A 57,190-nucleotide genomic window follows, 5' to 3' on the forward strand; every position below is an offset into this window, starting at 1 on the left:
GTGGTCTTTCAGGCTTTCCAAGCCCGCAATCAAACGTGCGCCCATTTTGCGGCCGTTGTCCAGCAAGCCGTCTTCGTAAAGCTTCAGCACGGCAAGGCCAACAGCGGCACTGACCGGATGGGCCGAATAGGTATAGCCATGGCCAATGGCGGCTGATCCGGCACCATCGGCAATGGTGTTGTAGATTGTATCGGACAGGAACACCGCACCCATCGGCACATAGCCAGAGGTGAGGCCCTTGGCGGTGGTCATCAGATCCGGCACCACGCCATCATCGGCACAGGCAAACAACGGCCCGGTGCGGCCAAAGCCGGTGATGACTTCATCGGCCACGAACAGAATGTCCAGCTCGGTGCAGACATCGCGCATGGCTTTTAGCCAGCCATCTGGCGGAACAATCACGCCGCCGGAGCCTTGAATTGGCTCCACATAAAAAGCGGCCACACGCTCTGCACCCAGTTCCTCAACCTTTGCCCGCAAGGCGGCAACCGATGAAGCGATAATAGCGGCGGGATCATTGCCGACCGGGTTGCGATAGGCGTAGTGCGACGGAATTTTATGCTGCCAGTCAAATGGCAGGCCGAACCCGGCGTGGAACAGCGGCAGAGCCGTCAGGCCTGCGCCGACCGTGGATGAGCCATGATAGCCCTGTTCCACCGAGATGAACTGGTCCTTCTGCGGTGTGCCTTTGCAATGGTAGTAATAACGGATGAAGCGGATGGTGCTGTCGATAGCGTCTGAGCCGCCCAGAGTGAAATAGACGTGGTTGAGATCGCCGGGTGCCCGGTCAGCCAGTTCGGCAGCCAGCCGGATGGCGGGTTCCGAGCCGAGGCTGAAATAGCCGGTGGCGTAAGGCAGTTCACGCAACTGCTTGGTTGCTGCCTCGATAATGCTTTCCTGGCCGTAACCGGCATTCACGCACCACAGACCGGCAAAGCCGTCGAGCAGTTGACGTCCGGTGGAATCAGTGACGGTTGCGCCGCTGGCCGATTTCAGAACGCGCACGCCAGCTTTTTCATGGCTGCGATAGGAGGCAACCGGATGCACCAGATGGGCGCGGTCCAACTCAATAAGAGAATTGCTCAACATTATCAGATCTCCAAAAAATCAGCCGAGGGCCTGGCTGGCGAGTGCGTAGGTTTTAACGGAAGCCGATTCATTCGGATCTATCTGTGCCGCATTGCGTCGCATCGGCACGCCGCTGCCCACGTGAACAAGGCCTTGCTGCGTCAACCAAGGCGCAAGGCCTGTTGCAACGGCTGTGTCGACGCGCAGAAATGATCCTGTTCTTGCAGCGAACACAAAGGACAGAAGGGCTTTTGCATCGTCCTGATTGGCCGCCACGACCGGCCCCGCGACTTCACCGCGACCAAAAGGACGCAGGGCGATATAGCCGGTGATGCGGCCAGCATCTCTGAGAATGGCAAACTTGCCGGTTTCCGCGAGCTTGCTCAGCAGACCACTCCGATCCGCGCCAAAGGCAGCCGCATCAAGGGTGGCCAAATCTTGCGCCACGTCCTGATCAGCCCAGGAGATTGCAGAATTGGCGATAGCGCCATCTTCGACAATGCCTTGATGCTGGATAATTTCACCAGCGGCGACAAAGCCAAGCTTTTCGTAGAGGGGCAGGCCATCCTGCGTTGCCACCAGACGGCATTCGCGCCCATCTGCGGCATTTAAGGCCATGTCCATCAATTTGCGGCCAAGCCCGCGACCGCGCATGGAGGCGTCGACGATGACCATGTTGACGGTGGCGCAGGTCTCTGCGTAAAGCGTCGCCATGGCGGTTCCCACCACGCGGTTGCCTTCAAGCGCCACAAAGCCCTTGCTCAAGGACAGCACAAAGGCCCAATCTTCCCGGCGATGTGGCCATTGGGCTTGCTGCGACAGCATAAATGCGCCGTCGATGTGTTCGGGACCAAAAGAAATAATGTCGATCTGGCTTGCCTGCATGGCACTATCCTGAAATCTGTTGGCTTTTTGTTTGAGTTTGTCTTTTCGGGAAAACCGGTGGCCACTTTTCCCAAGGCAAACTCTAGTGCTTCTCAGTGATAGCCCCGCGCGCAAAGAAGATCATCCCGACGATCGCGTGTCCTTGGTATGTTTGGCCGTTCCGACAGATCATTGCCGCATCTTATGCCGTGAGAGTGCATTTCTTCCGTGTGTCTGGACAACGGCTCTTAGGGGTTTGCAAAACTCTCTGCCAAATCCTCCGCTGCAAACGCAACATTGTGCTTTGAGAGGTAGCAATTGCGGTGAATGGGTGGGCTTGGCTCTGCCTATGATGGGGAAACCCGAACGATATGCTTTGCAAGGATCAAGAAACCCATGGCTCCCTTCCGTCCGAAATTCATCACCTTCGATTGCTACGGTACGCTCATCAATTTCCAGATGGCGGAAGCGGCCCGCGATATTTACGGCCCCCAGCTGGATGCTGCCCACATGGATGCGTTTGTGAGGGACTTCTCAGCCTATCGTCTGGATGAGGTGTTGGGCGATTGGAAGCCCTATGCCGATGTGGTCCATAATGCCATTGAACGCACCTGCAAGAGAAACGGCGTAACGTTCCGCGATGAAGACGCCAAGACCGTGTATGAGCGCGTGCCCAGCTGGGGTCCGCACCCGGACGTGCCTGCTGGTCTTGCCAAAGTGGCCAAGGAAATTCCGCTGGTGATTCTATCCAACGCCATGAATTCGCAGATCATGTCCAATGTGGAAAAGCTCGGCGCGCCTTTCCATGCGGTCTATACGGCAGAGCAGGCGCAATCCTACAAGCCGCGCATGAAGGGCTTTGAATATATGTTCGACATGCTCGGCTGCGGACCAGAAGACATTACCCATGTGTCGTCTTCCTTCCGCTATGATCTGATGACGGCCCATGATCTGGGCATCAAGAACAAAGTCTGGGTCAACCGTGGTCACGAGCCAGCCAATCCCTATTATGGCTATCAGGAAATCGCAGGCGTTCACGATCTGCCCGGCGTGTTTGGTCTTTAAGCCATGAAATATCTCTCCTACTGGCACGACACCGCCCCGCAATTTGCCGAGGGCATCACCGGCGCAATTGAAGGCGATTTTGATGTCGCCGTGATTGGCGGCGGCTTTACAGGCCTCGCTGCCGCCCGCCAACTGGCGAAAGCGGGGGCAAAGGTGATCGTGCTGGAGGGGCGGCGCATTGGTTGGGGCGCCTCTGGCCGCAATGGCGGGCACCTCAACAATGGTTTGGCTCACAGCTATCTGGGGGCCAAGGCGGAGCTGGGCAAGGAGAGGGCGATTGCGCTTTACAAAGCGCTCGACAGTTCCATCGATACCATCGAGGCGCTGATTGCCGAGGAAGGCATTGATTGCAATTTCCGCCGTGCCGGAAAGCTGAAACTCGCCTCCAAGCCACAGCATTTCGAGGGGCTTGCCCGCAATTTCGAAGCGCTGCATGCTGAGGTTGATCCCGATACGGCGCTGTTGTCGCCATCGGAGTTAAAAAGTGAGGTTGGCTCACCTTTTTTTGGTGCCATGCTCTCCAAAAAAAGCGCCATGATGCATATGGGCCGCTATGTGGTGGGCCTTGCGAATGCCGCCCACCGCCACGGCGCTCTGATTACTGAGCAGGCCTCTGTCACCTCTGTTGAAAAACAAGGCGACCGCCACCACCTGGCCACTGCGCGGGGCCGCGTGACCGCCAAGGATGTGCTGGTTGCCACCGGGGCCTATACCACGCCCAATTTCAGCTTCTTCCGCCGCCGTATCATTCCGGTCGGCAGCTTTCTGATTGCCACGCGGCCTTTATCAGACATGGAAGTGGCGAGCGTGATGCCGGGCAACCGCACTTGCGTGAACACCATGAACATCGGCAATTACTGGCGTCTTTCACCCGACAATCGGCTGATTTTCGGCGGTCGCGCCCGTTTTTCCGCCACATCCGATCAGCAATCGGACGCCAAAAGCGGCGAAATCCTGCGCCAGTCCCTTGCCGCGATTTTCCCACAGCTTGCCAAGGTCGAGATCGACTATTGCTGGGGCGGTCTGGTGGATATGACCAAGGACCGCTATCCCCGCGCAGGCTATCAGGATGGGATGTGGTATGCCATGGGCTATTCCGGCCACGGTGCTCAGCTTTCCACCCACCTCGGCATGATCATGGCCGATACCATCATGGGCAAGCCTGATGCCAATCCACTGAAAGGCCTCGATTGGCCCGCCGTGCCGGGGCACTTTGGCAAGCCATGGTTTTTGCCGTTGGTGGGCATGTATTATAAGATTCTCGATAGATTTCAGTGAGAAGGGCAGCCTTCAATCGTGCAGGATCATTGGATTTGCGGATGCATGAAAGCTTTGCGCGTCTGCTTGATATGTTTTCCCAAGCCATCGTCTGGCGTCGCGCTTGCGACAAAACGCACGTGTCATGTGTGGCTGTATTATTCTATGGGAGACCGCATTGATGAATCTCTGAAAGGAAATGGCCAATGACGAGCGACTGGGTGGACTGGTTCCCTATCGTCTTCTTTCCGGCAAAGATTATCGTGTTGGGCACGGCCATGTTCTTCGCCATAAAATGGCATCACGATCAGGATAAAGCAGAGAAGAAGAAAAACGAAGCCAACGAAGCGGACGCGCCCGAGGAAAAGAACGGTGACGCCTCAAGCGAGCGCCTGTCGGGTTCAGATTGAACCGGACAGATTCTCGATTTTCTTGTTTTCGTTTTTCTTTTCGGGAAAATGAGTTTCCATTTTTTCCTGAAAAAACTCTCAATGGGCGGTCTAAAGCCCAATCAACACACTCTTGCTCTTGCGATTGGCATGGTAGGCCTCGCGGCCCAAATCCTTGCCAATGCCGGATTGCTTGTAACCGCCTGTGGGTAAAATATGATCCCGTGAGCGGCCATAACGGTTGACCCAAACAGTCCCCGCCTGAAGCGAGCGTGTCAGGCGAAGGGCGCGGGAGAGATCGCGGGTAAACAGGCCTGCACAAAGCCCATAGGTGGGGTGGTCTGCCAAAGCCAGCGCTTCGTCCTCATGCTCAAAAGACTGCATGGTCAAGACGGGGCCGAAAATTTCCTGTGTCACAGCCGGAGAATGCTGATCGACATGGGAGAGCAAGGTTGGCGTATAAAAATACCCATCGCCTTCCATGATGTCGCCACCCGTCAGGCACTCAGCCCCGGCATCAATAGCGGCCTTGACGATGCTGTCGATCCGCTCGCGCTGGCGGTGTGAAATAATCGGCGAATATTGTGTTGTTGCATCCCAGGTTGGGCCTGCCTTCACCGCCTTCATTTTGGCGATGATCGCTTGTGCCAAAGGCTCCATCACACTGCGCTCAACAATCAGGCGTGAGCCAGCAACACAGGCTTGGCCCGCGTTGGAAAGAATGCTGTGGGCAATGGCGGTGGCGGCTTTGTCCAGATCGGCATCGGCAAACACCAGTTGCGGACTTTTGCCGCCCAGTTCCAGTGTCATGGGTTTGACGCCCGTGCGGGCAATATTGCCCATAATCGCCTGACCCGCTCCGGTGGAGCCGGTAAAGCTGACCTTGGCGATATCCGGGTGGCCGGTGATGGCATTGCCAGTGACAGCGCCATCGCCCAGCACGATATTGATCAGCCCCGCCGGAATCCCGGCCCTCAAGGCCAATTGTGCCAGATAGATGCTGGAAAAGGGTGTCATTTCTGATGGTTTTAGTACCACGGCGTTGCCAGCGGCCAGTGCTGGCCCAAGCTTCCAGCCCGCCATGGAAACCGGAAAATTCCATGGCGTGATCGCTCCGACCACGCCATAAGGCTCGCTCATGATCATGCCGAGACTATCACCATCCGTCGGCACCAGCGCATCGCCTTCCTTGTCTGCCATTTCGGCAAAGAAGCGGATTTGCTCTGCGGTCACAGCAATATCCCCGGCAATCAGATGGCCGACCGGACGGGTGGAGGAGAGAGCCTCCAGCTTGGCCAATGTTTCGGCCTCGCGCTCAATCAGGTCTGCCCAGCGTTGGAGCACAATCGTGCGTTCGCGTGGGCGCACGCTGCCCCATTGGCTGGTTTTTAGCGCCTGTTTTGCGGTTTGAACGGCCCGATCCACCATGTCCTCATTGGCAATCGGACACCCCGCATAGGCCTTGCCATCGGATGGGCGGTACATGTCGAGTGCGCCATTGGCAGCCACCAGCGCATCGCCAATGAAATGGCCGATGGGCAGGGCAATAGTGTCTGGATCGAAGCTGAGGGTCATGGTATTTCCTTAGGCAAGCTTGGCTTACGCCATGATGGTGACGTAGATTTTCTTCACCGTTTCAATGGTCTTCCAAACGCCAACAAAGCCCGGCTTCATGATGAAATGATCGCCCGCCTTGTAAATCACCGGCTCGCCGCCTTCAGGCGTAATCTCCACCACGCCCGATAGGATATGGCAGTATTCAAAGCTCTCGCCTTTGATGGATTTGGTCTCGCCGGGGGTGGCTTCCCACACGCCAGTGTGGATCATCTCTCCACGGCAGACATCCTGCGGCCAAGTCTTGAAGGCCGGATCACCAGAGATCAAACGTTCTGGCAGGGCCTTGGATTCTTTCGGGGTGAACGTGGGGTTGGTGTCGATTGTTTTCAAAAGAGACATGGATTGGTCCTTGGTTCAGAGTTTGCAGCAGTGGTCTGCGAGAGCGGTGATCGTGGTCTGGCAGGTGGCCAGTTCATCCATCAGGATATATTCGTTGGGCTTGTGGGCACGGCTGATATCGCCGGGGCCGCAGATGATGGCATCGATACCCGCTTGCTGGAAAAGCCCGGCTTCGGTGCCGTAGCTGACGGCCGCCAGCGGCTCGACGCCTGTGAGCCTGTGCAGAAGCGCGGCAAGGGGTGCGTTTTGGGGGAGTGAGAGTGCGGGGTAGGCACTCATTTCAGCCCATTCCACGCCAAAGCCTTTGTCTTTCAACGCTTCCGCTGTCCGGCGCACCGGCTGCAAAAGCGCTGCGGGATTAACGCCGGAAATAGCGCGGGCCTCAAACTCGGCCTCACAGGTATCAGGAATGATATTGACGGCTTGTCCCCCGCGCACGGTTCCCACTTGCAGCGAGGAATAGGGCGGCTCAAACACCGCTTCAAACGGGCCGCTCGTTAAATCAGAGGCAGCATCGCGGGCAGCAATCAGAACCTCACTCATCGCATGAATCGCATTCAGGCCCAGATCGGGCCGCGATGAATGGCCGGAGTGCCCGGTAATGGTGACGCGGGCCGCAGCCTTGCCTTTGTGGGCGCGGATTGCCCGCATGCCGCTGGGTTCGCCAATAATGGCCCCAAGCGGGCTTTCGCAAAGGCTCGGCAGTTGCGCCAGCATATGCGGCACGCCACGGCACCCGGCCTCTTCATCATAGGAAAAAGCAAGATGGATGGGACGGGCCAGCGGCATGGCGGCAAGCTTTGGCACGCAGGCCAAAGCGCAGGCCAAAAACCCCTTCATGTCGCTGGTGCCGCGGCCAAAAAGCCTGTCGCCCTCGCGTCGCAACTGGAATGGATCGCTCACCCAGCCGCTTTCGCCTGCTGGCACCACATCCATATGGCCTGACAGAATATAGCCGGGCACATGCCTGGGGCCGATGGTGGCAAACAGATTGCTGCGATCGCCCTCCGGCCCGGGAAGCACGCTCACTGCCGCGCCGTGGTTTTGCAGATAGTCACGAATGAAGCTGACGATCTCGCCGTTGGCTGTGCCGACAACGGAAGGGAAGGCCACGAGGCGTTCGAGAATGTCCAAGGGTCGCTCCATCGATCCGGCCTCGCAGTGCGGCGCACTGCTGATAAGACGCAAAGCTCAATGCCTTGGAAAGGCCGAGTGCGTCGGATCTGGAATCTACAAGCCAAGCGGTATTTTTACTGCTGAAAGCAGGGGATATTTGGTGGAATCTTTGGTTCCGGAGGCTAAGGGGAGCGGATTATACCGACGCCACCGAGACAGATGGATCAGGCCTTCCCAGGCTGTTTATGGAATGTAGAACAGTCCTGGCTTTGCATGCCGAACCCCACCAGAGCAATCCGGACGAATTGCTGTGCATACGGTACGAGCTGGAAATTATCCCTGCCGAAGGCCCATTCGCCGATCAGGCCCGATATGGTCGCGCTCAGGGTCATGGCTGCGGAGGCCGGGTTCCAGGGCGCAGTCAACTGGCCCCTGTCGGCGGCAACCTGGAAGAGGGGCAGCAGCTTGCCCTTGAGCGTGCTCAGAATGCCATCCGAGTCGGTTTCCTTTATCGAAAGGTCCAGATGGAGGCTGACCCGGATCACACCGCGCCGCCGCTCGTCGGCCTGAAGATGCGCCAGCATGTCGAACAATATCTGTTCAAGGGCGGCAAACACGTCGACGGAACTGTCCGCCGGAAGCCGAGCCGCCAAGTGCTCGAAAGGCTTGAAAGCCTGGTTGCGCAGGGCTTCGAGAATGCCGCGCTTGTTCTTGAAGTGCCAATGGACAGCACCGCGCGTCACGCCAACCGCCTGGGCAATTTCGTCCAATGACGTCTGGTCAAAGCCCTTGGTGAGGAAAAGTTGCTCGGCAGCGTTCAGGAGCTGCATGTGGGTTTCGGCTGCTTCTTCCTTGGTTCTCCGCAATGGGTCCTCCTGGGCGAATTTATTGGGCACGGCGCGTCGTTTTCTAATTCATCACATATTTGTACGCTGCGATCAATCCTATTTACAAACGGTATGTATGTATATATATCGGAGAGGCTACCGTTGGAGTGTTCCTAGCCATGCAAAAAACAAAGCGATTTCTTGTTGCGGGTTGCGCTATTGCAGCCCTTTCCTTTTCCACCCCATCATTTGCGCAGATGCCAAATGCTGGACCGCCGGCCGTCGGCGTCACGATTGCCAAGCTGAAGCCGATCAATGACACGACCGAGGTCAATGGCCGGGTCGAGGCGAAGGATTCCGTCAATCTCGTCGCCCGTGTGACCGGATTCCTGGAAGAACAACTTTTCAAGGAAGGTTCCGAGGTCAAGAAGGGCCAGGTCCTGTTCCGCATCGAGCGGCAGTCCTATGAGGCTGATCTGGATTCCAAGAAGGCCACTCTTGCCGAGAACCAGGCCACCCTTGAAAATTCGAATATATCCCTTGCTCGTAATGAACAACTTCGAGCCGGGGGCAGCGGCAGCCAGAGCAATCTGGACGACGCACGCGCCACCCAGCGGACCTCGATTGCCAAGGTCGCGGAATCCGAAGCGGATGTGCGCACCTCGCAGATCAATCTCGGCTATACCGATATCATCGCGCCTATCGATGGTCGTATCGGCCTTGCTTCTGTCACGGTCGGCAATGTCGTGTCGTCTTCATCGGGAACCTTGGCCACAGTGGTCAGTCAGGACCCGATGTATGTGAAATTCCCGATATCGGTGCGCCGTCTCATTGAATTGAGACAGCGGTTCGACAAGGAAGGCGGTCTGGAAAAGAGCGTGAAGCTCAAGATCCGCTTGCCCGATGGCAGACTATACGCTCAGGAAGGCACGCTTGATTTCTACGACATCAGCGTTTCCGAGAATACTGATTCCATCACCCTGCGTGGCACGATCCCCAATCCGCTGCTGCCAACGGGACATCGGGAACTGGTGAATGACGAATTCGTCCGCGTGATCCTCGAAACCGTCGAGCCAACCAACTACCTCACCATTCCGCGCGCCTCGGTCATGATCGACCAGCAGGGCTCCTACGTCTATGTGGTTGATGACAAGAGCGTTGCGCAGGTGCGCCGTGTGACGCTTGGGCAATCCACGCCTGACATGGCTGTTGTCACCAATGGCCTCAAGGAAGGCGACAAGGTGATTACCGACGGCATCCAGCGTGTTCGGCCCAATACACCGGTTAATGCACAGCCGGCCGACCAGGCTCCTTCACCCGCCGCACCAAAGCAGGGCTAAGCGATGTTTTCCAATATTTTCATTGATCGTCCACGCATGGCAATCGTCATTGCCATCGTGCTGACGATTGCCGGTGGGCTGGCGCTGACCAGAATATCGGTATCCCAACTTCCCGATATCGTGCCGCCACAGGTCCAGGTGACGGCCTCCTATCCCGGCGCTTCCGCCGAGGTGCTGGAACAGACCGTCGCGCAACCGATCGAATCCAAGGTGATCGGGGTCGACAAAGCTCTCTATATGAAAAGCACCAGCGGTAATGATGGCAGCTATTCGCTGACTGTCAGTTTCGCGCTGGGCAGCGATGCTGACATTAACACCGTTAACGTCAACAACCGCGTGCAGACGGCTCTGTCCTCGCTGCCCAGCGACGTTCAAAGTCTGGGTGTCTCGGTCAGCAAGAAATCCTCGTCCATCCTGCAATTTATCATGTTGCAGAGCGACAAGGGCAAGTTTGACCCGTTGTTCATGACCAATTATGCGACGATCAACGTCCTGGACGAGATTTCCCGTGTTCCAGGCGTCGGTTCGGCATCGCTCTTCAGCAACATGAAGTATTCGATGCGCATCTGGTTCGATGTCGACCGCTTGTCCAGCCTTGGCCTGGTGCCTTCGGATGTCACAAGTGCGATTTCAGCCCAGAACGTTCAGGCACCCGTTGGCCGTATCGGTGCACGTCCGGTGCCTGATGACCAGGCATTTCAATACAACGTCCAGACCCAGGGCCGCCTTGAGACGCCGGAGGAATTCGGCAATATCGTGCTGCGTGCCAATAAGGACGGCTCTGTCCTGAAGGTGAAGGATGTCGCCCGTGTTGAACTGGGCGCACAGAACGATGACACGGTCTCCCGACGCGAAGGCGATCCGGGTGTTGCCATGGGCATTTACATGTCTCCCGGTGCGAATGCGCTGAATACGGCTGCGGCCGTCAGCGCCAAGATCGCGCAATTGAACAGCCGGATGCCGGAAGGCATGCGCGCCAATGTCATGTATGACTCGACCACCTTCGTTCAGGATACGATTGAATCCGTCATTCATACATTGATCGAAGCTTTCGTGTTGGTGGCTGTGGTCGTCTTCCTGTTTCTCGGCAATGTCCGGGCGACGATCATCCCGATCATCGCCGTACCGGTCAGCGTTATCGCCACATTCGCGGTATTGCTGGCGCTTGGCTATTCGGCCAATACGGTCTCGCTTCTCGCCCTTGTTCTCGCCATCGGCATCGTCGTTGACGACGCGATTGTCGTCGTGGAAAATGTCGAGCGCGTGATGGAGGAGGAGCCGGAGCTGACCCCGGTTGCCGCCACCAAGAAGGCCATGGGACAGGTCACCGGTCCGATTATTGCGATCACGCTTGTCTTGCTCTCGGTTTTCGTTCCCATCGGCTTCATCTCCGGTATCTCAGGGGAATTGTTCCGGCAGTTCTCGGTCACCATCAGTGTTGCCATGCTGATTTCGGCCATCAACGCCTTGACGCTGTCGCCGGCTCTCTGCGCCGTCTTCCTGCGCCATACCGGCGAAAAACGCGGCATCATGGGCTGGATCAGTCGGCGTATCGACAATACCCGCGACGGCTATGCCTGGGCAGTCCAGAAAATGGTCCGCATGGCGGTCCTATCCCTGCTGATCATCGGGGTCGGTGGCGCTGGTATCTATGGCATGTCGAAGATCACCCCGAGCGGCTTCCTACCGGAAGAAGACCAGGGCACGTTCTTCATCGCGGTACAATTGCCCGATGGCGCTTCGGTGGCGCGGACAAGTGGTGCTGTTGGACAGGTGGAGGATTTGCTGAAGGCTATTCCTCAAATCGATAACGTCTCCTCGGTTATCGGTTATTCCTTCCTTGACAGCTATTCGGCCAGCAACTCCGCCTTCATGATCGTGCGGCTGAAACCCTTCGCGGATCGTCCCGCAGCCCTGGACAAGGTCCAAGCGGTCATCGGCCAGACGTTCGGCATGGTCCAGCAGGTCAAGGCCGCCACGGTTCTGCCCTTCAATCTTCCGCCGGTTCTTGGTCTTTCCACCAGCGGCGGTTTCGAAGCGATGATCGAATCGCTTGAGGGTGCTGATCCGGCAACCATGGCCAATGTGGCCTATGGTGTGGTTGGTGCGGCCAATCAGAACCCGCAATTGGCACGTGTCTTTACCACCTATGGTGCCAATGCGCCGTCGATCTATCTCGATATCGACCGTGAAAAAGCCCAGGCGCTCGGTATCAGCATCAGTGATATCTTTAACGCCCTACAGGCGACGCTCGGTGGCTCTTATGTCAACGACTTCAACGAGTTCGGACGCACCTGGCAGGTCAAGGTCCAGGGCGATGCCGCCAATCGCCGCGATACATCGGCGCTTTGGAACATCTATGTCCGCAACTCCAATAGCGACATGGTGCCTCTCCAGTCGATTGCCGAGGTAAAGACAATTGTCGGCCCGCCGGTCATTACACGCTATAACAACTATCGCGCCGTGACCATCAACGGTTCGCCTTCTCCCGGCACGTCTTCCGGGGATGCCATGGAGGCTTTCAAGCAGGTGGTCGCCAAGACCCTGCCATCCGGCTTTGCGCTGGAATGGACAGGTACGGCCTATCAGGAACAGCAGGCCTCAGGTCAGACGGGTATCATCCTGGCACTCGCCCTGCTGTTTGCCTATCTGTTCCTAGTGGCGCTTTACGAAAGCTGGACCATTCCCGTGCCGGTTCTGCTTTCCGTCATCGTGGGTGTGTTTGGTGCCTTTGCCGGCATGGCACTCACCCACATGACGATGGATCTCTACGCACAGATCGGTCTTGTGGTTCTGATCGCCCTTGCCGCCAAGAACGGCATTCTGATCGTCGAGTTCGCCAAGGAAAAGCGTGAGGCGGGCATGCCGATTGCCGATGCGGCGGTTCTGGGCGCAAAGCTGCGTTTTCGCGCCGTGATGATGACATCAATTGCCTTCATCCTCGGTCTCGTGCCGCTGGTCTGGGCAAATGGTGCCTCAATGATGGCACGGCACAATGTCAGTACGCCGGTCTTCATCGGTATGCTGACGGCCAGTACACTCGGTCTGTTCGTCATTCCAATGCTCTACGTCACGTTCCAGACCGTGCGTGAAAAATTGAAGTCCTGGCTTGGCTTGGGTAAACCATCCGGACATCACGCGCCGCATACCGACCCTTAAATCTGATGTCTAAGCGTATCGTTTGAAAAGACCGGATCGGAGATTGCAACGCAGTTTCCGATCCGGTCAATTTACGTGATATTCCGGCCATTTTGCGCGTTGAAGCGAGAATGGCACCCGGTCGCCATTGCGACCTAGCCCATTGGCTATCACGGTCCCGCCTCATAAAATGTCTTTTCTGCATGATACCTTAAGCCGATTCCGGTTTAAGCTTTTATGCTTTAAGGTCCGCGTGACAGAGGATGAGGATCACATGCCGACAATATTGGATCAGCTGGAAAGCCGCCGCGCCGAGGCCCGTCTTGGCGGTGGTGAAAAGCGGATTGACGCGCAGCACGCCAAAGGCAAACTGACAGCACGCGAGCGGATCGAGATATTGCTCGATGAAGGCTCGTTTGAAGAATACGATATGTATGTCACCCATCGCTGCGCGGATTTCGGCATGGATGGCCAGAAGGTGGCGGGCGATGGTGTCGTCACCGGCTGGGGCACGATCAATGGTCGGCAAGTCTATGTGTTTTCCCAGGATTTTACCGTGCTCGGCGGCTCGCTGTCGGAAACCCATGCCCAGAAAATCTGCAAGATCATGGATATGGCCGTCCGGGTCGGGGCGCCGGTCATCGGCATTAACGATTCCGGCGGCGCACGCATTCAGGAAGGTGTGGCCTCGCTTGCTGGCTATGCCGAAGTGTTTCGCCGCAATGCCGAGGTGTCGGGCGTCATTCCGCAGATCTCTGTGATTATGGGGCCATGCGCGGGTGGCGCGGTCTATTCACCAGCCATGACCGATTTCATTTTCATGGTGCGCGACACCTCCTACATGTTCGTCACCGGTCCGGATGTGGTGAAAACGGTGACCAACGAAATCGTCACGGCGGAAGAGCTGGGCGGAGCTGGCACCCATACGAAGAAATCCTCGGTAGCGGACGGCGCTTTTGAAAACGATGTCGAGGCGCTGGAACAGGTGCGCCTGCTGTTTGACTTCCTGCCGTTGAACAACCGCGAAAAGCCGCCGAAACGGCCGTTCTACGATGATCCGGCCCGGCTTGAAATGCGGCTGGATACCCTGATCCCCGACAGTTCCACCAAGCCTTACGACATGAAGGAACTGATCCACGCGCTGGCCGATGAGGGCGATTTCTTCGAGCTTCAGGAGGCTTTTGCCAAAAACATCATCACAGGCTTTATCCGGCTGGAAGGCCAGACTGTCGGTGTGGTTGCCAACCAGCCGATGGTGCTGGCGGGCTGCCTGGATATCGACTCATCGCGCAAGGCGGCCCGTTTCGTGCGCTTTTGTGATGCCTTTTCCATTCCGATCCTGACGCTGGTGGATGTGCCGGGCTTTCTGCCCGGTGTGGCGCAGGAATATGGCGGGGTCATCAAGCACGGCGCCAAGCTGCTGTTTGCCTATTCTGAGGCGACGGTGCCGATGGTGACGCTGATTACGCGCAAGGCCTATGGCGGAGCCTATGACGTGATGGCCTCCAAGCATATTGGCGCTGACGTGAATTATGCCTGGCCGACAGCGGAAATCGCTGTCATGGGAGCCAAGGGCGCGACCGAAATCCTCTATCGTTCCGAACTTGCCGATCCCGAAAAGATCGCGGCGCGCACCAGGGAATATGAGGAGCGGTTTGCCAATCCGTTCGTTGCGGCAGAGCGCGGCTTTATCGATGAGGTGATCATGCCACATTCGTCGCGCAAGCGCATCGCCCGGGCCTTTGCCTCGCTGCGGGGCAAGCAGGTTGCGACCCATTGGAAAAAACACGATACCATTCCGCTTTAAAAACGGGCCCACTTTGATAGCGGGTTCACTTCAACAACAAGATCGGACCTGTTCCGGCAGACAAGAAAGGGCGGCATGGATGTCCAAGGCCCCTGATATGACCAAGCACCGTGGATTTCCCTCCGGCATGCCCGGAACAGGTGTACAGTTCACCATTCGCCGGGCCAATCCCCGGGGCGTCACCCCCATCAAGGCCATGCCACGCAAGGCCTATCCAGGCACCAAGGAACACCGCATCGATGCGGCTTTCCTGCACGCGCTCTGGCATCACTTCGGCGCAGAACCCTTTGAGCGCGGCAATCTCGATGCGGCCCGGCTCAATCTGCTGTTTGGCCGCGAGGTGGTGGCGGTCGAAAAGGATTTCGATCCGCTGTCTTATGAAGCGATGCTGCGGATTGATGAGCGGGTGGCACGCCATAGCTTTCCGGAATCCTTCGATAATGTTTTCGAGGTGTGACGCGATGGTTTCCCTCCTGTTTCAACCGGATACTGAATGATGGTCAAAACCTCTGAGATGCCGAAACATCGCGGCTTTCCGGCGGGCCTTCTCGGCACGCAGTGGCAATTCACGCTGCGGCGCGCCAATTCCAACGTGACAAAGCTCACCTCCATGCCGCGTCATCGCACCATGGACCAGACCGTGGCATTGGCGGATATCGGCTTTGTGCGGGCGCTTTGGGAGTATTTTGGCGCAGAGCCTTTCGAGCGCGGCAATCTGGATGGCGAGCGGCTGTGCCGTCTATTTGGCCGGGAGCTTTTGGCCGCGGAGCGGGGTTTTGACCCGACCTCCTATACGGCCAAGCTGAAACTCAACGAAAAGCTGGCCCGGAAGAACTTTCCGCAGGCCTTTGACGACACGGCGGGAGTGTGACCATGGCAATTTCCAAAATCCTGATCGCCAACCGTGGCGAAATCGCCTGCCGGGTGATCAAGACCGCCAAGCGGATGGGCATTGCCACGGTCGCTGTGTATTCCGATGCCGATGCCAATGCGCTGCATGTCAAGCTGGCGGATGAGGCGGTGCATATCGGCCCGTCGCCCTCCAACCAATCCTATATCGTTATCGACAAGATCCTCGAGGCGATCAGGCAGACCGGTGCGGATGCCGTGCATCCGGGCTATGGGTTTCTGTCGGAAAATGCCGCCTTTGCCGAGGCGCTGGACAAGGCGGGCGTCGCCTTCATTGGCCCGCCGGTTGGCGCCATCAAGGCCATGGGCGACAAGATCACCTCCAAGAAGCTGGCGGCAGAGGCGGGGGTGTCCACTGTGCCCGGCCATATGGGGCTGATTGCCGATGCCGATGAAGCGGTGAAAATCGCTGCTCAGATCGGCTATCCCGTGATGATCAAGGCGTCTGCCGGTGGCGGTGGCAAGGGCATGCGCATCGCCTGGAACGATGCCGAGGCGCGCGAGGGTTTCCAATCGTCGAAGAACGAGGCGATGAACTCGTTTGGCGACGACCGGATCTTTATCGAGAAATTCGTTGACCAACCGCGCCATATCGAAATCCAGGTGCTGGGCGATAAGCATGGCAACGTGCTCTATCTCGGCGAGCGCGAATGCTCGATCCAGCGGCGAAACCAGAAGGTGATCGAGGAAGCGCCATCGCCGTTTCTGGATGCGGACACCCGCAAGGCGATGGGCGAACAGGCCGTGGCGCTGGCCAAGGCGGTTGGATATTATTCCGCCGGCACGGTGGAGTTTATCGTCGATGGCAATCGCAATTTCTACTTCCTGGAAATGAACACGCGCTTGCAGGTCGAGCATCCGGTAACAGAACTGATCACCGGGCTTGATCTGGTTGAGCAGATGATCCGGGTGGCATCGGGCGAAACGCTGGCCCTTGCGCAAGGAGATGTGACGTTGACGGGCTGGGCAGTCGAAAGCCGGCTCTATGCCGAAGACCCCTATCGCAATTTTCTGCCGTCGATCGGCAGGCTGTCACGCTACCGCCCGCCCAGCGAAGGCCAGCAAGCCGATGGCACGGTGGTCCGCAACGATACCGGGGTGTTCGAAGGCGGGGAAATCTCGATGTATTACGATCCGATGGTTGCCAAGCTCTGTACATGGGGCCCTGACCGGATCACCGCCATCGATGCGATGAGTGCGGCGCTGGACCGGTTTGAAGTCGAGGGCATTGGCCATAACCTGCCGTTTCTGTCGGCGGTCATGCAGCATCCGCGCTTTCGCTCCGGCAAGATCACCACCGCCTTTATCGCCGAGGAGTTTCCAGAGGGCTTTTCCGGGGTCGAGCCGGATGAGATGGCGGGTAAGACGCTTGCCGCCATTGCCGCTCTTGTCCACCAGCGGCGCGAGGCCCGTGCCGCGCAGGTCTCCGGCACCATGGGCAATCACGCCCGCACCATTGGCCGTGACTGGGTCGTGGGGCTGGCAGAGCAGAATTATCCGCTGACGCTTTCCACTGATCCCGGCAGCATGATGTTTGCCGATGGCAATGTGCTCTCGGTCGATGGCGTGTGGCAGCCGGGCCAGACGCTGGCAATTTTTACCGTCAATGGCCAAAGCATCGGGCTTAAAATTGACCTCAAGGGACCTGCTATCCGCCTGCGCTGGCGGGGCATGGATGTCGTGGCGCATGTTCGCAATCCGCGCGTCGCCGAGCTTGCCCGGCTTATGCCCCGGAAATTACCGCCCGACACGTCAAAAATGCTGCTCTGCCCGATGCCGGGTGTGGTGACAGGCATTGCGGTTGCCGAAGGCGACGCCGTGGAGGCCGGTCAGGCGCTGGCGACGGTCGAGGCGATGAAGATGGAAAACATCCTCAAGGCCGAGCGACGCGGCGTGGTGAAGAGGCTTGTTGCCAAGGCTGGCCAAAGCCTGGCGGTGGACGAACTGATCATGGAATTCGAGTGATGGGCAAATGTGCTTTTGGCCAAAGATCGGGTAGCCAAGGATCAGGCATCATCGCCCTGCCTCTCACCCAGTCGCGCCAGCATATGTCTCTGATGGTCCTGCCCGCCGAAAAAGATCGCCAAGATCTGGACCTGGTTTTTGACCTCATCGACTTTGAAATAGATGACGGCACGGTTTTTCGTCACATGCCGCAAGTCAGGCGAAATGTGTGGCAACAACGTTCCCTGAAAGGGCGTATGGACCAGCGCCTTCAAATCATCGTCGATCGCTTGAAGACGCGCCGAGGCGCGATCGAAGGCTTCCTGTATCGCGTCTCCGAAAGACAAATAGGCTTCGACAAGGTGATCGAAGATCAGGTCAAGATCTCGATTGCTGGCGGCAGACCGCACCAAATCAAAGGCCATAGAAAGACTTTTTGGCCGCGATTATCTGCTGGATTGTCCGGCTGCTTTCCTCGGCGTTCAGGAACGGACCTTTGCTACGCTCGTCGATTAGCGCGCGCAATGCCTGAACTTCCGCCTCCTTCATCTCTGTTTCCTCCCGCAGCAGCTCAAGACCTCGCTGCACGACGGCGCTTAGGCTTGAATACCGCCCGTCTTCCACAAGCTTGCGGGCAAACTTGTCTTGCTGGTCGGAGATGGAAACCGAGGCTTTCACGGACATGGGGACAGGCTCCTCAAGGATTAGCTATTAAAAATACTACTCAGTCGCATTAAAATCAAGCTGAACGGAGAGGCGCTTTCATGTCGTCTTTCGTCTGCAAGGGTGGAGGGATTAATCGATGTCGAAGAAGACGGTTGCAGATTGGCAGTCGCTTGCCGAAAAGGAGCTGAAGGCCAATCCGGACAGCCTGACCTGGCAGACGCCGGAAGGCATTGCCGTCAAGCCGCTTTATACGGCAGACGATCTTGCCGGCATGGACCATCTCGATAGCCTGCCGGGCTTTGCGCCCTTCACCCGTGGGCCACGCGCGACGATGTATGCCGGGCGGCCCTGGACGATTCGCCAATATGCCGGGTTTTCCACGGCGGAAGCCTCCAATGCCTTTTACAAACGCAATCTGGCGGCTGGACAGAAGGGGCTTTCCGTCGCCTTCGACCTTGCCACGCATCGCGGTTATGACAGTGACCATTCCCGTGTTGAGGGCGATGTTGGCAAGGCGGGCGTGGCGATTGACAGTGTCGAGGACATGAAAATCCTGTTCGACGGCATTCCGCTGGATGAAATGTCGGTATCGATGACGATGAATGGCGCGGTCATTCCGATCCTGGCGAGCTTCATTGTGGCGGGCGAAGAACAGGGTGTGTCGCGGGATAAATTGTCGGGCACCATTCAGAACGATATCCTGAAGGAGTTCATGGTCCGCAACACCTATATCTATCCGCCCGAGCCTTCGATGCGGATTGTCGCTGATATTATCGACTATACCGCGAGGGAGATGCCGAAGTTCAACTCCATCTCGATCTCCGGCTATCATATGCAGGAGGCGGGCGCGACGCTGGTGCAGGAACTTGCCTTCACGCTTGCCGATGGCCGTGAATATGTGCGGGCAGCGCTGGCCAAGGGCCTGGATGTCGATGCCTTCGCAGGCCGGCTGTCGTTCTTCTTCGCCATTGGCATGAATTTCTTTATGGAAGCGGCAAAACTACGGGCCGCCCGGCTGCTGTGGACCCGGATCATGCAGGAATTTAACCCCAAAAAGCCCGCCTCGCTGATGCTGCGCACCCATTGTCAGACGTCAGGCGTATCGCTGGCCGAGCAGGACCCGTATAACAACATTGTCCGCACCGCTTTTGAGGCGATGTCGGCAGTGCTGGGCGGCACGCAATCGCTGCATACCAATTCCTTCGATGAAGCCATAGCGCTTCCCACCGAGTTCTCCGCGCGCATTGCCCGCAATACCCAGCTGATCTTGCAGCATGAAACCGGCGTGACCAAGGTGGTCGATCCGCTGGCTGGCTCTTACTATGTCGAAAGCCTGACCAAGGAACTGGCGGATGCGGCCTGGGCACTGATCGAAGAAGTGGAAAGCCTGGGTGGCATGACCAAGGCGGTGGCTGACGGCCTGCCCAAACGCCTGATCGAGGAGGCCGCCACCCGCCGCCAGGCGGCTGTGGACCGCCGCGAGGAGGTGATCGTTGGCGTCAACAAATACCGGCTGGAAACCGAAGACGAGATCGACATTCTCGATATCGACAATGCCACTGTCCGTCTTGGCCAGATCAAGCGCCTTGAAGACACCAAGCGCCGCCGGGATGTAAAAACGGTGGAGGCGAGCCTGGTGGAGATGACCCGCATTGCCAAAACAGGAGAGGGCAATCTCTTGGCCGCCGCCGTTGATGCCGCCCGCGCCCGTGCCACCGTGGGCGAAATATCGGATGCCATGCGGTCGGTGTTTGGCGATCACACTGCCGTGCCCAAAGTGGTATCCAAGGTCTACGGCGACCGCTATCACGATGATCCAGAATATCAGACGCTTGTCGGCCAGCTATCTGACTTTGCCACAGTGCTGGGGGGCAAGCCGAAGATCATGGTGGCCAAGCTTGGCCAGGATGGCCATGACCGGGGTGCGAAAGTCATTTCCTCGGCGTTTGGCGATATCGGCTTTGATGTCATTGCCGGTCCGTTGTTCCAGACCCCGGAGGAAACCGCCGATCTGGCCGTCAGCCACAAGGTTCAGGTCGTCGGCATGTCCTCGCTGGCGGCTGGCCATAAAACGCTTGCGCCACAACTGGTTGCTGCACTCAAGGCCAAAGGCGCGGAAAACATCATCGTCGTGGTTGGCGGTGTGATCCCAAGACAGGATTATCAGTTCCTCCTCGACCACGGCGTCGCAGCCGTCTTCGGACCTGGAACAAACGTGCTGGAGGCCGCAAGAGCCGTCATCAATCTTATGCAGGGTCGGTTGCGAAACCAGTAAGACCACGCTTGAGGCGCGGGCTCTTTTCGGAAAGCACAGGGTTGTGGGTATTATTTTTATCAAAATAGTTTGAATACTAATTATATCCGTGCTATTTAGAAGTCATGAACAATGATCTCGACACCCGCAGACGTTTGACCAGCCAGCTGTTTTCGGCCGCGCGCCTCTGGCGCCGGACGATCGATGTGATCCTGGCCGAGCATGGAATTTCCGAGGCTTGCGCTTCGCCCCTGGTGTGGATCGGGCGGTTAGGGGGCGGTATTCGCCAGATCACCCTTGCCGAACATGTCGGCATTGAGGGGCCTTCGCTGGTGCGGCTGCTTGACCAGCTTGAAGCCTCGGGAATGGTCATGCGCAAGGACGATCCCACCGACAGGCGGGCCAAGGGTCTTTGGCTGACGCCGGAAGGCACGCGCATGGCAGCACGGATAGAAGCGGTGCTGGACGAGGAAAGGGCAGGGGTCTTCGAAGGAATTTCCCAGGCGGATCTTGAAACGACTCTACGCGTTTTAATGGAGTTTCAGCAGCGCTGCGTCGATCTGCGGGCGAGCCGGGACAAGAAGGACTAGGGTCGATGGTCGCACCAACCTGGAGAGACTGGGTGTTTTCCGGCAAGGCTTTTGCGGCTGCCATGCTGGCCCTTTATCTTGCCCTGATGTTTGATCTGTCGCGGCCCTATTGGGCTGTTTCGGCGGTCTATATCGTTTCCAATCCCTTTGCGGGCGCAACCAAATCCAAGGCGCTGTACCGTGTGCTTGGCACATTGCTGGGTGCAAGTGCTGCGGTTTTGTTCGTGCCGGTCTTCGTCAATGCCCCGGAGCTTTTATCTCTGGTCGTGGCGCTCTGGACCGGAACTCTGTTGTTTTTGTCGATGCTCGACCGTTCGGCGCGTGCCTATGTTTTCATGTTGGCCGGTTACACGCTGCCGCTGATCGCCCTGCCCAGCGTCAGTGATCCCGGCGGCGTTTTCGATGTCGCGCTGGCGCGGTCCGAGGAAATTACCCTGGGCATTTTATGCGCCACGCTCGTCAATCAGGTGGTGTTTCCCTCCAGCATCGGTCGCTTGTTTGGGGACAGGATCAATGTTTGGCTGGCCGATGCTGGTGCCTGGGCCGAAGATATTTTGCGCGGCGAAGGTGCCATACCGTCCACCCCGCTGAAACGTCAGCAATTGGCCTCTGACGTGTCCAGTCTTGACCTGATGATCAGTCAGTTGAGTTACGATCCGGGAACCAAGGATGTCGTTGGTCAGGCGCGGGAGCTTCGTGGCCGGCTTTTGATGCTGCTGCCAGTATTTTCATCGCTGGCAGACCGCCTGCATGCCGTCAAACAGCAATCCGGCCTGGATGACACCCTCATCGCACTGCTCAATGATATCGCCGATTGGTTCAAGCTGGGTGGCGGCGTCGAGACGGAAAAGGCTGGCGCCAGCCTGCTGGCTCGGATCAACACCATGCAGAAGCAGGATAAGCCGCATGGCTGGGATGATCTCGTCATGTCCAGCCTGCTGACCCGGCTGAAGGATGTCGTTGAACTCTGGCAGGATTGCCTGACGCTGCGCGATCACATCGCTAGCGGCGGCCATGCGGCGGAGACTTTGCCGCTCCTGCACACCAGGCGTATCTTGGCGGGCTCACGGCATTTCGACCATGCATTGCTCGCCATGAAAGTGGCCGTTGTGGTGGTGGGCATTCTATTGGCCTGCGCATTCTGGATTGCCAGCGGCTGGAGCCAGGGCGCGAGTTTCGTTTCCATGGTCGCGGTGTCCTGTTCGTTTTTCGCCGCCCAGGACCGGCCTGCGCCGATGATCCGCAAAATGCTGATCTGGACTGCCCTGTCGATTGTGGTGGCCTTTGTCTATCTCTTTGCCATTCTTCCGGCCGTCACGTCCTTCGAAATGCTGGTGCTGACGCTGGCGCCGATGTTCCTGTTCATCGGGTTGAAGATGAGCAATCCGCAAATGGGGATGTTTTTCATGCTGCTGGCAGTCAACAGTGCCACGCTGATCGCCATTCAGGACCAGTATTCCGCCGATCTGACCAGCTTTGCCAATGGCGGGCTGGCCACCTTGCTCGGTATTGGTTTTGCCCAACTCTGGGTCACCGTCGCCCAGCCTTTCGGGGCTGAACTGGCGGCTCGGCGACTGATGAAATCTGGGTGGCGCGATCTTGCCGATACGGCTTCCGGATCACGGTCGGGAGATGTCGACCGCCTTTCCAGCCGCAGTCTCGACCGGCTTGGGCAGCTTGTCCCGCGGTTGGCGGCATTGAATGTGCGCGATCTCGGCGATGTCGATGGCTTTGCCGATGTCCGGCTCGGGTTCAACGTGGTGACGCTGCAACAACAGCGGCCGTCGCTTGGGCAGGAAAGCGGTACGCTCATCTCACAGGTTCTTGCTGGCATTGCAGACCATTATCGGCGTCGGTTGAAGCTTGGTGGCTCAAGCCCGGCGCAGCCGCAATTGCAGGACACCATCGACAGGGCGCTCGAGACGGTGATGCGCAACGAGGGCGATGTCGGGCGCCGTGTGACCGACGCATTGGTCGGCCTCAGGCGCGTGCTGTTTGGTCAATCGCCACCGCCAAGCCTTTCCCCGCAGGCCGGTGGTTCGCAGTCCGGCGCCCACCAACTTTCTTTCGCAGCAGAGTAACGTCAATGCCGACCGAATTCGATATCTATGGCGTCTATATCCCGCGCCTTTTCGTGGTGATGCTGATCGCGTTGCTGATCAGCATGGTGATCCGCAAGCTGCTGGCCTGGATGGGTGCCTATGGGCTCGTCTGGCATCGTGGGCTTTTCGATGTTGCGCTCTTTGTCCTGCTGACGGCAGGTCTTTCCTTTCTAACACGCTGGTTTGTCTCATGACGATGTTGAAATCTCTCGGTAGGGTCGCTGTTACCCTGGTTGTCGTTGTTGCCGCGCTTTTTGCCGGCTATCACCTCTGGGTCTATTATATGGAAGAGCCGTGGACGCGCGACGGGCGCGTGCGCGCCGATGTCGCCGAGATTGCCCCTGATGTCACCGGTCCGGTCAGCGAGGTGCTGGCGAAGGACAACGCGACCGTGCGTAAGGGCGATGTTCTGTTCAAGGTCGATGCAAAACGGTTCGAACTGGCTCTGGAGCAGGCGCAGGCCGATCTCGATCAGGCGAAATCCTCGCTGGATGAGGCCGTCCGCGAACGCCAGCGCGAAGAGCGGCTTGGCGATTCCGCTTCGGCCCAGGCGCGCGACAAGGCGGTGTCTGCCGAAGAGCAGGCCCAGGCTTCCTATAACAAGGCCCTTGCCAGCCGCGATGTTGCCAAGCTGGATCTGGATCGCACCGAAGTCAAATCCACCGTTAACGGCACGGTGAGCAATTTCTCTCTTCAGGTCGGTGATTTCGTCAATAGAGGCACGGCTACGGTGGCTGTCGTCAACACCGATACCTTGCGGGTCGAGGCCTATTTCGAGGAAAGCAAATTGCAGCGCATTCGTGAAGGCGACCGGGCCTCCGTGCGGATCATGGGACAAAAAACCGTGCTGACTGGCCGGGTGGAAAGCATGGCGACCGGCATCCAGGACCGCGAGCGCGATTCAAGCTCCGGCCTGCTGGTCAATATCACCCCGACATTCAACTGGGTCCGGCTGGCGCAGCGCGTGCCTGTGCGCATTCATCTCGAAAATGTCCCAGAGGGTACAAGGCTGATCTCGGGCCTGACGGCCACAGTGGACATCCAACCGGAAGCGCAGGCTGGTCAGAAGTAGCGATACTGCATAATTCCTTCAACCGATTCCGGTTTGCGTCATTATCCAGTAAGCCACCGCGACCTCTGATATCTTGAGCCTCGGCATTTTTATTGCCGAGGCCGATATACTGCTGACGGCGAGCCTGTGGTGATTCGCACCGAACCACGAGGACGCAGCAACCACAAAAACCTTAGATATCGGCGATGAATGCCTGTTTCTGGGTGCCGAGACCTTCGATGCCCAGTTCGACCACATCGCCCGCTTTCAGGAAGCGTGGTGGCTTCATGCCCAGGCCGACGCCGGGCGGCGTGCCGGTGGAAATCACATCGCCGGGATGCAGGCTCATGAATTGGCTGAGATAGGACACGAGAAAGGCGACGCCGTAGACCATGGTCTTGGAGGAGCCGTCCTGCATGGTCTCGCCATTGACGGTCAGCCACATTTTCAGGTTCTGCGGATCGGCAATCTCGTCCTTGGTGACCAGCCAGGGACCGATCGGGCCAAAGGTGTCGCAGGATTTGCCCTTGGTCCATTGACCGGCCCGTTCGGTCTGGAAGGCGCGCTCGGACACGTCATGGGAAACGCAGTAACCTGCGACATAGTCCATGGCGTCTGCTTCTGACACATATTTCGCCGTCTTGCCGATGACGACGCCAAGTTCGACTTCCCAATCGGTTTTTTCCGAACCGCGAGGGATCAATACTTCATCATTAGGACCGCAAATCGCTGAAGTCGCCTTCATGAAGATCACCGGTTCAGGCGGAACGGTTGCGCCGGTTTCTGCTGCATGGTCGGAATAGTTGAGGCCGATGCAGATGAACTTGCCGGTGCCGGAGACGCAGGCGCCGATCCTGCCGGGCGCAAGTTCCGGCAGCGTTTCGGGATTGAGCGCCGCCAGTTGCGACAGCCCCTCCGGCGAAATCGCGGCGCCGCCGATATCGGTGACATGGGCGGAGAGATCGCGGATCTTGCCATCGCTATCGAGAAGGGCTGGCTTTTCCTGGCCAATCGGGCCAACGCGCATCAGTTTCATCGGATGTTTCCTTTCATGTTTCGAAGTATTTTCTTGGAAATGCCCTAAATCGACCAGCCGCCATCGATGGCATAGGCCTGTCCCGTCGTATAGGTGGCGCCAGCCAGATAGACGGCAAGATCGGCGATCTCTTCCGGCGTGCCGATCCGCCCAATCGGCTGGCGGGCGATGAAGGCGGCGCGGGCCGCTTCATAATCGCCTTGCGCCTTCAGCCTGTCCTGAAGCGAAGGGCTTTCGACCGTGCCGGGGCAAATGGCATTGCAGCGGATGCCCTTGGCGACATATTCGGCGGAGACGGATTTGGTCAGGCCGATCACGGCGGCCTTGGTGATGGAATAGGCGCAGCGGTTGGCAACGCCTTTCACGCTGGAGGCGACTGAAGACATATTGATGATCGCGCCATCGCCTTTTTCGATCATCGCAGGCAGGACGGCGCGGATGGTGCGCACCATGGCATGCACATTGAGGTCGAAGGCAAAGTCCAGTTCGTCGTCCTTCATGTCGAGAACCGAGCCAGCATGAACGAAACCGGCGCAATTGAACAGCACGTCGAAGGGACCGGTTTCAGTAATCACCGCCTTGACCTCTTCGTCCTTCAAAACGTTGAGCCGGCGTGTGGTGATACCAGCCTCCGCTTCCAGGCTGGCCAGCGCCTGCTCGTTGATGTCAGTGGCGACGACCGTGGCGCCGGCGCGGGCAAAGGCCAATGCGCTGGCCCTGCCTATGCCCTGGCCAGCGGCTGTTATCAGCACCTTTTTATGATCAAGAGACGACGACATTGGGTTTTCCTCCTGGGGTTCGGGCAGCCTTTGAGGGGACGAAGGGGTTGGGCTTTTGGTGCACGAACCACTCGTCTTCCTATCGATACCACCGGATTATTGCAGAATTTCCGCCTGATCCTCTTCCATTTCAAGGGGAAATTGTAATGTATAAATAATGCATTACGGGGAATGCGCGATGAACTATAGGTCGCTGGACGGTGTAAGGTCAAGCTTACTTGGCGCACTGATCTGAAGGACATCTGAGGCATTCGTCCAACCGCCAATCCAGGTCGCGGGCGAGTGTTTCGGCATTGCGGCCAATCACGATACTCTGGTGATTGCCGCGCATGTCGATCCACTCTGCGCCCGGCAAGAAAGCCTCCCATATGGTCTTCGGATCGCAATCAATCGGTGAACCACCAAGGGCGCGATAGAATGTCAAACGACCGGTATAAAGTCGTGGCCGGTAGAGCCCCTTCATTCTCAGAAGCTGACGGGCCAGTCGATCATAGCTGGGAGGGTAATTACCGATCCATTGCGGCGCCATCGTCGGATAGTCGGGGTGACGGGGATCGCGGAAGCGAAACAGAAATGGGCGGAAATAGGCGGCAATGCCAGCGGCTAGGGTGATCATCTTTGTCCATCGGGTGCTGATGGGAAGACCTCCATCACGTCTGGTGTGCCGGTCAGGCGGTATGGCGGTCGGGTCAAGCCGGGGCTTTGCGGTCCTCAGCCGCCGCGTCAAGCGTTTCAGCATGAACCGCGACCAGACGGTTAGCGGCCAGATATACTCGCTTTGGGGTGTGTCGATCAGGCCAAGAAAGGCGACATCCTGGCCACTGTCTTTCAATGCTCTCGCCAGTTCAAGCGCCAAAACTCCGCCGAAGGAATAGCCCATCAAACAATAGGGACCGGGAATGCTCGCCTCTCGCAGGGCTGTGAGACAGGTGCGAATTTCATCCTCGACCACAGCCGGGTCACGACTGGTGTTATCGAAGGGCGTCAGGGACATGCCGAGAATTCGGCCCGGAAAGTGCAATCGTTGAATGAAGTCCTGTACTTCCAGAAAACAGCTCAAGCCTCCGGCAAAAACGATCAATGTCTTGTCCGTGGAACCCTTCCTGATTTCGATAATCTTTGGCAGGTTCAAATAGGCCCCATTCTCGATGGCACGGGCAAGCGCCTGCGGACTTGGCCAGAGATAGAAACTGTTGACATCCAGTTCTATGGAGGTTTCCCGCCAGAAACGGTCAATGATGCGCAAGGCCCGGTTGATGGTCAGACCGTCTTCCAGCAGATTGTCTTCGGGCGACACAGCACGTTTCAATTCCTGGCGACAGAGATCGACCAGCAATGCCGTGACATTCATACGAACAGCCCGTTGCCGGCCCAAATCGTCTTCATTTACGATCCTCGCAGACATGATCTCGATATCCATCGCCTTAGGTGGAGAGGATAGTGAGGACAATCACGATGAAGCCAAAAGGCCTCGTCGTGGTCTATCTACGACATTATGCCGTTAATGAGAATGGATTTCACCAAAAAAGTCAGACCACGAGGCGCTGCGTTTAGTTTTGTGGCAGGGGGGCTTCGGCAAATGGTCCGCCCAGCAGGGGACCGATGATCTCGCTTTCGCGGCCCTGGTCCATCGGCGCGTCCTGTGACCGGTCCTGCGCTTTCCAGCCGAGCTTATCGGCGTCGCTACTCACCATGCAGCCGCGATCATTGTCGGAGACGCCGTAAACCATCAGGCAGCCGAGCGTCTCGACATTGAAGGCGCGGTCGACGAGACGGGTCAGGTCATCGGCACTGATCCATGTGGTAAGCATACGGGGGCTGCGCACCGTATCGAAGCAGGAGCCGATGCGCACGGATACCGATTGAATGCCGCATTTGTCGTGATAGGTGCGGGCCAGCAACTCACCATAGGCCTTGGACAGGCCGTAGAAACTGTCGGGCAGCATTGGCGCGGTCTCATCGATTGGCGCCCCGAACGGGTGTAAGCCGACGACATGGTAGGAACTGGCCAGCACGATACGCGGGACGCCAAGGCGTCGGGCGGCTTCGAATATGTGATAGGTGCCGCGAATATTGGCATTCAGCACGGTTTCGAACGATGCCTCATTGGCCATGCCGCCGAGATGGATGACGCCGTCCACACCTTGCATGACGGCGCATATCGCATCGAAATCGCCGAGATCGGCACCTTTGATGCCCCGGGCCGCATTGTCATGCAGGTCGCTCAACACCAGGTCATAGCCAAGCGCGGATAGGCGCGGTGCAAGCGTGGTGCCGATATTGCCGGCGGCACCGGTGATCAGGAGACGGGTCATCAAACACTCCTTGCCTAGAGTCTGTCTCCCAAAAGTGGTTTCCGGTTTTGGGGTAAAGACATGCGTATAAACAAAAACCTAAAGCACATTCTATGAGAGCGATTAAGCGGAAAGTGCTTTAGGTCAAATGGCCGGGCTCAAGCGATATAGCCGTCCGGTTTGCGCCCAGCTACCGGCAGATCGACCGCAAAGACCAGGCCCGCGAACGCATTGCCTTCTCCCCCCGGTTTCAGGCTGGTGATGAAAGCCGTTCTGAAATCCGGCCCGCCAAAGGTGATATTGGTCGGATTGGTGGTGGGCACATGGATGACCATATCGGGGCGGCCTTTGGGATCAAGTCGCAGCACGCGCCCGCTATCGGAGGCGGCGATCCAGTAAAAACCGTCCTCGTCCACCGTTGCGCCATCTGGGCGCCCGCCGATCTCGGACAGGTCCGCGAAGAGCTGTGGGGGCTCCAGTGGCATGCCATCACTGTCAAGCTCAATGGCCCAGACGCTAGCAAGGGTGGGATGGCTGTCAGACACGTAAAGCCGCCTGCCATCGGGCGAAAAGGCAAGACCATTCAAGGTGCGAAAGCCGTCGCGCACCACGCGAACCTGCCCTTTGTCGATGCAGAAAAGCCGCCCGAGATGGGCACGATGCGGCTCTATACTGCCGCACCAGAAGCGCCCAGCCGGATCGGCGATGCCGTCATTCATACGGGTGCCGGGCGCGGCAGTGAAAGGAGAATGCAGCAGTTCCCGGTTCAGTCGATCGCCATCCAGCGAGAGATATTCGAACCCGCGTGAGGTTCCAGCAATGAAACCGCCATCCGTTGGCGCGATGGAGGCAAGCGCGCCGTCCAGCACCCAGCGTTTCAAGCTGGCATCTTGCGGATCAAAGCGCAGCAGGCCGCCTGCCTCGATGTCGCAATACCAGAGCGCATCCTCATGCCATAGCGGGCTTTCCGCCACGGTGACGGCTGGAATATCAAGCGGTTGCGCGGTAAATTCTCTCATTGCACCCCCATCGCCTGCGGCATGATCAGCGGTTTGCGCCGTCTCGACATATCGGGCTGCGGCACTGAGGCGATCAGCTTTTGGGTATAGGGATGCTGGGGCCGCAGGCAGATGTCGTCGGCATCGCCCATTTCGACGATCTTGCCCTTTTGCATCACCGCCACCCGGTCGCAGAAATAGCGCACCACGGTAATGTCATGGCTGATGAAGATGAAGCTGATGCCAAGCTCGGCCCGCAATTCGGCCAGTAGATCGAGAACCTGATGGCGCAGCGACACGTCCAGCGCCGAGGTCGGCTCATCGGCGATGATCAGCCGTGGATTGGGCGCGATGGCGCGGGCGATGGAAATACGCTGACGCTGACCACCGGAAAAGGCATGCGGATAGCGGTTGATGGCATTGGTTGGCAGGCCAACGCGGTCGAGCAGATATTCCACCCGTTCCCGCATCTGGGTGGTGGTCAGGCCCATCATCCGCATCGGCTCGGCGATGGTTTCAAACACCGTCATGCGTGGATTGAGCGAAGAATGTGGGTCCTGAAACACCATGCGCATTTCCGTATAGAGATGACGCATGGTGTTGCGCGATGCTTTGGCGATGTCAACGTCTTGCCCGTTGGCATCGGCATAATGCACATGGCCAGCCGTGGGCTTGTAGATTTGCAGCATGGTGCGGCCAAGCGTGGTCTTGCCCGATCCGCTTTCTCCGACGATCCCAAGGGTTTCGCCGGGGGCTAGCGTTAGACTAACACCGTCGATAGCCTTAACGCCGAATGTCTGTTTCACTCCCCAGCGGCGGCGCGAGCCGAACTGCAAGTGCAGGTCGGAAACCTCCATCAGCGGCTTGGCGGCGGCGGGAAGCGTGCGGCGCGGCAAAGGTGTTTCCAGCTTCAGCACGGCGCCCAGAAGCGCTGCGGTATAGGCAGCGGCGGGACGGCGCAGAACCTGTTCCGCCAGCCCTTCCTCGACCTTTTCCCCGCGATACATCACCATCACCCGGTCGGCGATCTCAGCCACCACGCCGATATCGTGGGTGATGAACAGCACGGCCATGCCGCGCTCACGCTGAAGCGAGACGATCAGGTCGAGAATCTCGGCCTGGGTGGTGACGTCGAGCGCCGTGGTCGGCTCATCGGCAATCAACAGGCGCGGATTGCACGACAGCGCCATGGCGATCATGGCGCGCTGGCGCATGCCGCCTGAATATTCGAAGGGATAGCGGTCGATGGCGGTTTCCGGATCGGGAATGCGCACCTGACGCAACAGGTCGATGGCGCGGACGCGCGCCTCACCCTTGTCCATTTTCTCATGCAGCAGGATCGCTTCGATGATCTGCTCGCCGATCCGATGTACGGGCGATAGCGAGGTCATCGGCTCCTGAAAGATCATGGCGATCTGACCGCCCCGGATCGATTGCATGTCCTGGCTGGAGGATTTGAGCTTGGCGATGTCGCGGTCGGCTTTGCCGTTTTCGCCAGCGAGAAGGATCTCACCCGATGTCAGGCGACCCGGATCGGCCAGCAGTTTCAAGATGGCGCGGGCGGTAACGCTTTTGCCCGAGCCGCTTTCGCCCAGCACGCAAAGGGTTTCGCCTTCATAGACGTCGAAGGAGACATTGCGGACAGCCTGGATCACCTGGCGATGCACGGGAAATTCGACACTGAGGTTCTTGACCTGCAAGAGGGGCTTTACGTTCGATGTCATGGAGTTACCTCATGCATAGGGATCGGCTGCATCGCGCAGGCCGTCGCCAAGGAAGTTCAGGCTGAGGACTGCGACCACCACCGCCACACCGGGTGCCAATAGCCACGGTGCCTGGGTCAGCGCCCGCAGGTTTTGGGCATCCTGAAGCAGCACGCCCCAGCTGACGATGGGCGGTTGCAGGCCAAGGCCTAGGAAGCTTAGCGAGGTCTCCGCCAATATCATCGTCGGGATTGCCAGTGTCACGGCGGCGATGATGTGGCTGGTGAAGGACGGCATCATATGACGTCCGATCACCCGCATTTCGCTGGCGCCGTCCAGCCGTGCGGCGGTGACGAAATCCTCGGTGCGCAAGGACAGGAAACGACCTCGTACCACCCGCGCCATTTCTGTCCAGCCGATTAGCGAGAGAATGACCAGGATGACGAAATAGACCTTGAGCGACGACCAGTCCTTGGGCATGGCGGCGGCCAGCCCCAGCCATAGCGGAATGGTCGGAATGGAGCGGATAAACTCGATGGTGCGCTGGATGACGCTATCGATGATCCCGCCGAAATAGCCGGAGATGCCGCCCAGGACCAGGCCGATCACCAGGCTGAGAAACACACCGATCAGGCCAATCGACATGGAAATCCGTGTGCCATAGATGACGCGCGACAAGAGATCGCGGCCAAGCCGGTCGGCACCCAGAATATAGAAAGGCTTGGTATGATCGAGCGGGCCGATGAAGTGTAGATTGGTGGTGAACAGGCCCCACATGTCATAGCTTTCGCCACGGGCAAAAAACTCGATGGGGATGATCGCATTGTCATCCACCTGGAAAACCCGGGTGAAAGATTTGGGATCGACGACATTCTTGTAGCCCTTCACATGCGGCAGGAATTTGCCATCGTGAAACAGGCTGATCGGCTGCGGCGGCGCGAATGTATATTGCGGCTTGAAGGTTGTCGGCAGGGTTGGCGACAGGAACTCTGCGAAAATCGCCAGGAAATAGATCGCCGCCGTGGCGATCAGACCGATCATTGCCAGCTTGTGGCGGCGGAACTTGAACCACATCAACGCCCATTGCGAGGAGACCACCATGCGGTCGCCGGTCGTCTGATTGTCCAGCAAGGGTTCGTTCGGCGTGCCAGCGCCTGTCGTGGCTTGGGGCAGGGGGGAAGATGTTACGCTCATGTCAGACGAATCCTTGGATCGACGATGGCAAGCAGGATGTCGGACAGCAGCGTACCGACCAGGACCAGGCCACCGGTCATCAGCAGGAAGGCACCGGCCAGGTACATGTCCTGGGATTTCAGCGCCTGCAAAAGGAGAGGTCCGGCGGTGGGCAGGTTCATCACGGTGGACACGATCAACTCGCCGGAAATCAGGGTCGGCAATACCCAGCCGACGGTGGAAATGAACGGGTTGATGGCAACGCGCACCGGATACCGCAGGATCGCCCGCCGTTCTGGCAGCCCTTTGGCAAGGGCCGCTTCCACATAAGGCTTGCGCAATTCGTCAAGCAGATTGGCGCGCATGACGCGGATCAGCGCCGCCGTGCCGCTGGCCCCCAGGATGATCACGGGGATCCAGACATGCTTGAGAAAATCCCCGATTCGGGCCAGTGACCAGGGGGCATTGGCGAATTCCGGCGAGAATAACCCGCCGACGCTCTGGCCGAAGTGAATGGTCGCCACATACATCAGCAGGATGGCCAGCAGGAAATTCGGGATTGCCATGCCGATAAAGCCCAGCAGGGTGAAAAGGTAATCGCCCGGAGAATATTTGCGCACGGCGGAATAGATGCCGATCGGCAGGGCCGTCAGCCAGACGAACATCAGGGTGATGAAGGCGACCAGCGCTGTCATCCCCATCCGCTGCATCACCAATTGGCTGACAGGCTGGTTCCACTCGAAGGAATAGCCGAAATCGCCATGCATCACGCCGCCAATCCAGTGGACATATTGCAGCACGACCGGCTCGCCAATGCCATAGCGCTGGCGCAGGGTCTCCAACTGGGCAGGAGACATGGTATCGCCGGTTTCAGCCGCCTGGGCGGCCAGCGTCGAGACGAAATCGCCGGGCGGCAACTGGATCACCACGAAGGTCAGAAGCGAAATGGCAAACATCGCTGGGATCATGCCCAGCACGCGCAATGTGATGAACCGTAACATCGACGATCCTTTCCGGGGTCTTGCGTTCCTGTCCGTTGAGACCGGCAGGGGGAGGCGGTGTGACCAAAAGCTTTGTCTTCGGGGCGCCGGCCGAGCAGCGCAAGGTTGGGCAAGCGCCACACGGACGACGCCCCGAAGTCGGGAGGAGCTCACTTTGAGTTTGCCTTAGGAAAAGTGGAAACCGGCTTTCCCGAAAAGACAAACGAAAACAAAAGGCTCTAGTTTTGGATGAACCATTGCTCGGTATTGCTGGGTGCCGGGCTTGGGTAGACCCAGGAGGTCGGTGCATTGTTCATCACGTTGTGCAGGTTCTTGGCCTTGACGGCGAAGCCCGCCGGCGGTGTCGAAATCGCAATCGTGTAGAACTGGTCGGCGGCAATATCGAGAATCTGCTGGAACAGCGCCGTCTGCTTGGTCTGATCGGTGGTGCCCTTGATCTGGTTATACAGATCCCACTGTTTCTTGACCGGCTCCGGCGGCTCTTCTCCGCCTTGCATCTTCAGATAAGCCTTGCCCCAGGCGACCGCATAGTTGGATTCAATCGAGACCGGCATATAGAGGCGCGGATCAAGCAGGGCATCGACGCCATATCCTTCGCCGGTCCACAGTGCCACGTCATGGTCATTGTTGTTCTTGACCTCGTAAAACCGCGTGCGGTCCATCGATTGGAAGCGCGCATCGACACCAACAGCCTGCCAGTAGCGAATGACCAGTTCGGCAACATCGCCCCAGTTGGACAGCGCCGCAGGCGTGATGACGGTAAAGGTCAGGCGCTTGCCGTCAGGACGAAGCCGGAAGCCATCGGCATCCTTCTTGTCGAGGCCAATGCTGTCGAGCAGCTTGTTGGCCTTGTCAGGGTCGTAATCGAGATATTGATGCGCCAGCCGGTCATTGGCGTAGAGCGTGTTTTCGTTTGGCGCCACCTGTTTCGGCTGCGTCAGACCCAGATAAATCGCATCGATGACCGATTTGCGATCAATGGCGATGCTCATCGCCACCCGGAAGTCCTTGTTGCCGAAGATCTTGCGCATCTCCGGGTCCTTGTGGGTCATATTGAAGGCAAAGGACGTATCCGCACCCTGACCGGTAATCCGGTCGATCAACTCGTAACCACCCTTATCCGCGCCGTCGTTCAAGACCGGACGGTTCTGGTTCACGCCGATATGGCGTTCCTGATAGTTGATCTTGCCGGCAATCGCCGCCAGAAGCACGGTCTGCACATCCGAATTGACGCTATAGCGGGCGCCATCGAGATAAGGCAGCTGGTTGCCCGACGGATCGACCTTCCAGTAATAGGGATTGCGCTCAAACGTCACCTGCGTGGCGCCGGACACATAGGGGTCCTTGATCTTCCAGGGGCCGAGCACGGGCATATCAGGATTGCGCCAGCGCTGCGCCTGCTCGATTTCCAGCCCGCATTTATTGGTCAAATGCTCGACCCAGCCAGCATCCCCGGCATCCTTCGCCAGCTTTTCGGCATCGGGATTGAATTTCGGCATGAACTGGCTGCAATATTGCTTCGACATCAGCGTCAACTGCGTGCCGAAAACGCCCGCGACATTCATGATGAACAGGCCGTTCGGGCCGGAGAATTTGATGGTGACGCTGGTCGGGCTGTTGACGGTCGCTACCGGCAGCTTGCCGCCTACCAGCATCCAGGCGGGTTTGGCCGGAAACAGCTTGTCGTCGGGAAGTACGTCATTGACCATGAAGGCGATGTCTTCAGCGGTGAAATCCATGCCGTTCGACCATTTCATGCCCTTGCGCAATTCGAAGGTGAAGGTCGTGGCGTCATCGCTGGCTTTGTAGGAGGTGGCGACGTTGGGAATGATCTTGCCGGACCATTCACGGTCCCAAGCCATCAGCGGCTCGTAGCCGGTCAGTTTAGCGAGCGCGTTGCGGTCATTGCCGCCCACCAATCCGCCGGTCTGGTAACCACCATAGACGCCGACCCGGTCCACCATGTCCTCGACGCGCGGATTTTCCGGCAGACGTTTTTCGACCGGCGGCAATTTGCCTTCCTTGACCAGCGCATCAAGCTGCGGCGCCTGATGATAGTCCTGGGCAATCGCCATGACCGGCATGCCCACCAGTGCGGCAAGCGCCACTGTGGCAAGCAGTTTTCTGGTCTTCATCGTATTTTCCTCCCGAAAAGATATTTTTATGATGGGCTGAAGTCGCTTCGCTGCATTTGCCAGCCGAAAAGAATAGACGCTCCCGGGTCTATTCTTTTCGTCAGTTGTTTCTCACTGCTTCCAGGGTTCGATCAGCCCGGCCAGAATATCCACTTCTTGCGAGGTCAAATCCGTCAGGGGCGGGCGCACCGAACCGGCGGCAAAGCCCTGAAGGCGAACGCCCGCCTTGATGGCCGCGACCGCATAGCCCTTTTGGCGACTGCGCAAGTCCATGAAGGGGAAGAAGAACCGGTTGAGAATGTTTTCGCAGGTCGCCCGGTCGCCAGCCCGCAGCGCCTTGTAGAAGTCGCAGGCCAGTTGCGGCACGAAATTGAAGACAGCCGACGAATAGGTGGAGAAACCCGCACCCAGATAGGCCTCGGCAAACAATTCCGCCGTTGGCATGCCGCCGATATAGGTCAGCCGGTCGCCCAGCGTCGCGGTGATGCGGCGCACCAGGCCAAGTTCTCCGGTACCGTCCTTGAAACCGATCAGATTGGGGCAGTCATCGGCCAGGCGCTGGATGGTTTCGGTCTGAAGCACGCAATTGTCGCGGTTGTAGACGGTGACGCCAAAGCCAACCGCATCACAGACCGCCTTGACATGGGCATAGAGGCCCGCCTGCGGCGCATCGATCAGATATTGCGGCAGCAGAAGAATGCCATCGCCCCCAGCCTTTTCGATGCCCTTGGCAATTTCCACGGCAACCCTCGTGCCACCGCCGCAGCCACCCACGATAGGCACGCCATTCGATGCCGCCTTGGCGGTGGCAACAATATTTGGAATTTCATCCGGCGACAGCGAGAACATTTCGCCGGTGCCGCCAGCGGCAAACAGTACCGTCGCGTCATAGCCCGAAAGCCAATCGATATGCGCGCCATAGACATCCGGGTTGAACTCGCCCTTGTCATCGAAAGGGGTTACGGGAAAGGACAGCAAGCCTGCGCCCAGTGCACGTTTCAGTTCATTCGGTTCCATGGTCCGCCTCTCCTGCGTTCAACTGCTCCGTGCCACACGATCTTCTTCGCGAAAGACTTGAACGGGCACCTATCCTCGTGCTTTATAATGACTGCAACCTGGTCATATCATGATTTCATGTGAAGTCATATTATGATTTAAAATGCCTGTCCAGTCGAATTCCGTTCAAGATTTGCCCAAAACCCGACTTGCACCTTTATGGAGATTTCCATGGCCAAAGCCCCATCGCCGAATGAAGCACAGCGCAAGCCAAGGCTGGCCGAAAGCGTCATCGAAGCCTTGCGTGCCGATATCGTCGGCGGACGGCTGGCGCTCGGCACGCAATTGCCGACCGAGCCGGGGCTGATCGAGCGGTTCGGGGTCAGCCGCACGGTGATCCGCGAGGCCTTGGCCGAGCTACGGGCTGCTGGCCTTGTCGATGCCCGCCAGGGCAAGGGCGTGTTCGTTGTTGATGACCTGCCCGGACAGGAATTGCGCCTCAGCACGGAAGAGCAGCGGAGCATTCCTAAAACCCTGGAAATGCTGGAATTCAGGGTGGCGATCGAGACGGAAGCCGCAGCACTTGCCGCCGTGCGCCGCTCTTCGGCGCAGGAATATGAGATCCGGGCGGCCAATGAGGTGATGGCGGATCTTGTTGCTGAAAAAGCGCCGACCTCCAAGGCGGATTTCGATTTTCACCTGGCCATCGCCCGGGCCACCAATAACAGCTATTATCTGAGCGCCTTGCAAAGCTTTGGTCCGCAGGCCATTCCGCGCTCCAACTTGCCCAACCTGGCCTCTTCACGCAGCGAAACCTATCTTTCGCAAGTGGTGGAGGAGCATGGTCGGATTGCCGACGCCATTTCCGGTCAGGACCCGCAGGGTGCACGCGCCGCGATGCGCGAGCATATCGAGAAATCCCAGGAGCGGCATCGGGCGCTGGCCCGGAATCTGCGCAAGGAGGGCGGCTGAGGCGCATTGATATTTGCGCTTCTGCTTGCCTATCCTCTATGGTCTTGGCATTGCGTCGCAAAATAATCAAAAGGCAGGTTTTATGACCAGAGAGATCTTCATCCGCAATGCGTCCGATTATGCGCTGGGCGGCAAGCTGGCCAAGGATCTGGCTCAGCTTATCGCACGCCGCTCGGTCAGCCAGTCGGAAGGCAGACCAGAGGATCTGCAAGCCTATCTGGTGCAGGATATTCAGCCGCTGCTGTCATCGCTTGGCTTTGCTACGGAGATTTTCGCCAATCCGCGAGAGAACGGCGCACCGCTTTTGATCGCCAGCCTGATCGAGGACGGCAGCCTGCCGACCGTGCTGATCTATGGGCATGGCGATGTCTGTAATGGCGAGGCGCATCGCTGGCGCGAAGGGCTAGACCCTTTCGTGCTGAATCAGGAGGAGGATAAGCTCTACGGGCGCGGCACGGCGGATAACAAGATCCAGCATCTCATCAATATCAAGGCGCTGGAACTGATTTTGAAGGAGCAGGGAAAGCTCGGCTTTAACGTCAAGATCATCATGGAAATGGCCGAGGAAACCGGCTCCTACGGTTTGCGTGAGTTTTTCCAGACCAAGCGCGAAGTCCTTGCCGCCGATGTGCTGATCGCATCCGACGGGCCGCGATTGGCCGCCGATACGCCGACCATGTTCATGGGCTCACGCGGCGGCTTTGCCTTCAACCTTGTCGTCAACCTGCGCGACGGCGATCATCATTCCGGCAATTTCGGTGGATTGCTGGCCGATCCGGCGATCATTCTCGCCCATGCCATCGCCACGATTGTTGATGCGCGGGGCCAGATCCAGATCCCGGAATGGCTGCCGACCAGCCTGACCCCTGACATTCGCGCTGCCCTCAAGGACCTGCCGTCCCGCAAGCATGACGCGGACTGGGGTCAAGCGGATCTGACGCCGTCCGAGCGGGTCTTCGGCTGGAATTCCATGGCGGTTCTGGCCATCTCCTCGGGCAATATCGAGGCGCCGCAAAATGCCATTGCCGGATCGGCGCGGGCCACCTGCCAACTGCGGTTCGTGGTGGGAACGGATATGGAGGGCATTCTGCCTGCCCTGCGCCGCCATCTGGATGCCCATGGTTTCCCCATGGTGGCGGTGGAGCCAGCCCGTGGCGAGGCCTTCCGCGCCACCCGGTTTTCCCCCGATCATCCCTGGGTGCGGTTTGTCGAGCAATCCATAGCCCGCACCAGTGGAAAGCCTGTGCATGTTCTGCCCAATCTGGCGGGGTCGCTGCCCAATGATGCCTTTACCGACATTCTTGGCCTGCCGACCATCTGGATTCCCCATTCCCATGCCGAATGCGGTCAGCACGGACCGAACGAGCACGCTCTTCTGTCCATTGCTGAAGAGGGCATGCGATTGATGACGGGCCTGTTCCTGGATATTGGCGAACAGGCTGCCGCGTTGAAATCCGTTTGAGACTTTGGGCCAGTTGATTGCATCAGGAATTCTGATATTCATTCGTGAAACGCCTTGTTTTCGGATGAATATCAGCAATGAGCAGAAATTTTCTTGTGATCGACCCGGAAGACGGCATGGCGGTTCTGAAAGGGCTGGCCTCGCCATTGCGGATCGCAATGCTCAAGCTATTGCATGACAAGGGGGCGATGAATGTCAATGACATCGCTGCCGAACTGTCGCTGCCGCAATCCACCGTCTCCACCAATCTTCAGGTTCTGGAAGACGCGGGGTTGATCCGCACCGAGAGCCAGAAGGCCCGCAAGGGCAGCCAGAAGATCTGCTATCCGACTGCCGAGGAGGTATTGGTTGTCTTCAAGAGCGAGCGGCGTAAGATCGATGCCCATGCCATCGAAGTCGCGATGCCGATCGGGCTTTATACCAGCTATGAGGTGACGGCACCCTGTGGTCTGTGTTCGCCCGACGGAATCATTGGCTTGCTGGACGTCCCCAATACCTTCCTTGATCCGGAACGGATGAAAGCCGGGCTGATCTGGTTCACCAGAGGCTATGTGGAATATCAATTCCCCAACAATGCCAAGCTATCCGGCAGCGCGATCCGCGAAATCGAGATTGCCATGGAGTTGAGTTCGGAAGTACCCGGCACCAGTGCTGACTGGCCATCCGACATCACTTTGTCGATCAATGGCACGGATGTCGGAACATGGACCTCTCCCGGCGATTTCGGTGACAAGCGCGGTGTTTATACGCCCGACTGGTGGAAGCTGAAGGGCTCCCAATACGGCAAGCTGAAGAATTGGCGAATTTCATCAGAGGGCACGTTCGTTGATGGCGTCAAGATTTCCTCCATCGATCTCAATGCTATCGATCTGCTGGCCCATCATTCCATCCGGGTGCGGATTGGTGTGCGCGATGATGCGCGCCATCCCGGTGGCATCAACATTTTCGGACGCGGATTTGGCAATTACGACCAGGATATCGTGCTCCGTATCCGAACAGAGTGAATATCAGCGTTGGTGATTGAAAGGTTTTCGGCGCGAATACCGACCGTCATGCCGTTGTCATATTGTTGTCATTGCGATTTTGCTGTGTTGCAGCATTGATTTCCATGTCTTTTAGGTCGTTTTTCAGCTTGACGCTTTGTCAAAATCGCTATTTTATATCCGATAAGATGGTTTAAATCATTGTATTGGATATATATAGGGAGGATGACATGAAGGCGACCGTTCTGGCGCATGCCGATTTCAGCATTGCGGAGATTGATCCACGGCTCTACGGCTCCTTCATAGAGCATCTGGGCCGGGCGGTTTACACCGGTATTTATGAACCCGATCACCCAAGCGCCGATGAAAACGGCATGCGCCGCGATGTCATCGATCTGGTGCGGGAGTTGAACGTGCCGATTGTCCGTTATCCCGGCGGCAATTTCGTTTCGGCCTATAATTGGGAAGACGGCATTGGCCCCAAAAATCAGCGCCCGGTTCGGCTTGATCTCGCCTGGCATACCTCCGAGAGCAATGAGGTTGGCCTTCACGAGTTTGCCGATTGGTGCACCTCTGTCGGCACGGAGATGATGCTGGCCGTCAATCTCGGGTCGCGCGGGCTGGATGAGGCGCGCAATTTTCTGGAATATGCCAATCATTCCGGCGGCAGCTATTGGAGCGATCTGCGCATCAGCAATGGCAGGCCCCAGCCTTTCGATGTGAAGCTCTGGTGCCTGGGCAATGAAATGGACGGCCCTTGGCAGATCGGCCACAAATCCGCGGATGAATATGGCCGGCTTGCCCACGAGACAGCGAAGGCCATGCGGACCTTCGATAAATCGCTGGAACTGGTGGTCTGCGGTTCGTCCAATGCCAAGATGCCGAGCTATCCGCAATGGGAAGCGACCGTTCTCGACCATACCTATAATGAGGTCGATTATATTTCCCTGCATATGTATTTTGACAACAAGGCAGGCGATACGCCCAATTATCTCGCCCAGAACAAGAAGCTGGATGATTATATCGTCTCGGTATCGGGCGTGATTGATTTCATCAAGGCCAAGAAACGCTCTTCCAAGAATGTCTATATTTCCTTTGATGAATGGAATGTCTGGTATCATTCCAACGAACAGGACAAGGCAATCCTCCAGGGCAATGACGGTTGGCCCTTCGCGCCGCCATTGTTGGAAGACATCTATAATTTCGAGGATGTGTTGCAGGTCGGGCTGATTATCAACACTTTCATCCGCCGTTCCAACGTGGTGCGCATCGCCTGCCTGGCGCAATTGGTCAATGTGATCGCGCCAATCATGACGGCGCCGGGCGGTCCAGCCTGGCGGCAGACGATTTTCTATCCGTTCCTGTTCGCCTCGGTGCATGGCCGTGGCACGGCGCTGGATCTCAGGGTGAAAAGCCCGACCTATACGGCGTCTGCCGTCGGTGAGGTCGACAGTCTCGACATTGCCGCCGTGCATGACACGGCGGATGGCTCGATTGCTTTCTTCGTCGTCAATCGTTCAGAGGCGGCCATCGAGACCACATTCGATTTGCAGGGGTTTGGCACCGCGCCATCTATCGCCGATTATCAGGTGATGACCCATGCCGATTTGAAGGCGGTCAATACGCAGGAGCGGATGACGGAGGTTGCGCCACGCCCCGGCGAGGGGCTGGTTATCGACGGCACAAGCCTGACGACGTCGTTTCCGGCGCTGTCCTACCAGATGATCCGGGTGAAGGTTCGGGATGTCTCCTAGGGGCATGGATAATTCCTGACCTTGCTAAACCTGGGAGGAGGATAGCGATGACGGCACAGATCGAAATCAGCAATGTCAGCAAGACCTACGGTGCTATGACCGTGCTGGATGGCTTGTCGCTGTCCATTCCGGCCCATGAATTCGTGGTCTTCCTCGGTCCGTCCGGCTGCGGAAAATCGACTTTGCTGCGGATGATCGCCGGGCTTGAAAGCGTCGATGACGGTGAAATCCGCATCAATGGCGAGCGGATTGACGGACTGCCGCCTGGTCAGCGTGACGTGGCTATGGTATTTCAATCCTATGCGCTCTATCCGCATATGACCGTGCGCCAGAACATGGCCTTCGGGCTTGAGAATATTCAGGTTTCCCGATCGGTCATTGATGCGCGCATTGCCGAAGCCGCGCGGATGCTGGAAATCGATCATCTGCTGGAGCGCAAGCCGGGGCAGCTTTCCGGCGGCCAGCGCCAGCGCGTGGCGATCGGCCGGGCGGTGGTAAAGGAGCCCAAAGCCTTCCTGTTTGATGAGCCGCTCTCCAATCTGGATGCCGCGCTGCGCACTCGCACCCGGATCGAGTTAGCGCAATTGCATCAACGGCTGCGCTCGACGATGATTTTCGTCACCCATGATCAGACCGAAGCGATGACGCTGGCCGACAGGATCGTGGTGATGAACAATCGTCGCATCGAGCAGATTGGCACGCCGATGCAGATCTATGAGCGCCCGGCTACCCGCTTCGTGGCGGGTTTCGTCGGGTCGCCGGCGATGAATTTTCTCGATGTTACGGGTTTTTCTCCCGGCAAATCCGGCATGGTGGCCACCTGCGGTCAGAGCCTGCGTATCGAAACCCATATCGATCCGGCCAATGCGGTGTCGGCGGTGACGCTCGGTATTCGCGCCGAGGCGGTTCACGTCACGCCTCCTGAGGGCGGCGACGTTGATGGCACTATCGATGTGCTGGAGCGTCTGGGTGATCGGACACTGATCTATACACGATTGGCGGATGGCCAAAGTGTGGTGGCCGCAACGGCGGGTCAGACGCGCCTGAAAATCGGCGATCGCATTGGCCTTGGTTTTGACGGTGAAAAAGCCCATCTGTTCGATGCGGATGGAACCGCCCGGCATGCGGAGGCGCTCTCTGATGGCTGACCGCTCTTCTGTTCCGCCAGGTATGGGCCTGCCGGATGTGAGCCTGCGCCGCCGTTCAGCCCCTGCGTCGATGAGCATCCATGCTCCGCGCTGGAGCCATGCGTTATTCGTGGCGCCTTACCTGACATTTTTCGCCACGCTTCTGGTTTTTCCGCTGATCTGGGGCATTTGGCTGAGTTTCCATAAGGCCGATATGTTTTCGAGCGGGCGGTTCGTCGGCTTTGATAATTATCTACGGCTGTTTCGCGATACCGTTTTCATCCAGTCGATCTGGAATACCTTCTATTTCGTGGCATTGACGGTGCCGACGCTGGCGGTGCTCGGGCTATTTCTGGCGCTGGCGCTCAACCGGCAGACGCGGACGGCGGCGGTTCTGCGAACCCTGTTCTTTGCTTCTTCGGTTCTGTCCGTCACCATCGTCACGCTGGTCTGGCGGATTGTGTTCATTCCGCAGGTCGGCTTGCTGGCCACCATTTTCGGCTGGTTTGGCGCAACAGCGCCCGCCGCCCTCTCCGATCCCGATCTGGCGATGATTGCGATTGCCATTGCCACCGTCTGGTGGTGCCTTGGCCTGCCGATGATGCTGTTTCTGTCGGCTTTGCAGCAAATCCCCGGCGATATCTATGAGGCGGCGGCGCTTGATAATGCCAGCCGCTGGCGGACACTGACGGCCATTACCCTGCCATCCATCAAGCGGACATTCCTCCTGGTGATCATCATTCAGATTGTCTTGCAATTCCAGCTGTTTGGCCAGGCGCTGTTGATGACGCGGGGAGGGCCGAACAATGCGACCCGCCCCATCGTTCTCTATATCTATGAAGTCACCTTCCGCCGCTGGGATCTTGGTCTCGGGGCCGCAGCCTCCGAAATCCTTTTCATCCTGATCCTGCTCGCCGCCATGGCGCAATATCTGATCACCAGACGTAAAGGAGACGCGGCATGAGCGGCTTTTCCTCTTCTCACAGCAAGCTTGGCGACCGGATCGTCCTTGGGCTGGTCGTGCTGTTATCTCTCGTGATGCTTTTGCCCATTCTCTGGGTGATCGGATTGTCGCTGAAGGAAAACAGTGTGCTGATGGCCGACCCCAATTCGGTGTTTCATCCACCTTATATCATTGGCAATTATATCAATATCCTGCAAACGTCCTCGGTGTTTCGCTGGATCCTCAACAGCCTGATCGTTTCGATCAGCCTGACCATCGGCACGCTGATCCTGTCGTCGCTGGCTGGTTACGGCTTTGCCCGGCTGAATTTTCCGGGCCGAGACGTGCTGTTCGTGATCGTTCTGTTCGGGCTCGCGGTGCCGGAGCAGGCGGTTCTGGTTGCCCGGCACCAGATTTTCAGCATGTTGAGCCTGCACAATACCTATCCGGGCCTTGTGCTGCCCGGCCTATCCAGCGCTTTCGGCGTCTTTTTGATGACGCAATATTTCCGGGCCATCCCGCGCGATCTGGATGAGGCGGCCCTTCTGGACAATGCCAGCCGGTTCCGGATCTTCTGGAAAGTGCTTTTGCCTCTGACGCTGCCCGCCCAGGCGACGCTTGGCATTTTCACGTTTCTGGCGTCCTGGAACGACTATTTCTGGCCGCTGATTTCGGCATCCAGAAAGGACATGTATACGCTGACAGTGGGGCTTGCCTCGACCCAGACCAATTTCGGCCAGTCCGAAGGCCTGGGCTTCCTGATGGCGCAGGCGGTGTTTGCTGGAGCGCCTATCCTTATCATCTATCTGTTTTTCCAAAAATATATCGTCACGGCGGTGTCGGGGGCAGCCGTTCGGTAGCGTTTGCCCTGACATTACAAGAAACACGTGGGAGGAGAGACCATGAAAGCGACGCCAATCAAATCGAGGATCATGAAACTGATGCGCACCACCATTCCGGTGGTGGCACTGATGATGGGCCATGCCGCCTTCGCGGCGGAGCCTGTGGAACTGAACGTCCAAAGGTTCTTCGGCGCCTGCGATGCCGAATATGGCAGCAATACAGACGTCAGCAAATCGGTCGGCGAATGTGGGATCATGACCTCGCTGATCAACAAGTTCAACGCCGATAATCCCGACATCCATGTGTCGGTGGCGACTGTGGAATGGCCGGGCTATGACCAGCTCAACGCGCAATTTGCCTCCAACGATCCGCCTGACATCGTCACGATCCATGAATCGGCCTTGTCGGATTATCAGTCCAAAAACCTTATCATGCCGCTGGACGAGCTTTTGGCCACCCAAGGCATCAAGCCTGAAACCTTTACCGAGGCGGCGCGGCAGGGCGCGACCAAGGACGGCAAGTTCTATGGATTGCCGATCGACAGCTGGACCATGCTCTACCATATCAATATGGATCTGTTTAAGCAGGCGGGTCTCGTCAATGCCGATGGCACACCGATCCTGCCGAAATCCCCGGAAGAGCTTCTGGCCCAGGCCGAACAGTTCAAGCAGAAGACCGGCAAGCCTTATTTCGTGCAGAATCTTGCCAATGAGACGGCGCTCTACATGCGCAATCTCTATACCTACCTGTTCCAGCAAAACTCTGATTTCTTCGCCGATCCAACCCATATCAAGCTCGACACGCCTGAGGCCAAGCGGGTGGTGGAGATGTACCGAACCATCTTTGCCAAGGGCTATACCACCAAGGACATGGATTACGGCGCCTCGATCACTGCCTTTCTGGCCGGTGCCGGCGGTGTTCATCTGAACGGCACCTGGATGATTGGCGATTATAATGCCTCGGCTGCCAAACCGGGCACGGCGCTGAACAAGGGCGGTTATGCCGTCTATCCCTATCCGCAATTGTTTTCCGGCGATCACGCGCAGTTTGCCGATGGTCATACCTGGGCTGTTTCCGTCAAGGACCGGACGCCCGAACAGACCAAGGCCGTGGCGCGGTTCCTGAAATTCTTCGTCGACAATGATTTCGATTGGTCGCGCACCGGCCACCTGCCATCCGTGCAGGCTGTGCTGAACTCTGATGCCTTCAAGGCCCTGCCGCACCGCGACACGGTGTCTGATATTGCCCAGCTTGGGCGGCCACTGCCGTCGCAAGTGCAGCGCCAGTTCCCGATCCAGGACATTATCGGCGAAGAAATGAGCGCTGCGGTGACCGGTCAGAAGGATGTCGACGCGGCCTTGAAGGATGCCCAAAGCCGGGTGAATGACCTGCTTGGCAATCTGTAAAAACAAGATAGGTGAGCGCCCAAAGCCAAAAGCTTTGGGCGCTGCTATTTTACAGTGCCGATACCAGCACGTCTGCGCGCGCTGCCAAAATGGCCTTGCAGGCCGTGGCGGCCTCCTTGCCCTTGATGACGAAATGCTCCCTGAAGAAGGCGATATGCGCCTCGCTTTCCTGGAAATTGTGGGGTGTCAGTACGGCCGAAAGCACCGGCACCTCGGTATCGAGCTGCACGCGCATCATGCCGTCCAAGACGGTGGCGGCCACGAAATCATGGCGGTAAATGCCACCATCCACCACCAGCGCACAGCCGAGGATGGCGCGGTATTGTCCGGTTTTGGCAAGCGTCTGGGCATGAAGAGGGATTTCCAAGGCGCCCGGCACATCGACAATGTCGATCTCGGCGGCGGTGCCGCCAAGCGCCTGCCATTCGGCGACGAAGGCGTTTACGCATTGATCAACGATCCCGGCATGCCAGCGGGCGCGGATGACGGCAATACGGTTTGGTTCAAGTCTTGCTGCGATAGTCATGTCTCTGCCTTTCAAGGGTCAGCCAAACAGAGTTGGCTGGAACACCGCACGGAGGCGGCAAATTTTCCCTTGGGCGAACAGCAGGGCACACCCGTTCGGGAGACGGATCTCCGCTGGGGTATTTCCTGCATGCTCTCTTCCATCCGGACTATACCGTCGGCTCCGGCATCGCACCGGATCTGCTGACCTCCCAGGTTGCCCTGAAAGCGCTCGCGGGCTCCGGGCAAGCCCGATACCGCCGGTGGGGAATTTCACCCCGCCCTGAGAACAGTTATAACATAGAATTGAAGTTGCAGAAATTGCAAGGCCGTTTTTCTCATTATTCGGTAGGTTAGTGGTCCGATTCCGACATTTGCCTCCGTTTGCAGCACCCTCGAGAGCAAATGTCGGAATTTTCAGGACCACGAGCAGGTCTCTGTTTCTAGTGGAATTTAAGAATTTGACATTTGATCCTCGAGGGTGCGGCAAGGGGGTATCAAATGTCAAATTCATTCCACTAGCGTCTGTCGGCCGCGGTTTCTTCCAATATCCAGTCTCGAAACGCCTGCAAAGGTGGGTGTGAACCACGTTCATTCGGCCAGACGAGATAATAGGCCTCCGTGCTTTGCATCGGCCGGTCGATGGCCTTGACCAGGCGACCGGAGGCCATTTCCTCTTCGATCAGGAATTCAGGCAGCAGCGCGACGCCAAGTCCTGCCATCGCGGCTTGAGCGGCTGTCGCAAACTGGTCGAACAACATGCCGCGCACCTGGTCGGATTGCACGTCATTGCTGGCAAGCCAGCGTTCCCAGGCATCGGGGCGGGTGGTGAGATGAAGAAGAGGGGCCTGGCGCAGATCCAGCGGTGTCTGAAACCGGTAGGTGTCGCGCAACTCAGGGCTACAGGCGGGAATGACGGTTTCAGAGCGCAGCAGCGACATTTCCGCGCCCTGCCAATCGGCCAGACCGAAGTGAATGGCAGCATCGACCGGTTCCAGCCGGAAATCGAAATAGGAAAGCTTGGTGACGAGATTGATGGTGATGCCGGGGTGGCGGCTGAGAAATCCCGGCAGGCGCGGGGCCAGCCATCGAGTGCCGAAGGTGGGCAGGATGGCGAGATTGAGCGTCCCTCCGAACGGATTGGCCTTCAGCGTTAGCGATGCGGTGCTGATAATCCGCAGCGCATCGCGGATTTCGCGGGCATAGATATTGCCGCCTGCCGTCAGCCGGATCGTCTGGCGTTCACGGTGAAACAACTCGACGCCGAGCTGTTCCTCCAGCGCCTTGATCTGCCGGCTGACCGCGCTTTGCGTCAGGCTCAATTCCCGCGCTGCCGCCGTGACGCTGCCGGTGCGGGCCGCGGCCTCAAAAGCCGAAAGAAGATGCAGGGATGGCAGGAAACGGCGGGGACTTTGCATGGAGGCTCCGGGTATCACCAGATCAGATGAGAATATGAGATCGTCTTCTATAGGCGGTCTTTTGCCTGAGGTCATTCCATTTGGGAAAGAACTCTTGCAGAAACATCGATAATTGCGCACTGGCGGACTGGTTCAGCACTTGCTAGTGTTTTGGCAGAATAATTGCTGCCGTTTTGCCCGGCTTCCGGTTCGGTTGCGATATAAGGGAACTGTCATGCAGGGGAATCCAAGATCGCACGGGCTATGGGAGCGAACCGCGCCATCGCCGCCACCCACATCGGTGCTCACCGACCACCTGATTGCCGATGTCGTCGTGGTCGGTGGCGGCTATACTGGGCTGTCCGCTGCCTTGCATCTGGCCGAGGCCGGGGTTTCCGTTGTGTTGCTGGAAGCGGTCGAGATCGGCTTTGGCGGCGCGGGCCGTAATGTCGGGCTGATCAACGGCGGCATGTGGGTGATGCCGGACGACGTGCCGAAGGTGCTTGGCCCTGTGCATGGAGAGCGGGCGCTGAAGCAATTGGGCGAAGCGCCGCTCTTGGTGCGCGAGACAATCGAAAAACACGGTATCGCCTGCGAGTTGGAAACCAATGGCACGCTGCATCTGGCCGTGGGTAACGCCGGGTTGGAGGAATTGCAGAACCGTCACCGGCAATGGGTGGCGCGCGGTGCGCCGGTGGAGCTTCTGTCTGCCGAGGAAACGGCATTTCGCGTCGGAAGCACTGCCTATGCCGGTTCATTGTTTGATCCCCGGGCCGGAACGCTGCAACCGCTTGCCTATGCGCGGGGGCTTGCTGCTGCCGCCATTCGCGCCGGTGTGCGGATTTTCACCGGCAGCCCGGTGGTGGAAACTGAGCGAGAAGGCGAGAACTGGGTGGTCAAGACCGCCTCCGGCCATGTCTCCTGCCGCTGGATCATCGTTTCCACCGATGCTTATTCCACCGGTCCCTGGAAAAGCGTGCGGGAAGAGCAGATGCATCTTCCCTATTTCAATTTCGCCACCGTACCGCTTGGAGAAAATTTGCGCCGCTCCTTGTTGGCGAACCGCGAAGGCTGCTGGGATACACGGGAAATCCTGTCGTCCTTCCGCATGGACCAGGCCGGTCGGCTGGTGTTTGGAAGTGTCGGCGCACTACGCCATGGCGGGGCTGCGGTGCATCGCGCCTGGGCCAAGCGCAGCCTGAAGCGGCTGTTTCCGCAATTGGGCGATGTGGAGTTCGAGACCGAATGGTATGGCAAGATCGGCATGACACGCGATGCCGTGCCGCGCTTTCACCACTTTGCCAAGCGGGTTGTCGGCTTTAGCGGCTATAATGGCCGTGGGATTGCGCCCGGCACGTCTTTCGGGCGGACATTGGCGCAATTGGTTCTGGGCGAGATCGGCGAGGCGGATCTGCCCTTGCCGCTATCCGAGCCGGAAACCATTGCGTTGCGCACGGTCAAGGAAATCTACTACGAAGCGGGCGCGCAAATCGCTCATCTGGCGGATAGCCGGTTCTGATCCGGTCGCCACTCAACATCATTCACATACAAACGACGTTTCAAGGAAAGATCATATCGATGTCGAAACTCAACCTGCCTGCCGATGTATCGCGCATTCTTACAAATCTCGGTATTTCCGCCGGGACTTTGTCGGGCGGTTCGCTGACGGTCACATCGCCTGTCGATGGCAGCACGCTTGCCACGCTTGCAACGGTGTCCAGCGATGAGGCAAGCAAGGCCATCGACAATGCACATGCCGCTTTCTTAGCGTGGCGCATGGTGCCAGCCCCCAAGCGCGGCGAATTGGTGCGCTTGCTGGGCGAGGAATTGCGCGCCCATAAGGACGATCTCGGTCGCCTCGTGTCCATCGAGGTTGGTAAGGTCACCTCTGAGGGGCTGGGCGAAGTGCAGGAAATGATCGACATCTGCGATTTCGCGGTCGGTCTGTCGCGCCAGCTTTACGGCCTGACCATCGCCACCGAACGCGGCGAACACCGGATGATGGAAACCTGGCATCCCCTCGGCGTCACCGGCATTATCTCGGCCTTCAATTTTCCGGTCGCGGTCTGGTGCTGGAATGCGGCGCTGGCGCTGGTTTGCGGCAATTCGACGGTCTGGAAGCCATCGGAAAAGACGCCGATTACCGCCCTTGCTACTCAGGCGATTTTCGAGAAAGCCGTTCGTCGTTATGTGGCGGCTGGCGGCAGCGCGCCGGACGGGCTTTCAACCGTGCTGATCGGTGAGCGCGCCATTGGCGAAGTGCTGGTGGATCATCCGAAAGTGCCATTGGTTTCGGCCACCGGTTCGACAGCCATGGGCCGAGCGGTCGGTCCGCGTTTGGCGGCCCGCTTTGCCCGGTCAATCCTGGAACTGGGTGGCAATAACGCCGCCATCGTCGGCCCGACCGCCGATCTCGATCTGACCCTGCGCGGCGTTGCCTTTGCCGCCATGGGCACGGCTGGTCAACGCTGCACAACGCTTCGCCGCCTGTTTGTGCATGACAGCGTTTACGACACGCTGGTTCCCCGGCTGATCAAGGCCTATGGCTCCGTCACCATCGGCAATCCGCTGGAGACCGGCACGCTGGTTGGACCGTTGATCGATGGCCGTGCTTATGAGGCGATGCAAACGGCGCTGACTGCGGCAAAGGCCGCTGGCGGCGTGGTGCATGGCGGCATGCGCGTGCGGGAAGAAGAGGCTGCCTCCGCCTATTATGTGCGCCCCGCCCTGGTGGAAATGCCCTCCCAGACCGGGCCGGTGAAGGATGAAACCTTCGCACCGATCCTTTATGTGATCCGCTACAGCGATTTTGATGCCGCTTTGGCGCTGAATAACGATGTGCCGCAGGGCCTGTCCTCGTCGATCTTCACCAATGACCTGCGCGAAGCCGAGGCGTTTCTATCGGATCGCGGCTCCGATTGCGGCATTGCCAATGTCAATATCGGCCCATCCGGTGCGGAAATCGGCGGCGCTTTCGGGGGCGAGAAGGAAACCGGTGGCGGGCGCGAATCCGGCTCGGATGCCTGGAAAGCCTATATGCGCCGCGCCACCAACACGGTGAATTTCGGACGCTCGCTGCCCTTGGCCCAGGGCGTGAAATTCGACGTCGAATAATCAGTTGCCGCCATACTCCCGGTAGAGACGGGGAGTATGGCGGCGATACTTCAATCCTTTACGGGCTGAATCTGTTGCAGCCAGAGATAATAGGCCGAGTGGTCGAGATCTGCGCCGCCTTTGTTCTGCACCAGGTCGGTGAAGCCCGCCCGCACCGTTTCCGATAGCGGCAGCGTCAAATCGTGTTCGGCGGCGACCGAAAGCGCATTATTTAAGTCTTTCAACTGCGCAGCGGATCGTCCACCCGGCGTGAAGTTGCCGGTCACCATCCGCTCACCATGCAGGTCCAGAATCCGGCTATCGGCAAAGCCACCCCGTAAAGCGTCGCGCAGCGTTGCCGGATCGCATCCTGCCGATTGTGCCAGCCGAAAGGCTTCAGCGACCGCGCCGATGGTGACGGCGACGATCAACTGATTGGCAAGTTTCGCCGTCTGGCCGGTGCCGACCGGCCCCATCAGTGTTGGACGGCCAAGTTTTTCGAGAATCGGCACGGCGGCTGCGAAATCCTCCGGCGCGCCGCCGACGAAAATCGACAGCGACTTTGCCTTGGCCCCAGCCACACCGCCGGAGACGGGGGCATCGAGGAATCGTTTGCCCATTTGCCGGGCCAAAGACGCGAGATCGCGGTCGCAGGCCGGCTCCACCGATCCCATGTCGATGATCAGCGCGCCTTCGCCTGCCGCAGCCATTGCGCCGCTGTCTTCCAGTGTGGCGCGGGTGGCCGGACCATCGAGCAGCATGGAAATCACCACATCCGCACCCCTGGCTGCGTCTGCCGGGCTGGCGGCAACGCGGGCCACATCGGACAAGGCCTGCGCCTTTTGTGGGGAGCGATTCCAGACCACGACCTCGAAATCCGCAGCCAGATGACGGGCCATCGGCTCCCCCATCAATCCGGTGCCGAGAAAGGCGATCCGGGTCATGACAGCTCCGCCCCAATGGCGGCAAGGGCCGCGCGCGCCACGTCTTCGTCCTGTTCGCCCGAGCCGGAGCCGACGCCGATCCCACCGAGCAACATGCCGTTGACCTTAATGGGCAGGCCACCCTTCAGCCCCGTCGCTTCGCCTTGGGTTGCTGCAGCCAGCAACAGCTTGGCGTGGTCGGGAACGCTGTGGCTGGGAGCGGCAAGCGAGGCTGCCGTCCGCGCCTTGGCCCTCGCGCTTTTTAAGGAGAGGTAGCGCGAACCGCGCATCCGAAACGACGCCAGTTCTACGCCGCTGTGATCGACAATGATAATGCATTGCGGCTGACCCATCGCGGTCGCGGCATCGATTGCTGCGCGCAAAAGTGCTGCGACGCCTTCGTCGGTCAAGGCGCTTGAGGGTATCGTAAAGCTCATGGCATGCTCTCCCTTGGCAGTTTCTACCGGTCATGTTATCGATACCATATTCGAACCGGTCCAGCTTGGCGAGTAGGAATAGGTGTCTCACCCAGCACCGTCAGTTTGATTTTTCGAACCCGAATACCAAGTCCAGACTATCAAGTGTTGGGAGGCGCTCCGTCATGTCGTTCTTTGAGATATCCGATCCCGCCTTTGGCCGGTTTGTGATGGGCAATGCCCCGGTCAAGCAATTGGCAACCGGCTTTGATTGGGTGGAAGGACCTGTCTGGTTTGGCGATCTGGACTGCCTGCTGTTTTCCGACATCCCCAACAATCGTATTCTGCGCTGGATGCCGGATGGCAGCCTTACCACCTTTCGTGCGCCCTCCAATTTTGCCAATGGCCATACCCGAGACAGGCAAGGGCGCTTGGTGAGTTGTGAGCACGGTACACGGCGTGTGACCCGCACTGAATATGACGGCACGATTACGGTGATTGCAGATAGCTTTGAGGGCAAGCGTCTCAATTCGCCCAATGATGTGATTGTGGCTTCCGATGGGGCGATCTGGTTCAGTGACCCGCATTACGGCATCGCCACTGATTACGAAGGCACGAAAAGCGAGCAGGAATTGCCCTGCAATGTCTACCGTGTCGATCCATCCGGGGTGATTTCTGCCGTGTTAACCGATTTCAACGGTCCGAACGGACTGGTCTTCAGCCCGGATGAAAAACGGCTTTACGTGGCCGATACTGGCCGTATGCATAGCAGCGATCCGCAGCATATCCGCGTGTTCGATGTCGGTGATGGATGGAAGCTGACCGGCGGCAACGTGTTTCATGTCATCGCCAAGGGCTGTGCCGACGGCATGCGGCTCGACTCTGACGGCAATCTCTGGTCCTCGGCTGCCGATGGCGTCCACTGCATCGCCCCGGACGGTCATTTGATGGGCAAGATCCTGGTGCCGGAAACGGTCTCCAATCTCTGCTTCGGCGGGCGTGGCAAGCATCGATTGTTCATAACCGCAACAACCAGTCTCTATGCCATTTCCCTGAACCGCAAGGGGGCTGCCTGACAGGATCTATCTAGCAAAGGTCAGACCGACCATTTGCTTTTCACGCCAAGGCTTTCGATTGCAGAAATGGCCACAGCGATCCCGTCTTCTGCCCGCATGCGTTGACCAAGCGCTGTCGCATGATGGCGCATGTCGTCGCAGTCGGCAGAGATGATTGCCGAGGCTAGAGCATCGGCGGTCAAGGCAGCGCGGTCCAGCGCTGGCGGCGCAACGCCGAGTTTTTCAAGGCGGCTGCCCCAGAATGGCTGATCCCCAAAGAATGGTACAACCACTGAGGCAATGCCAGCACGTGCCGCAGCAGTGGTGGTGCCAGCGCCTCCGTGGTGAACCGCCAGCGCCATTTTGGGAAACAGCCAATCATGCGGCGCCCGGTCAATCTGGAAGATATTTCCACCAGCTTCACTGTCCGCGCCGTTGAGACCGCCCCAACCACTGGCAAGCACGATGCGTTTGCCAGTCTTGCGTACCGCTTGCAACACGATATCAGTGAAGCGGCCTCCATCCGGCCCAACCATGCTGCCGAAGCCGACATAGACGGGCGGAGGCCCACCTTTTAGAAAACGCGTCAGATCGTCCGGTGCGGCCCATGTCGAACTTTCCTGCAACTGCCAGGGGCCGGTGACTCGGACATTGGAGGGGAGCGAGGCAGGCGGCTCGACAAGCGTCGGGCTATAGGCAAACAGGCGCAGATGCGAACGAGGCTTATAGGTATAGGGACCACGCCAGGGATAAGGCGCCAACCGCAGGGCCGGGCGCACGACCTCATTATAAGCGGGGCGCAAAATATGCCAAATCAGCATTTGCGTGGCATGGCCAAGTGCCACATTGATTGGTCCCGGCAAGCTCCTCGCCCAACCCGGCAGCGGCAGAAGCGGCGGTTGCCGCGAGGGCAGGGTGGGGACCAATTGCGTTTCCGCGACAGGAAGGCCCAGATATTCGCCGAGCGCTGCGGCAAGATGAAAGACCATACCGTTGCCAATCAGCAGATCGGCACCCTCTGTTGCTCTAAGGCCTTGGGCAGGCCAACTGGCGGCCATGGTTTTCAACCTTCGCCGCGCCGCCTTGGCAATAGCAAGCGGTGAAAGACCGTTGGACAGCGTCGTCCGATCATTGCGCATCCAGTCAAGGAAATCGCCACGCAAGGGGGCGAATTCCAAGCCGTGATGGGTGACGAGATCGGCACATTGCGGATCGGTGGCAATTCTGACCTTGTGACCGGCCTGCTTCAACCCAACGCCAAGAGCAACCAGCGGCCGCACATCGCCTTCGGTGCCAATCGTGAATATGACGATCTGCATGGTTTACTCATTCACCAGATAGTGATGCCTGACATTGGCACCCGACATTGGACACATTCTAAAGCGGCTATTGGGCAAGTCACTCAATGCCCCATGCATTTTCTGCGATGCAACTTTCGAATTGCAATGTGCCAATGCTAGCGACTTGGCACTGCAACACGTCAGTCGTTCAGCCCCACTCCCCCTATCAAGCCTAAGAGGATTTTAGTCAGCGACGATGACGTCAGGCTCGGCTGGGCATGGCCATTGTGGCTTTGCGTCCGTCGCCCGACTGAAAACGGTCGGTCTGGATCAATCCAAGCATGATTGCTTTGACAACGGCCTGGGTACGGTTGACGGCTTCCAGCTTGCGCTTGACCGACTCCATGTAAAATTCGACCGATTTTTCGGAAATGCCGAGGATTTTGGCAATTTCCCATGACGACTTGCCCTTGGACACCCAGATCACGGTTTCCTTTTCCCGTGCCGACAGGAATGACCGGCGGCGGCGATAGCTGCCGATCAGGTGCTCTTCCATGACAACTGGCAGCGCACAGGAATGAAAGAATTGCGAGATAATGTGAATAAGATGAGCTTCCGGCAGGCTGTCCTGGAATTTTTCGTCGGGGATTACAGTCATGATTGCCAGTTCGCCATGGCGGGACATGAGAGGCACGGTCAGCCCGTTGACAATGCCACGTTTTGCAGCATCTTCGATAACGCAACGCTCTTCTTCCGTCAGCTTGTCGCTATCAATGGCATCGCTCCAACGAAACGGTGTCTTGCGAGAGAGAGAAATCCCGACGATGGGATCGCAATAGACATACCGCTCCGATGCGTATCGCTCCACCCATTCCTCTGGATAGTTGTTGATGCCGAATGTATGGCGGGTTTCATTCGTAGCATTCAGCACAGGGGTTTGAAGAATGTGATAGGAAAAATACTTGTAACCCAGTGATTTTATACTGGATTCCATGACGGCTTTCATCTCAGCGGCGGAGACGGCGGCATTGAGGCGCATAATAAAGCGATCGAGAGGATCTACGGTCTTATGTTTGATGTCATGCATGAAATAAAACTCCAAATCGTCACTTCGTGAAATTTTTGAGGCCGGGCATTCGGGGCCGGAAATTGGGAGGATTGGAATGCCCGCAAATATAAAATTCAGAAAATGCTGTTTTAATATTGGAAAATAAATGTAACTATTGGTAGCGCTTGAAAATGTGTTGTATTATGCGTCATGTTGCAGTGTAGCATTTACAAGCAGGGGGTCAATGTCAATTTGAAATTGAAACGGGTCAATTTCAATGGAAACAAAATCTGAACATTGACGCCTGCCACGCCCGTATGGTGCGTTTACGATTGGCGACTGCCCCAGATCAGGTCAGTTTTGCGCGCGCAAATTTCGTGTTTGTGGTCTGTTGTGGCACGAGTCCTGCTGTGACTCTGGGCGTTTTTAGGGGTAAATTCGCGTGTTGCGATGCAAAATCATCCAGGAAATATAACGTATTACAGCATCCTGTGTGCGGTTTATAAAACGCGCGGCTCTGTCAGAGGTCGCCATAAATGCCTGCCGCCCATTCTGGCGACGGCCTTGCGGCATTCGGCCTGCGAATATGCTCAGGCATTTGGCCGCCTTGAGCATATTCTGCGTTGTCGTCGGCAGAGTTTGCCGTCCCGGCTCTCGTTGGGTCTTTGGCTTATGCCGTTGTTTCAAGCGCCAGCAGGTCATCCAGCGTCTGGCGCCTGCGAATCAGCCGGTGGTTGTCCCCCTCGATCAGGACTTCCGGTGCGTACAGCCTGCTATTATAGTTTGACGACATGGAGGCGCCATAGGCGCCGGTGTCGTGAAATACCATGTAGTCGCCCGGTTGCGCTTGCGGCAGGTCGCGCTTTTCAATCGTCCCGAATTCGCCCTGGGTGAAGACATCGCCGGATTCGCAAAGCGGTCCTGCCACCACTGTCGGCACCGGCACGTCGCTATGCGGTGCGCTATTATTCGGGGCGGGCAAGACGGAGATGCCGTGATAGCTGCCATACATCGCCGGGCGGGCCAAATCGCTGAATCCGGCATCGACAAGGATGAAATGATTGCTGCCCATGGTTTTGGTGGCGCGGACCTCGGCCAGCAGAACGCCCGAATCCGCCGTCAGAAACCGGCCCGGCTCGATTTCGAGCCGGATCTTGTGGCGCAGATATTCCTCGATCTGTTTGCGGGCGCTATCCCAAAGCGCGAAATAATGGACGGTATCGATTTCTTCCTCACCATCCTTATAGGGGATGGAGAGGCCGCCGCCCGCCGAAATCGCCTCGATATCGGCACCAAGCTCGCAGCAGAATGTTACCATCGCCCCGCAAACCCGTTGCAGATGCCGGTAATCGACGCCGGAGCCGATATGCATGTGCAGGCCGACTAGCGTCAGCGAGTAGCGCCGCACGGCTGCCAGAGCCTCCTGCAATTGCTCAAACCAGATGCCATGCTTGCTGTTTTCGCCGCCGGTATTGGTCTTGTTGCTATGGCCGTGGCCGAAACCGGGATTGATGCGCAGCCAGACC

At 58.0% G+C, this 57,190-nt stretch carries 50 protein-coding genes and 1 riboswitch (2 of these 51 cut by a window edge); of the genes, 25 read left to right on the forward strand and 25 right to left on the reverse strand.

Features of this window, described 5'->3' with window-relative positions; translation table 11 throughout:
- Positions 1–1,089 carry the 5' portion of an aspartate aminotransferase family protein gene (locus tag AVI_RS20205; RefSeq protein ID WP_012653994.1) on the reverse strand. 285 nt of this gene lie to the left of the window's left edge, so only the first 1,089 of its 1,374 coding nucleotides appear in the window; the start codon lies at positions 1,087–1,089; the stop codon falls past the left edge of the window.
- A gap of 18 nt (positions 1,090–1,107) precedes the next feature.
- Entirely contained in the window at positions 1,108–1,953 is an 846-nt protein-coding gene (locus tag AVI_RS20210) for a GNAT family N-acetyltransferase (RefSeq protein WP_012653995.1), read from the reverse strand.
- Positions 1,954–2,328: 375 nt separating this feature from the next.
- Between AVI_RS20210 and AVI_RS20215 the strand changes: the two genes are divergently transcribed.
- From AVI_RS20215 to AVI_RS20225, 3 genes are all read left to right on the forward strand, one after another.
- Entirely contained in the window at positions 2,329–2,997 is a 669-nt protein-coding gene (locus AVI_RS20215) for a haloacid dehalogenase type II (protein ID WP_012653996.1), read from the forward strand.
- Positions 2,998–3,000: 3 nt separating this feature from the next.
- On the forward strand, positions 3,001–4,275 hold the full coding sequence (locus AVI_RS20220) for an NAD(P)/FAD-dependent oxidoreductase (protein ID WP_012653997.1): 1,275 nt from the start codon (positions 3,001–3,003) through the stop codon (positions 4,273–4,275).
- Between the two features lie 185 nt (positions 4,276–4,460).
- Positions 4,461–4,664: a hypothetical protein gene (locus AVI_RS20225; protein WP_012653998.1), complete on the forward strand. Its 204-nt coding sequence runs from the start codon at positions 4,461–4,463 to the stop codon at positions 4,662–4,664.
- Positions 4,665–4,754: 90 nt separating this feature from the next.
- Here AVI_RS20225 and AVI_RS20230 read toward each other — a convergent pair whose 3' ends face one another.
- The 4 genes from AVI_RS20230 to AVI_RS20245 all read right to left on the reverse strand — a co-directional run bounded on the left by AVI_RS20230 (position 4,755) and on the right by AVI_RS20245 (position 8,581).
- The gene (locus AVI_RS20230) at positions 4,755–6,218 is read right to left on the reverse strand and encodes an aldehyde dehydrogenase family protein (RefSeq protein WP_041698547.1); all 1,464 of its coding nucleotides are present in this window, start codon (positions 6,216–6,218) and stop codon (positions 4,755–4,757) included.
- A 24-nt stretch (positions 6,219–6,242) separates the two neighbouring features.
- A complete protein-coding gene (locus AVI_RS20235; protein ID WP_012654000.1) occupies positions 6,243–6,599 on the reverse strand; it encodes a cupin domain-containing protein in 357 nt (118 codons plus the stop codon).
- Positions 6,600–6,614: 15 nt separating this feature from the next.
- On the reverse strand, positions 6,615–7,745 hold the full coding sequence (argE, locus tag AVI_RS20240; protein WP_012654001.1) for an acetylornithine deacetylase: 1,131 nt from the start codon (positions 7,743–7,745) through the stop codon (positions 6,615–6,617).
- A gap of 194 nt (positions 7,746–7,939) precedes the next feature.
- Positions 7,940–8,581, reverse strand: coding sequence for a TetR family transcriptional regulator (locus tag AVI_RS20245; protein WP_049777351.1), 642 nt, complete (start codon positions 8,579–8,581; stop codon positions 7,940–7,942).
- A 140-nt stretch (positions 8,582–8,721) separates the two neighbouring features.
- Here AVI_RS20245 and AVI_RS20250 point away from each other — a divergent pair, with 140 nt between their 5' ends.
- The 6 genes from AVI_RS20250 to AVI_RS20275 all read left to right on the forward strand — a co-directional run bounded on the left by AVI_RS20250 (position 8,722) and on the right by AVI_RS20275 (position 17,701).
- Entirely contained in the window at positions 8,722–9,882 is a 1,161-nt protein-coding gene (locus AVI_RS20250; RefSeq protein WP_012654003.1) for an efflux RND transporter periplasmic adaptor subunit, read from the forward strand.
- A gap of 3 nt (positions 9,883–9,885) precedes the next feature.
- Entirely contained in the window at positions 9,886–13,041 is a 3,156-nt protein-coding gene (locus AVI_RS20255) for an efflux RND transporter permease subunit (RefSeq protein ID WP_012654004.1), read from the forward strand.
- Between the two features lie 253 nt (positions 13,042–13,294).
- Positions 13,295–14,827, forward strand: coding sequence for an acyl-CoA carboxylase subunit beta (locus tag AVI_RS20260; protein ID WP_012654005.1), 1,533 nt, complete (start codon positions 13,295–13,297; stop codon positions 14,825–14,827).
- Between the two features lie 79 nt (positions 14,828–14,906).
- Positions 14,907–15,284 (forward strand): hypothetical protein, encoded by a 378-nt coding sequence (locus AVI_RS20265; RefSeq protein ID WP_012654006.1) that lies wholly within the window; start codon positions 14,907–14,909, stop codon positions 15,282–15,284.
- A gap of 39 nt (positions 15,285–15,323) precedes the next feature.
- A complete protein-coding gene (locus tag AVI_RS20270) occupies positions 15,324–15,698 on the forward strand; it encodes a hypothetical protein (protein ID WP_041698941.1) in 375 nt (124 codons plus the stop codon).
- A gap of 2 nt (positions 15,699–15,700) precedes the next feature.
- Positions 15,701–17,701, forward strand: coding sequence for an acetyl-CoA carboxylase biotin carboxylase subunit (locus AVI_RS20275; RefSeq protein ID WP_012654008.1), 2,001 nt, complete (start codon positions 15,701–15,703; stop codon positions 17,699–17,701).
- A gap of 41 nt (positions 17,702–17,742) precedes the next feature.
- Here AVI_RS20275 and AVI_RS20280 read toward each other — a convergent pair whose 3' ends face one another.
- The gene (locus AVI_RS20280; RefSeq protein ID WP_041698550.1) at positions 17,743–18,105 is read right to left on the reverse strand and encodes a type II toxin-antitoxin system RelE/ParE family toxin; all 363 of its coding nucleotides are present in this window, start codon (positions 18,103–18,105) and stop codon (positions 17,743–17,745) included.
- On the reverse strand, positions 18,095–18,364 hold the full coding sequence (locus AVI_RS20285; RefSeq protein ID WP_012654010.1) for a type II toxin-antitoxin system ParD family antitoxin: 270 nt from the start codon (positions 18,362–18,364) through the stop codon (positions 18,095–18,097). Before AVI_RS20285 ends, AVI_RS20280 begins: the two co-directional genes overlap by 11 nt.
- A gap of 118 nt (positions 18,365–18,482) precedes the next feature.
- Between AVI_RS20285 and scpA the strand changes: the two genes are divergently transcribed.
- The 5 genes from scpA (at position 18,483) to AVI_RS20310 (ending at position 24,364) form a co-directional block, all read left to right on the forward strand.
- Entirely contained in the window at positions 18,483–20,621 is a 2,139-nt protein-coding gene (gene scpA / locus AVI_RS20290) for a methylmalonyl-CoA mutase (protein ID WP_012654011.1), read from the forward strand.
- Between the two features lie 104 nt (positions 20,622–20,725).
- Positions 20,726–21,190: a MarR family winged helix-turn-helix transcriptional regulator gene (locus AVI_RS20295; RefSeq protein WP_012654012.1), complete on the forward strand. Its 465-nt coding sequence runs from the start codon at positions 20,726–20,728 to the stop codon at positions 21,188–21,190.
- Positions 21,191–21,195: 5 nt separating this feature from the next.
- Positions 21,196–23,271 (forward strand): FUSC family protein, encoded by a 2,076-nt coding sequence (locus AVI_RS20300; RefSeq protein WP_012654013.1) that lies wholly within the window; start codon positions 21,196–21,198, stop codon positions 23,269–23,271.
- A gap of 5 nt (positions 23,272–23,276) precedes the next feature.
- A complete protein-coding gene (locus AVI_RS20305; protein ID WP_041698552.1) occupies positions 23,277–23,486 on the forward strand; it encodes a DUF1656 domain-containing protein in 210 nt (69 codons plus the stop codon).
- Positions 23,483–24,364: an efflux RND transporter periplasmic adaptor subunit gene (locus tag AVI_RS20310; RefSeq protein WP_012654014.1), complete on the forward strand. Its 882-nt coding sequence runs from the start codon at positions 23,483–23,485 to the stop codon at positions 24,362–24,364. Before AVI_RS20305 ends, AVI_RS20310 begins: the two co-directional genes overlap by 4 nt.
- Before the next feature lie 172 nt (positions 24,365–24,536).
- On the opposite strand, the gene AVI_RS20315 is transcribed toward AVI_RS20310, so the two are convergent.
- From AVI_RS20315 to kdgD, 10 genes are all read right to left on the reverse strand, one after another.
- The gene (locus tag AVI_RS20315) at positions 24,537–25,379 is read right to left on the reverse strand and encodes a fumarylacetoacetate hydrolase family protein (RefSeq protein WP_012654015.1); all 843 of its coding nucleotides are present in this window, start codon (positions 25,377–25,379) and stop codon (positions 24,537–24,539) included.
- Positions 25,380–25,423: 44 nt separating this feature from the next.
- Positions 25,424–26,158 carry an SDR family oxidoreductase gene (locus AVI_RS20320; protein ID WP_012654016.1) on the reverse strand — a complete coding sequence of 245 codons (735 nt, stop codon included), beginning with the start codon at positions 26,156–26,158 and terminating at the stop codon, positions 25,424–25,426.
- A gap of 214 nt (positions 26,159–26,372) precedes the next feature.
- A complete protein-coding gene (locus AVI_RS20325) occupies positions 26,373–27,563 on the reverse strand; it encodes a thioesterase domain-containing protein (protein ID WP_234688606.1) in 1,191 nt (396 codons plus the stop codon).
- Positions 27,564–27,708: 145 nt separating this feature from the next.
- Positions 27,709–28,473, reverse strand: a complete 765-nt coding sequence (locus AVI_RS20330; protein ID WP_049777352.1) for an NAD-dependent epimerase/dehydratase family protein — start codon at positions 28,471–28,473, stop codon at positions 27,709–27,711.
- A gap of 137 nt (positions 28,474–28,610) precedes the next feature.
- The gene (locus AVI_RS20335) at positions 28,611–29,471 is read right to left on the reverse strand and encodes an SMP-30/gluconolactonase/LRE family protein (protein WP_049777353.1); all 861 of its coding nucleotides are present in this window, start codon (positions 29,469–29,471) and stop codon (positions 28,611–28,613) included.
- Positions 29,468–31,174, reverse strand: a complete 1,707-nt coding sequence (locus tag AVI_RS20340; RefSeq protein WP_012654020.1) for an ABC transporter ATP-binding protein — start codon at positions 31,172–31,174, stop codon at positions 29,468–29,470. The genes AVI_RS20335 and AVI_RS20340 overlap by 4 nt, the downstream gene beginning before the upstream one ends.
- 9 nt (positions 31,175–31,183) lie before the next feature.
- Positions 31,184–32,347 carry an ABC transporter permease gene (locus tag AVI_RS20345; RefSeq protein ID WP_012654021.1) on the reverse strand — a complete coding sequence of 388 codons (1,164 nt, stop codon included), beginning with the start codon at positions 32,345–32,347 and terminating at the stop codon, positions 31,184–31,186.
- Positions 32,344–33,327 carry an ABC transporter permease gene (locus AVI_RS20350; protein ID WP_012654022.1) on the reverse strand — a complete coding sequence of 328 codons (984 nt, stop codon included), beginning with the start codon at positions 33,325–33,327 and terminating at the stop codon, positions 32,344–32,346. The genes AVI_RS20345 and AVI_RS20350 overlap by 4 nt, the downstream gene beginning before the upstream one ends.
- Before the next feature lie 218 nt (positions 33,328–33,545).
- On the reverse strand, positions 33,546–35,462 hold the full coding sequence (locus AVI_RS20355) for an ABC transporter substrate-binding protein (RefSeq protein WP_012654023.1): 1,917 nt from the start codon (positions 35,460–35,462) through the stop codon (positions 33,546–33,548).
- 111 nt (positions 35,463–35,573) lie between these two features.
- The gene (kdgD, locus tag AVI_RS20360; RefSeq protein WP_012654024.1) at positions 35,574–36,479 is read right to left on the reverse strand and encodes a 5-dehydro-4-deoxyglucarate dehydratase; all 906 of its coding nucleotides are present in this window, start codon (positions 36,477–36,479) and stop codon (positions 35,574–35,576) included.
- A 210-nt stretch (positions 36,480–36,689) separates the two neighbouring features.
- Here kdgD and AVI_RS20365 point away from each other — a divergent pair, with 210 nt between their 5' ends.
- The 8 genes from AVI_RS20365 (at position 36,690) to AVI_RS20400 (ending at position 45,948) form a co-directional block, all read left to right on the forward strand.
- Positions 36,690–37,430, forward strand: coding sequence for a FadR/GntR family transcriptional regulator (locus tag AVI_RS20365; protein WP_012654025.1), 741 nt, complete (start codon positions 36,690–36,692; stop codon positions 37,428–37,430).
- Between the two features lie 82 nt (positions 37,431–37,512).
- Entirely contained in the window at positions 37,513–38,892 is a 1,380-nt protein-coding gene (locus AVI_RS20370) for a M20 family metallopeptidase (RefSeq protein ID WP_012654026.1), read from the forward strand.
- 77 nt (positions 38,893–38,969) lie between these two features.
- A complete protein-coding gene (locus AVI_RS20375) occupies positions 38,970–39,896 on the forward strand; it encodes an ArsR/SmtB family transcription factor (RefSeq protein WP_041698557.1) in 927 nt (308 codons plus the stop codon).
- Positions 39,897–40,105: 209 nt separating this feature from the next.
- Positions 40,106–41,629 (forward strand): arabinosylfuranosidase ArfA, encoded by a 1,524-nt coding sequence (arfA, locus tag AVI_RS20380; RefSeq protein WP_012654028.1) that lies wholly within the window; start codon positions 40,106–40,108, stop codon positions 41,627–41,629.
- Between the two features lie 47 nt (positions 41,630–41,676).
- On the forward strand, positions 41,677–42,777 hold the full coding sequence (locus AVI_RS20385; protein ID WP_012654029.1) for an ABC transporter ATP-binding protein: 1,101 nt from the start codon (positions 41,677–41,679) through the stop codon (positions 42,775–42,777).
- Between the two features lie 22 nt (positions 42,778–42,799).
- A complete protein-coding gene (locus AVI_RS20390) occupies positions 42,800–43,720 on the forward strand; it encodes a carbohydrate ABC transporter permease (protein WP_417883900.1) in 921 nt (306 codons plus the stop codon).
- Complete coding sequence (locus tag AVI_RS20395; protein WP_012654031.1) at positions 43,717–44,559, forward strand: carbohydrate ABC transporter permease; 843 nt, start codon at positions 43,717–43,719, stop codon at positions 44,557–44,559. The genes AVI_RS20390 and AVI_RS20395 overlap by 4 nt, the downstream gene beginning before the upstream one ends.
- A gap of 72 nt (positions 44,560–44,631) precedes the next feature.
- Positions 44,632–45,948, forward strand: coding sequence for an extracellular solute-binding protein (locus AVI_RS20400; RefSeq protein ID WP_041698951.1), 1,317 nt, complete (start codon positions 44,632–44,634; stop codon positions 45,946–45,948).
- A gap of 49 nt (positions 45,949–45,997) precedes the next feature.
- On the opposite strand, the gene AVI_RS20405 is transcribed toward AVI_RS20400, so the two are convergent.
- Positions 45,998–46,474, reverse strand: a complete 477-nt coding sequence (locus AVI_RS20405; protein WP_012654033.1) for a 6,7-dimethyl-8-ribityllumazine synthase — start codon at positions 46,472–46,474, stop codon at positions 45,998–46,000.
- Between the two features lie 127 nt (positions 46,475–46,601).
- Positions 46,602–46,747, reverse strand: a riboswitch (FMN riboswitch).
- Positions 46,748–46,970: 223 nt separating this feature from the next.
- Positions 46,971–47,870, reverse strand: a complete 900-nt coding sequence (locus AVI_RS20410; protein ID WP_012654035.1) for a LysR family transcriptional regulator — start codon at positions 47,868–47,870, stop codon at positions 46,971–46,973.
- A gap of 214 nt (positions 47,871–48,084) precedes the next feature.
- Between AVI_RS20410 and AVI_RS20415 the strand changes: the two genes are divergently transcribed.
- Both AVI_RS20415 and amaB read left to right on the forward strand, forming a co-directional pair.
- Entirely contained in the window at positions 48,085–49,368 is a 1,284-nt protein-coding gene (locus tag AVI_RS20415) for an NAD(P)/FAD-dependent oxidoreductase (RefSeq protein WP_012654036.1), read from the forward strand.
- 59 nt (positions 49,369–49,427) lie between these two features.
- Positions 49,428–50,963 (forward strand): L-piperidine-6-carboxylate dehydrogenase, encoded by a 1,536-nt coding sequence (gene amaB / locus AVI_RS20420; protein WP_012654037.1) that lies wholly within the window; start codon positions 49,428–49,430, stop codon positions 50,961–50,963.
- 50 nt (positions 50,964–51,013) lie between these two features.
- Here the strand turns inward: amaB and AVI_RS20425 are convergent, their stop codons facing one another.
- The gene (locus AVI_RS20425; RefSeq protein WP_012654038.1) at positions 51,014–51,886 is read right to left on the reverse strand and encodes an NAD(P)-dependent oxidoreductase; all 873 of its coding nucleotides are present in this window, start codon (positions 51,884–51,886) and stop codon (positions 51,014–51,016) included.
- The gene (locus tag AVI_RS20430) at positions 51,883–52,302 is read right to left on the reverse strand and encodes a GlcG/HbpS family heme-binding protein (RefSeq protein WP_012654039.1); all 420 of its coding nucleotides are present in this window, start codon (positions 52,300–52,302) and stop codon (positions 51,883–51,885) included. The genes AVI_RS20425 and AVI_RS20430 overlap by 4 nt, the downstream gene beginning before the upstream one ends.
- A gap of 164 nt (positions 52,303–52,466) precedes the next feature.
- Between AVI_RS20430 and AVI_RS20435 the strand changes: the two genes are divergently transcribed.
- A complete protein-coding gene (locus AVI_RS20435; RefSeq protein ID WP_012654040.1) occupies positions 52,467–53,357 on the forward strand; it encodes an SMP-30/gluconolactonase/LRE family protein in 891 nt (296 codons plus the stop codon).
- 20 nt (positions 53,358–53,377) lie between these two features.
- Here the strand turns inward: AVI_RS20435 and AVI_RS20440 are convergent, their stop codons facing one another.
- The 3 genes from AVI_RS20440 to lysA all read right to left on the reverse strand — a co-directional run.
- Positions 53,378–54,655 carry a glycosyltransferase gene (locus AVI_RS20440; protein ID WP_012654041.1) on the reverse strand — a complete coding sequence of 426 codons (1,278 nt, stop codon included), beginning with the start codon at positions 54,653–54,655 and terminating at the stop codon, positions 53,378–53,380.
- A 223-nt stretch (positions 54,656–54,878) separates the two neighbouring features.
- Positions 54,879–55,703 carry a helix-turn-helix transcriptional regulator gene (locus AVI_RS20445; protein ID WP_041698563.1) on the reverse strand — a complete coding sequence of 275 codons (825 nt, stop codon included), beginning with the start codon at positions 55,701–55,703 and terminating at the stop codon, positions 54,879–54,881.
- A gap of 631 nt (positions 55,704–56,334) precedes the next feature.
- A protein-coding gene (gene lysA, locus AVI_RS20450) for a diaminopimelate decarboxylase (RefSeq protein ID WP_234895224.1) crosses the window boundary here: on the reverse strand, positions 56,335–57,190 show its 3' portion. It continues 449 nt past the right edge of the window; only the last 856 of its 1,305 coding nucleotides appear in the window; its start codon lies off the right edge, out of view; the stop codon is at positions 56,335–56,337.

It is taken from the genome of Allorhizobium ampelinum S4 (assembly GCF_000016285.1).
GTDB lineage: Bacteria > Pseudomonadota > Alphaproteobacteria > Rhizobiales > Rhizobiaceae > Allorhizobium > Allorhizobium ampelinum.

What these genes read in the sequence shown, in the direction of transcription:
- AVI_RS20210 (WP_012653995.1), bottom strand. Translation starts at nt 1,953, where the DNA reads ATGCAGGCAAGCCAGATCGACATTATTTCTTTTGGTCCCGAACACATC.
- AVI_RS20215 (WP_012653996.1), top strand. Translation starts at nt 2,329, where the DNA reads ATGGCTCCCTTCCGTCCGAAATTCATCACCTTCGATTGCTACGGTACG.
- AVI_RS20220 (WP_012653997.1), top strand. Translation starts at nt 3,001, where the DNA reads ATGAAATATCTCTCCTACTGGCACGACACCGCCCCGCAATTTGCCGAG.
- AVI_RS20225 (WP_012653998.1), top strand. Translation starts at nt 4,461, where the DNA reads ATGACGAGCGACTGGGTGGACTGGTTCCCTATCGTCTTCTTTCCGGCA.
- AVI_RS20230 (WP_041698547.1), bottom strand. Translation starts at nt 6,218, where the DNA reads ATGACCCTCAGCTTCGATCCAGACACTATTGCCCTGCCCATCGGCCAT.
- AVI_RS20235 (WP_012654000.1), bottom strand. Translation starts at nt 6,599, where the DNA reads ATGTCTCTTTTGAAAACAATCGACACCAACCCCACGTTCACCCCGAAA.
- argE (WP_012654001.1), bottom strand. Translation starts at nt 7,745, where the DNA reads ATGGAGCGACCCTTGGACATTCTCGAACGCCTCGTGGCCTTCCCTTCC.
- AVI_RS20250 (WP_012654003.1), top strand. Translation starts at nt 8,722, where the DNA reads ATGCAAAAAACAAAGCGATTTCTTGTTGCGGGTTGCGCTATTGCAGCC.
- AVI_RS20255 (WP_012654004.1), top strand. Translation starts at nt 9,886, where the DNA reads ATGTTTTCCAATATTTTCATTGATCGTCCACGCATGGCAATCGTCATT.
- AVI_RS20260 (WP_012654005.1), top strand. Translation starts at nt 13,295, where the DNA reads ATGCCGACAATATTGGATCAGCTGGAAAGCCGCCGCGCCGAGGCCCGT.
- AVI_RS20265 (WP_012654006.1), top strand. Translation starts at nt 14,907, where the DNA reads ATGTCCAAGGCCCCTGATATGACCAAGCACCGTGGATTTCCCTCCGGC.
- AVI_RS20270 (WP_041698941.1), top strand. Translation starts at nt 15,324, where the DNA reads ATGGTCAAAACCTCTGAGATGCCGAAACATCGCGGCTTTCCGGCGGGC.
- AVI_RS20275 (WP_012654008.1), top strand. Translation starts at nt 15,701, where the DNA reads ATGGCAATTTCCAAAATCCTGATCGCCAACCGTGGCGAAATCGCCTGC.
- AVI_RS20280 (WP_041698550.1), bottom strand. Translation starts at nt 18,105, where the DNA reads ATGGCCTTTGATTTGGTGCGGTCTGCCGCCAGCAATCGAGATCTTGAC.
- AVI_RS20285 (WP_012654010.1), bottom strand. Translation starts at nt 18,364, where the DNA reads ATGTCCGTGAAAGCCTCGGTTTCCATCTCCGACCAGCAAGACAAGTTT.
- scpA (WP_012654011.1), top strand. Translation starts at nt 18,483, where the DNA reads ATGTCGAAGAAGACGGTTGCAGATTGGCAGTCGCTTGCCGAAAAGGAG.
- AVI_RS20295 (WP_012654012.1), top strand. Translation starts at nt 20,726, where the DNA reads ATGAACAATGATCTCGACACCCGCAGACGTTTGACCAGCCAGCTGTTT.
- AVI_RS20300 (WP_012654013.1), top strand. Translation starts at nt 21,196, where the DNA reads ATGGTCGCACCAACCTGGAGAGACTGGGTGTTTTCCGGCAAGGCTTTT.
- AVI_RS20305 (WP_041698552.1), top strand. Translation starts at nt 23,277, where the DNA reads ATGCCGACCGAATTCGATATCTATGGCGTCTATATCCCGCGCCTTTTC.
- AVI_RS20310 (WP_012654014.1), top strand. Translation starts at nt 23,483, where the DNA reads ATGACGATGTTGAAATCTCTCGGTAGGGTCGCTGTTACCCTGGTTGTC.
- AVI_RS20315 (WP_012654015.1), bottom strand. Translation starts at nt 25,379, where the DNA reads ATGAAACTGATGCGCGTTGGCCCGATTGGCCAGGAAAAGCCAGCCCTT.
- AVI_RS20320 (WP_012654016.1), bottom strand. Translation starts at nt 26,158, where the DNA reads ATGTCGTCGTCTCTTGATCATAAAAAGGTGCTGATAACAGCCGCTGGC.
- AVI_RS20325 (WP_234688606.1), bottom strand. Translation starts at nt 27,563, where the DNA reads ATGTCTGCGAGGATCGTAAATGAAGACGATTTGGGCCGGCAACGGGCT.
- AVI_RS20330 (WP_049777352.1), bottom strand. Translation starts at nt 28,473, where the DNA reads ATGACCCGTCTCCTGATCACCGGTGCCGCCGGCAATATCGGCACCACG.
- AVI_RS20335 (WP_049777353.1), bottom strand. Translation starts at nt 29,471, where the DNA reads ATGAGAGAATTTACCGCGCAACCGCTTGATATTCCAGCCGTCACCGTG.
- AVI_RS20340 (WP_012654020.1), bottom strand. Translation starts at nt 31,174, where the DNA reads ATGACATCGAACGTAAAGCCCCTCTTGCAGGTCAAGAACCTCAGTGTC.
- AVI_RS20345 (WP_012654021.1), bottom strand. Translation starts at nt 32,347, where the DNA reads ATGAGCGTAACATCTTCCCCCCTGCCCCAAGCCACGACAGGCGCTGGC.
- AVI_RS20350 (WP_012654022.1), bottom strand. Translation starts at nt 33,327, where the DNA reads ATGTTACGGTTCATCACATTGCGCGTGCTGGGCATGATCCCAGCGATG.
- AVI_RS20355 (WP_012654023.1), bottom strand. Translation starts at nt 35,462, where the DNA reads ATGAAGACCAGAAAACTGCTTGCCACAGTGGCGCTTGCCGCACTGGTG.
- kdgD (WP_012654024.1), bottom strand. Translation starts at nt 36,479, where the DNA reads ATGGAACCGAATGAACTGAAACGTGCACTGGGCGCAGGCTTGCTGTCC.
- AVI_RS20365 (WP_012654025.1), top strand. Translation starts at nt 36,690, where the DNA reads ATGGCCAAAGCCCCATCGCCGAATGAAGCACAGCGCAAGCCAAGGCTG.
- AVI_RS20370 (WP_012654026.1), top strand. Translation starts at nt 37,513, where the DNA reads ATGACCAGAGAGATCTTCATCCGCAATGCGTCCGATTATGCGCTGGGC.
- AVI_RS20375 (WP_041698557.1), top strand. Translation starts at nt 38,970, where the DNA reads ATGAGCAGAAATTTTCTTGTGATCGACCCGGAAGACGGCATGGCGGTT.
- arfA (WP_012654028.1), top strand. Translation starts at nt 40,106, where the DNA reads ATGAAGGCGACCGTTCTGGCGCATGCCGATTTCAGCATTGCGGAGATT.
- AVI_RS20385 (WP_012654029.1), top strand. Translation starts at nt 41,677, where the DNA reads ATGACGGCACAGATCGAAATCAGCAATGTCAGCAAGACCTACGGTGCT.
- AVI_RS20390 (WP_417883900.1), top strand. Translation starts at nt 42,800, where the DNA reads ATGGGCCTGCCGGATGTGAGCCTGCGCCGCCGTTCAGCCCCTGCGTCG.
- AVI_RS20395 (WP_012654031.1), top strand. Translation starts at nt 43,717, where the DNA reads ATGAGCGGCTTTTCCTCTTCTCACAGCAAGCTTGGCGACCGGATCGTC.
- AVI_RS20400 (WP_041698951.1), top strand. Translation starts at nt 44,632, where the DNA reads ATGAAACTGATGCGCACCACCATTCCGGTGGTGGCACTGATGATGGGC.
- AVI_RS20405 (WP_012654033.1), bottom strand. Translation starts at nt 46,474, where the DNA reads ATGACTATCGCAGCAAGACTTGAACCAAACCGTATTGCCGTCATCCGC.
- AVI_RS20410 (WP_012654035.1), bottom strand. Translation starts at nt 47,870, where the DNA reads ATGCAAAGTCCCCGCCGTTTCCTGCCATCCCTGCATCTTCTTTCGGCT.
- AVI_RS20415 (WP_012654036.1), top strand. Translation starts at nt 48,085, where the DNA reads ATGCAGGGGAATCCAAGATCGCACGGGCTATGGGAGCGAACCGCGCCA.
- amaB (WP_012654037.1), top strand. Translation starts at nt 49,428, where the DNA reads ATGTCGAAACTCAACCTGCCTGCCGATGTATCGCGCATTCTTACAAAT.
- AVI_RS20425 (WP_012654038.1), bottom strand. Translation starts at nt 51,886, where the DNA reads ATGACCCGGATCGCCTTTCTCGGCACCGGATTGATGGGGGAGCCGATG.
- AVI_RS20430 (WP_012654039.1), bottom strand. Translation starts at nt 52,302, where the DNA reads ATGAGCTTTACGATACCCTCAAGCGCCTTGACCGACGAAGGCGTCGCA.
- AVI_RS20435 (WP_012654040.1), top strand. Translation starts at nt 52,467, where the DNA reads ATGTCGTTCTTTGAGATATCCGATCCCGCCTTTGGCCGGTTTGTGATG.
- AVI_RS20440 (WP_012654041.1), bottom strand. Translation starts at nt 54,655, where the DNA reads ATGCAGATCGTCATATTCACGATTGGCACCGAAGGCGATGTGCGGCCG.
- AVI_RS20445 (WP_041698563.1), bottom strand. Translation starts at nt 55,703, where the DNA reads ATGCATGACATCAAACATAAGACCGTAGATCCTCTCGATCGCTTTATT.